50 protein-coding genes and 1 riboswitch (1 of these 51 running past the window's edge) are annotated in these 57671 nt (G+C 67.4%); of the genes, 25 read left to right on the forward strand and 25 right to left on the reverse strand.

From position 1 onward, the window contains the following. Positions 1–375: 375 nt before the first annotated feature. From AB0L58_RS40030 to AB0L58_RS40040, 3 genes are all read right to left on the reverse strand, one after another. A complete protein-coding gene (locus AB0L58_RS40030) occupies positions 376–1371 on the reverse strand; it encodes a hypothetical protein (RefSeq protein WP_364395992.1) in 996 nt (331 codons plus the stop codon). A gap of 6 nt (positions 1372–1377) precedes the next feature. Further along, on the reverse strand, positions 1378–2403 hold the full coding sequence (locus AB0L58_RS40035) for an NlpC/P60 family protein (protein ID WP_364395994.1): 1026 nt from the start codon (positions 2401–2403) through the stop codon (positions 1378–1380). 248 nt (positions 2404–2651) lie between these two features. Further along, positions 2652–3224, reverse strand: coding sequence for a C40 family peptidase (locus tag AB0L58_RS40040; protein WP_364395996.1), 573 nt, complete (start codon positions 3222–3224; stop codon positions 2652–2654). Positions 3225–3830: 606 nt separating this feature from the next. Between AB0L58_RS40040 and AB0L58_RS40045 the strand changes: the two genes are divergently transcribed. Beyond that, positions 3831–5594 (forward strand): DEDD exonuclease domain-containing protein, encoded by a 1764-nt coding sequence (locus AB0L58_RS40045; protein WP_364395998.1) that lies wholly within the window; start codon positions 3831–3833, stop codon positions 5592–5594. 5 nt (positions 5595–5599) lie between these two features. After that, the gene (locus tag AB0L58_RS40050) at positions 5600–5875 is read left to right on the forward strand and encodes an Lrp/AsnC ligand binding domain-containing protein (RefSeq protein WP_364396000.1); all 276 of its coding nucleotides are present in this window, start codon (positions 5600–5602) and stop codon (positions 5873–5875) included. Positions 5876–5882: 7 nt separating this feature from the next. Here AB0L58_RS40050 and AB0L58_RS40055 read toward each other — a convergent pair whose 3' ends face one another. From AB0L58_RS40055 to AB0L58_RS40065, 3 genes are all read right to left on the reverse strand, one after another. Next, positions 5883–6176, reverse strand: a complete 294-nt coding sequence (locus tag AB0L58_RS40055; protein WP_364396002.1) for a hypothetical protein — start codon at positions 6174–6176, stop codon at positions 5883–5885. 138 nt (positions 6177–6314) lie between these two features. After that, positions 6315–7370, reverse strand: a complete 1056-nt coding sequence (trpD, locus tag AB0L58_RS40060) for an anthranilate phosphoribosyltransferase (protein ID WP_364396004.1) — start codon at positions 7368–7370, stop codon at positions 6315–6317. Between the two features lie 69 nt (positions 7371–7439). Then, positions 7440–7859 (reverse strand): hypothetical protein, encoded by a 420-nt coding sequence (locus tag AB0L58_RS40065; RefSeq protein ID WP_364396006.1) that lies wholly within the window; start codon positions 7857–7859, stop codon positions 7440–7442. Positions 7860–8078: 219 nt separating this feature from the next. Between AB0L58_RS40065 and AB0L58_RS40070 the strand changes: the two genes are divergently transcribed. From AB0L58_RS40070 to AB0L58_RS40085, 4 genes are all read left to right on the forward strand, one after another. Further along, entirely contained in the window at positions 8079–8690 is a 612-nt protein-coding gene (locus AB0L58_RS40070) for a heme-copper oxidase subunit III (RefSeq protein ID WP_355187217.1), read from the forward strand. 169 nt (positions 8691–8859) lie between these two features. Beyond that, positions 8860–9642 carry a cytochrome c gene (locus tag AB0L58_RS40075; protein WP_364396009.1) on the forward strand — a complete coding sequence of 261 codons (783 nt, stop codon included), beginning with the start codon at positions 8860–8862 and terminating at the stop codon, positions 9640–9642. Between the two features lie 23 nt (positions 9643–9665). Continuing rightward, complete coding sequence (locus tag AB0L58_RS40080; protein WP_364396083.1) at positions 9666–10841, forward strand: ubiquinol-cytochrome c reductase iron-sulfur subunit; 1176 nt, start codon at positions 9666–9668, stop codon at positions 10839–10841. Positions 10842–10914: 73 nt separating this feature from the next. After that, positions 10915–12534 (forward strand): ubiquinol-cytochrome c reductase cytochrome b subunit, encoded by a 1620-nt coding sequence (locus AB0L58_RS40085; RefSeq protein WP_364396011.1) that lies wholly within the window; start codon positions 10915–10917, stop codon positions 12532–12534. A 51-nt stretch (positions 12535–12585) separates the two neighbouring features. On the opposite strand, the gene AB0L58_RS40090 is transcribed toward AB0L58_RS40085, so the two are convergent. Then, positions 12586–13083 carry a polyadenylate-specific 3'-exoribonuclease AS gene (locus AB0L58_RS40090; RefSeq protein ID WP_364396013.1) on the reverse strand — a complete coding sequence of 166 codons (498 nt, stop codon included), beginning with the start codon at positions 13081–13083 and terminating at the stop codon, positions 12586–12588. Between the two features lie 338 nt (positions 13084–13421). Here AB0L58_RS40090 and AB0L58_RS40095 point away from each other — a divergent pair, with 338 nt between their 5' ends. Together AB0L58_RS40095 and AB0L58_RS40100 are read left to right on the forward strand one after the other, a co-directional pair. Further along, complete coding sequence (locus AB0L58_RS40095) at positions 13422–13655, forward strand: HNH endonuclease (protein ID WP_364396015.1); 234 nt, start codon at positions 13422–13424, stop codon at positions 13653–13655. 195 nt (positions 13656–13850) lie between these two features. Then, positions 13851–15236 (forward strand): class II 3-deoxy-7-phosphoheptulonate synthase, encoded by a 1386-nt coding sequence (locus AB0L58_RS40100; protein WP_364396017.1) that lies wholly within the window; start codon positions 13851–13853, stop codon positions 15234–15236. Between the two features lie 47 nt (positions 15237–15283). On the opposite strand, the gene pknB is transcribed toward AB0L58_RS40100, so the two are convergent. Continuing rightward, positions 15284–17251: a Stk1 family PASTA domain-containing Ser/Thr kinase gene (gene pknB, locus AB0L58_RS40105; protein WP_364396019.1), complete on the reverse strand. Its 1968-nt coding sequence runs from the start codon at positions 17249–17251 to the stop codon at positions 15284–15286. A 237-nt stretch (positions 17252–17488) separates the two neighbouring features. Between pknB and AB0L58_RS40110 the strand changes: the two genes are divergently transcribed. Continuing rightward, entirely contained in the window at positions 17489–17857 is a 369-nt protein-coding gene (locus AB0L58_RS40110) for an Rv2175c family DNA-binding protein (RefSeq protein ID WP_364396021.1), read from the forward strand. Positions 17858–18048: 191 nt separating this feature from the next. Here AB0L58_RS40110 and AB0L58_RS40115 read toward each other — a convergent pair whose 3' ends face one another. The 4 genes from AB0L58_RS40115 to AB0L58_RS40130 all read right to left on the reverse strand — a co-directional run bounded on the left by AB0L58_RS40115 (position 18049) and on the right by AB0L58_RS40130 (position 23374). Next, the gene (locus tag AB0L58_RS40115; RefSeq protein ID WP_364396023.1) at positions 18049–18987 is read right to left on the reverse strand and encodes a phytoene/squalene synthase family protein; all 939 of its coding nucleotides are present in this window, start codon (positions 18985–18987) and stop codon (positions 18049–18051) included. Continuing rightward, positions 18984–20702, reverse strand: a complete 1719-nt coding sequence (locus AB0L58_RS40120; protein WP_364396025.1) for an alpha-(1->6)-mannopyranosyltransferase A — start codon at positions 20700–20702, stop codon at positions 18984–18986. The genes AB0L58_RS40115 and AB0L58_RS40120 overlap by 4 nt, the downstream gene beginning before the upstream one ends. A gap of 64 nt (positions 20703–20766) precedes the next feature. Further along, a complete protein-coding gene (crtI, locus tag AB0L58_RS40125; protein ID WP_364396027.1) occupies positions 20767–22347 on the reverse strand; it encodes a phytoene desaturase family protein in 1581 nt (526 codons plus the stop codon). A gap of 22 nt (positions 22348–22369) precedes the next feature. After that, a complete protein-coding gene (locus tag AB0L58_RS40130; protein ID WP_364396085.1) occupies positions 22370–23374 on the reverse strand; it encodes a polyprenyl synthetase family protein in 1005 nt (334 codons plus the stop codon). A gap of 381 nt (positions 23375–23755) precedes the next feature. Between AB0L58_RS40130 and AB0L58_RS40135 the strand changes: the two genes are divergently transcribed. After that, positions 23756–24757, forward strand: a complete 1002-nt coding sequence (locus AB0L58_RS40135) for a methylenetetrahydrofolate reductase (RefSeq protein ID WP_364396087.1) — start codon at positions 23756–23758, stop codon at positions 24755–24757. A gap of 119 nt (positions 24758–24876) precedes the next feature. Here the strand turns inward: AB0L58_RS40135 and AB0L58_RS40140 are convergent, their stop codons facing one another. The 8 genes from AB0L58_RS40140 to AB0L58_RS40175 all read right to left on the reverse strand — a co-directional run bounded on the left by AB0L58_RS40140 (position 24877) and on the right by AB0L58_RS40175 (position 34321). Beyond that, complete coding sequence (locus AB0L58_RS40140) at positions 24877–26028, reverse strand: LLM class flavin-dependent oxidoreductase (RefSeq protein ID WP_364396029.1); 1152 nt, start codon at positions 26026–26028, stop codon at positions 24877–24879. After that, positions 26025–26831, reverse strand: a complete 807-nt coding sequence (locus tag AB0L58_RS40145; protein ID WP_364396030.1) for a DUF1684 domain-containing protein — start codon at positions 26829–26831, stop codon at positions 26025–26027. Before AB0L58_RS40145 ends, AB0L58_RS40140 begins: the two co-directional genes overlap by 4 nt. Before the next feature lie 56 nt (positions 26832–26887). After that, positions 26888–28600 (reverse strand): ABC transporter ATP-binding protein, encoded by a 1713-nt coding sequence (locus tag AB0L58_RS40150; RefSeq protein ID WP_364396032.1) that lies wholly within the window; start codon positions 28598–28600, stop codon positions 26888–26890. Beyond that, positions 28597–29469, reverse strand: coding sequence for an ABC transporter permease (locus tag AB0L58_RS40155; RefSeq protein ID WP_364396034.1), 873 nt, complete (start codon positions 29467–29469; stop codon positions 28597–28599). Before AB0L58_RS40155 ends, AB0L58_RS40150 begins: the two co-directional genes overlap by 4 nt. Positions 29470–29564: 95 nt before the next feature. Further along, a complete protein-coding gene (locus AB0L58_RS40160) occupies positions 29565–30572 on the reverse strand; it encodes an ABC transporter permease (RefSeq protein ID WP_364396036.1) in 1008 nt (335 codons plus the stop codon). 2 nt (positions 30573–30574) lie between these two features. After that, positions 30575–32194 carry an ABC transporter substrate-binding protein gene (locus tag AB0L58_RS40165; protein ID WP_364396038.1) on the reverse strand — a complete coding sequence of 540 codons (1620 nt, stop codon included), beginning with the start codon at positions 32192–32194 and terminating at the stop codon, positions 30575–30577. Next, positions 32191–33327, reverse strand: a complete 1137-nt coding sequence (locus AB0L58_RS40170; protein WP_364396040.1) for an LLM class flavin-dependent oxidoreductase — start codon at positions 33325–33327, stop codon at positions 32191–32193. The genes AB0L58_RS40165 and AB0L58_RS40170 overlap by 4 nt, the downstream gene beginning before the upstream one ends. A gap of 4 nt (positions 33328–33331) precedes the next feature. Next, complete coding sequence (locus AB0L58_RS40175) at positions 33332–34321, reverse strand: transporter substrate-binding domain-containing protein (protein WP_364396042.1); 990 nt, start codon at positions 34319–34321, stop codon at positions 33332–33334. A gap of 10 nt (positions 34322–34331) precedes the next feature. Next, positions 34332–34425, reverse strand: a riboswitch (SAM riboswitch). 332 nt (positions 34426–34757) lie between these two features. Here AB0L58_RS40175 and AB0L58_RS40180 point away from each other — a divergent pair. Then, positions 34758–35465 carry a hypothetical protein gene (locus AB0L58_RS40180; RefSeq protein WP_364396044.1) on the forward strand — a complete coding sequence of 236 codons (708 nt, stop codon included), beginning with the start codon at positions 34758–34760 and terminating at the stop codon, positions 35463–35465. Positions 35466–35624: 159 nt separating this feature from the next. Here the strand turns inward: AB0L58_RS40180 and AB0L58_RS40185 are convergent, their stop codons facing one another. From AB0L58_RS40185 to AB0L58_RS40205, 5 genes are all read right to left on the reverse strand, one after another. Next, positions 35625–36686, reverse strand: a complete 1062-nt coding sequence (locus AB0L58_RS40185) for a glycosyltransferase family 2 protein (protein WP_364396089.1) — start codon at positions 36684–36686, stop codon at positions 35625–35627. A 95-nt stretch (positions 36687–36781) separates the two neighbouring features. After that, on the reverse strand, positions 36782–37447 hold the full coding sequence (locus tag AB0L58_RS40190; protein ID WP_364396091.1) for a DUF3153 domain-containing protein: 666 nt from the start codon (positions 37445–37447) through the stop codon (positions 36782–36784). A gap of 194 nt (positions 37448–37641) precedes the next feature. Then, positions 37642–38688, reverse strand: a complete 1047-nt coding sequence (locus AB0L58_RS40195; protein ID WP_364396046.1) for a carotenoid biosynthesis protein — start codon at positions 38686–38688, stop codon at positions 37642–37644. A 281-nt stretch (positions 38689–38969) separates the two neighbouring features. Further along, on the reverse strand, positions 38970–40538 hold the full coding sequence (locus tag AB0L58_RS40200; RefSeq protein WP_364396049.1) for an NAD(P)/FAD-dependent oxidoreductase: 1569 nt from the start codon (positions 40536–40538) through the stop codon (positions 38970–38972). 75 nt (positions 40539–40613) lie between these two features. Continuing rightward, on the reverse strand, positions 40614–41231 hold the full coding sequence (locus tag AB0L58_RS40205) for an N-acetyltransferase (protein WP_364396051.1): 618 nt from the start codon (positions 41229–41231) through the stop codon (positions 40614–40616). A gap of 150 nt (positions 41232–41381) precedes the next feature. Between AB0L58_RS40205 and AB0L58_RS40210 the strand changes: the two genes are divergently transcribed. The 14 genes from AB0L58_RS40210 to AB0L58_RS40275 all read left to right on the forward strand — a co-directional run. After that, positions 41382–41822: an SAV_6107 family HEPN domain-containing protein gene (locus AB0L58_RS40210; protein ID WP_364396093.1), complete on the forward strand. Its 441-nt coding sequence runs from the start codon at positions 41382–41384 to the stop codon at positions 41820–41822. 122 nt (positions 41823–41944) lie between these two features. Continuing rightward, positions 41945–42367 (forward strand): DUF3040 domain-containing protein, encoded by a 423-nt coding sequence (locus AB0L58_RS40215; protein ID WP_364396053.1) that lies wholly within the window; start codon positions 41945–41947, stop codon positions 42365–42367. A gap of 449 nt (positions 42368–42816) precedes the next feature. Continuing rightward, on the forward strand, positions 42817–43248 hold the full coding sequence (gene mraZ / locus AB0L58_RS40220; protein ID WP_036535307.1) for a division/cell wall cluster transcriptional repressor MraZ: 432 nt from the start codon (positions 42817–42819) through the stop codon (positions 43246–43248). A gap of 207 nt (positions 43249–43455) precedes the next feature. Continuing rightward, entirely contained in the window at positions 43456–44433 is a 978-nt protein-coding gene (rsmH, locus tag AB0L58_RS40225; protein WP_364396095.1) for a 16S rRNA (cytosine(1402)-N(4))-methyltransferase RsmH, read from the forward strand. Then, complete coding sequence (locus AB0L58_RS40230) at positions 44430–45248, forward strand: hypothetical protein (protein WP_364396055.1); 819 nt, start codon at positions 44430–44432, stop codon at positions 45246–45248. The genes rsmH and AB0L58_RS40230 overlap by 4 nt, the downstream gene beginning before the upstream one ends. Before the next feature lie 167 nt (positions 45249–45415). Next, a complete protein-coding gene (locus AB0L58_RS40235; protein ID WP_364396097.1) occupies positions 45416–47176 on the forward strand; it encodes a penicillin-binding protein 2 in 1761 nt (586 codons plus the stop codon). Between the two features lie 88 nt (positions 47177–47264). Then, positions 47265–48974 (forward strand): UDP-N-acetylmuramoyl-L-alanyl-D-glutamate--2,6-diaminopimelate ligase, encoded by a 1710-nt coding sequence (locus tag AB0L58_RS40240; protein WP_364396058.1) that lies wholly within the window; start codon positions 47265–47267, stop codon positions 48972–48974. Continuing rightward, entirely contained in the window at positions 48971–50554 is a 1584-nt protein-coding gene (gene murF, locus AB0L58_RS40245) for a UDP-N-acetylmuramoyl-tripeptide--D-alanyl-D-alanine ligase (protein ID WP_364396060.1), read from the forward strand. The genes AB0L58_RS40240 and murF overlap by 4 nt, the downstream gene beginning before the upstream one ends. 76 nt (positions 50555–50630) lie before the next feature. Then, on the forward strand, positions 50631–51707 hold the full coding sequence (mraY, locus tag AB0L58_RS40250) for a phospho-N-acetylmuramoyl-pentapeptide-transferase (protein WP_364396063.1): 1077 nt from the start codon (positions 50631–50633) through the stop codon (positions 51705–51707). 49 nt (positions 51708–51756) lie between these two features. After that, the gene (gene murD, locus AB0L58_RS40255) at positions 51757–53199 is read left to right on the forward strand and encodes a UDP-N-acetylmuramoyl-L-alanine--D-glutamate ligase (protein ID WP_364396099.1); all 1443 of its coding nucleotides are present in this window, start codon (positions 51757–51759) and stop codon (positions 53197–53199) included. Next, positions 53196–54674 (forward strand): putative lipid II flippase FtsW, encoded by a 1479-nt coding sequence (gene ftsW / locus AB0L58_RS40260; RefSeq protein ID WP_364396064.1) that lies wholly within the window; start codon positions 53196–53198, stop codon positions 54672–54674. The genes murD and ftsW overlap by 4 nt, the downstream gene beginning before the upstream one ends. Then, on the forward strand, positions 54671–55798 hold the full coding sequence (gene murG / locus AB0L58_RS40265) for an undecaprenyldiphospho-muramoylpentapeptide beta-N-acetylglucosaminyltransferase (protein WP_364396065.1): 1128 nt from the start codon (positions 54671–54673) through the stop codon (positions 55796–55798). The genes ftsW and murG overlap by 4 nt, the downstream gene beginning before the upstream one ends. Before the next feature lie 92 nt (positions 55799–55890). Continuing rightward, the gene (gene murC, locus AB0L58_RS40270) at positions 55891–57330 is read left to right on the forward strand and encodes a UDP-N-acetylmuramate--L-alanine ligase (RefSeq protein ID WP_364396101.1); all 1440 of its coding nucleotides are present in this window, start codon (positions 55891–55893) and stop codon (positions 57328–57330) included. Between the two features lie 6 nt (positions 57331–57336). Next, positions 57337–57671 carry the beginning of an FtsQ-type POTRA domain-containing protein gene (locus AB0L58_RS40275; protein ID WP_364396067.1) on the forward strand. 358 nt of this gene lie beyond the right edge of the window, so the window shows 335 of its 693 coding nt (coding positions 1–335); the start codon lies at positions 57337–57339; its stop codon lies beyond the right edge, outside the window.

Here is a 57671-nt window from a genome sequence, read left to right on the forward strand (position 1 = left end):
GCTCGTGCTTGTGGCGCATGTGGTTCGACGGTTCGGACGCGAGGCGGGCCGCGAACGGTCGCTCGTAGGACTCGCTTCGTGGTGGTCGCTGGTGGTGGGTCGTTCGGGACCTGATGTGTACGTGCCGGATGGGTGGGGCTCGTGCTTGTGGCGCATGTGGTTCGACGGTTCGGACGCGAGGCGGGCCGCGAACGGTCGCTCGTAGGACTCGCTTCGTGGTGGTCGCTGGTGGGGGTCGTTTGGCGCCAATTATGTGCGGGGTGGGACATATCGGCGTGGTGGATGCGCTTCGGTGGCGCGGATGCGAGGCGGGTTGCGAACGGGTCGTTCGTAGGACTTGCTCCGCGGTGGTCGGGAGTGTTGTAACGGTCCGACTCAAGCGGCGCGCGCGGACAACCAACTGCGCCAACTCGTTACCAGCTCGTCGCGGCTGGTGCCGAGGACATCGCGCATGATGCGGTCCTCGCTCGCGGGGTCCTGTTTGCCCGCGGCGATGCGGCGGTAGAGCTCGACCAGGCGCGGCTGGTCGAACTGGTCGGCGACGAACGCGCAGACCGACCATGCCTGCTCATAGGCGGCGACAGCACCGCTGCCCGCGAAATCGGCGGCGGTGGGGAGGTCGCGCGGGACATCTCCGGCGTGAATGCGGGTGGCGACCGTCGGTGCGATATCGGCGAAACGGTGTCCGGTGCCCAGGTGGGCGACGAATTCGGCGAAACCCTCGAGCATCCATTGCGGGGCTCCGTCGACGGTCTGGGCTCGGGTGGCGATATGGGTGAGTTCATGGCGCAGCAGCGTGCGCAGACCGTCGGCGTCGAGGCGCCGTCCGGCATCGGAACTGAAGACGACGCGCTGGCCGGTCGGCTGGGTGCCCGGTACGAACGGATCGGCCACCGAGGCCGCGGCGACATCGGCGGGCATGCCACCCGAGCGCACCAGCGCGGCGAACTCCGACGGATTCGACGCGACGACCACCATCGCGGCCTGGGCCCAGCCCGGACCCCACACGCCGGTGACGGCCGTAGTCGCGGCGGCGAGTTCGCCGGCGAGCGTATCGATTTCGGCCCGCTGGGCGGGATGACCGACAACCAGGGACTCCTGGCCGTTGCCGGTCGGCACCTGCTCCGTGACGAGCTGTCCGAAGGGTTCGAGCGTCCGCCGCACCGCCGCGAGACGCGGATCGTCATCGGCGGCGCGCAGGTTGCCGATCGAAGTCGGCTGGGTCGCACGCAGTTTCGGCAGGACCGAATTCGGCACCATCAGCAGTGCACCGCAGGTGCCGGTCAGTACGGTCACCATCGCGACGGTGGCGCAGAACTGGAAGCGGCGCCGCACGAACAACCAGGCGCGGGCCTGCCGAATGCTACTCATAGCCGGTCAGTATCGCCGAGCCGAGTGATAGGGCGTCGACCCCATCGGCGCAACGGCTACCGGAACCCCGAATGTGGAGGCGTGCAGCATCAATCCATTGCCCGCATAGATGCCGACATGGGAGATATCGGAGTAGAAGAACACGACATCGCCGGGTTGCAGATCCGCCTTGTCCACCGGGGTGCCATAGCTGGCCTGCTGCGAACTGGTGCGTGGCACATCCTTGCCGACCTGTTTGAAGGCCCACTGCACCAGGCCGGAGCAGTCGAACTGGTGCGGTCCGGTCGCGCCCCAGACATAAGGGTCGCCGATGCGGGTGAGCCCGGCGGCCAATGCGCTGGTGCCGCTGCCGGGAACCAGCCCGCGCAGCAGGGTGTCGGTATCGAAACCGGGTGGGAAGGGCGATCCGGCCAATGCCGATTTGTCCTTGGTGGACAACTGACCCCACGCCTCGACCACCTGCGCTATGGATCCGGACAGACCGGCCCGCTTGCGCTCGAGATCGGCGCGCACCTGGTCGGCCTTGTCGGAGGCGGCGCGGGCGGTGTCCGCGGCGGTACGTGCGGCCTTTTCCGTCTCGGTCGCGGTGGCGGTGGCCTGCTTGTAGAGATTGAGCTGCGCGGAGTTCTTGGCCGAGATCACGTCGATGGTGGACATCTGATCGAGCAGATGCTGCGGTGAATCACTGAGCAGGACGGCCGAGAGCCGGTTGTTCCGCGCGCCCTGATAGGCGGCGATCACGGTGCGATCGATGATCGGCTGGAACTTGCGGACTTCCTCGCGGGCCGCATCGGCGGTCTGGGTGGCCGCGGCCAGTACGGCGTCGGCATCGTGCAACGCGGCGAGTTTGGTATCGAGGTCGGCCTGTGCTTCGAGTGCCTGTTGATTGAGCTGCTCGGATTCCCGAGACAGGTCGATCATTCGCTGTACGGCCTCACCGGCCGTGGTCGGCATGGCGGCTGGATCGGCTCCGGCTGGACTGCCACTGCAGAGTGCGGCGGCCAGGACCGCGGCCGCGAATGCCCCTCCCACCAGACGTTTCGTGCCATGTCTCCGGTGATGTGCTGTCACAGCGCGCCAGGCCCCGTTTCTCTCGTGAAGCGATCTTCTCGCCTCCGTAAGTTGCGACACCGCTGCGGCGAAACACCGCAACCCGGGAAGGTCTCGATTAGGTTACGGAACGGCGGAGGTCTGTGTCCAGTGGGCCACAAAATGATCACTCATGCTATCCCGTCGCCCGACCGCTTCGTATGGCCGGGCGTGGTGATCGGGAGAGTTGCTCAGAAGCGGCGCGCGCCGGCGACCGGCATGGAGGAGATCGACGCGAGCTTCACCGGGGTGCCTGAGGTGGAGGCGTGGACGACGTTGCCGTCGCCGGCGTACAGGCCGGAGTGGCTGCCGCCGTAGAACGACACCAGATCGCCCGGCTGCAGGTCGTCGAGCGAGACCGGCATGCCCGCGTTCAGCTGCTCACCACTGGTGCGCGGCAGCTCCAGGCCCGCCTGCTGGTAGGACCACTTGACCAGGCCCGAGCAGTCGAAGGCGTTCGGGCCCGCGGCGCCGTAGACGTACGGTGCGCCCAGCTTGCTCATCGCGGCGTCGAGCGCGATATCGCCGACGGACTTCTTGGGGGCCAGGAACGGCAGCGGCGCGGGGCCGGGCACCTCGATGCCGGGGATGCCCTGCGGGATCGGGATCTCGTTCGGCACGTCGAAGGTGCCGATGCCGGGGATGGTGACCGGCTGCGCCGAGGCGGGTGCGGCGGGCAACAGGAAGACGCCGAGCGTGGCAGCTCCGACGGCTCCGGCCGCGACGGCACGCTGGGCATGTCGCTTGACGGTGTTGGTCGCCATGATGCGGTACTTCCAATCTGCCCCACGACGCCGGACCCGGTGGTGCGGCGGACTTCGTGTCGAAGCACCGTCGGGTGGTGCGTCGGACTCCGTGAGGTCTCGAAAAGGTTACGAACACATCACGGTGATTTGTAAAGCCGGAGGCATCCGAAATGGCGACGCTCAACAAATTCTCGGACGAATATGTGCGATTTATGTCACAGCAATCACGAAACGATAACAACCCGCATTTATCCGCGAATATCCGCGCCGCGGTCATGCTGGATCGTTGCTGGGCTGAGCCCGTTTCGGGCGCGAGGGCTTTTGGAATTTCCCCAGGTCGTGAAGGTATATCGATCCTCGGTTGGTCGCGGGCGACAATCCGATCGGTCTGCTTGTTCGGGTCGCGGACAGCGCGCCGACCGCCTCGGCTCCGAACTCCCGGGCGTGTCCGCCGGATTGATACATTTCGCTAAATAGTGTGATGTGTGTCACGTTTTGGTGTTCTAGATCATTTTGTGGGAATCGGAGCGAAATCCTCGCGGTGTAATTCGGACATTTCTCTGCTGAAATCCCAGGTGGCCTTTCCAGCGGTTCCTGTCGGACCCAGGCCCTACGCTGCACGCCGTGCCCGATCCGACGCCGCGCCAGGCCGCCGTGCAGTTGGCCTTCGACGAGCTCGAGACGCCGCTCTACGACACCACCTTCGTGGTCGTCGACCTGGAGACCACGGGCACCAGCCCCGAAGGCGATGCGATTACCGAGATCGGCGCGGTGAAGGTGCGCGGCGGTGAGGTGTTGGGAGAGTTCGCGACCCTGGTGAACCCGGGACGGGCCATCCCGCCCACGGTCGTGCAGATCACCGGGATCACCACCGCGATGGTCTACGCGGCACCCCGGATCGAGGCGGTGCTGCCGGGTTTTCTCGAGTTCGCGAAGGGCGCTGTGCTGGTCGCGCACAACGCCCGCTTCGATATGGCCTTCCTGCGCGCCGCCGCGGCCCGCATGGAAACGCCGTGGCCGAACGGACCTGTGGTGTGCACGGTGAAGCTGGCGCGGCGCGTACTCGCCCGCGACGAAGCCCCGTCGGTCCGGCTCGGTGTGCTCGCGCCGCTGCTCGGTGCGAGCACCCAGCCGAACCACCGCGCGCTCGACGACGCCAGAGCCACCGTGGATGTGCTGCACGCACTCATCGGGCGGGTCGGCAATCTGGGCGTGCACAGCCTGACCGAACTGCTCGACTATCTGCCGAATGTCACACCGCGCCAACGTGCCAAGCGGGTGCTCGCCAACGATCTGCCGTCGAGTCCGGGCGTCTATCTCTTCCGGGGGCCCTCCGATGAAGTCCTCTATATAGGGACGGCCGTGAATCTGCGTCGCCGCGTGCGCAATTACTTCACCGGATCCGAGACTCGCGGCCGGATGAAAGAGATGGTCTCCCTTGCCATTCGGGTCGACCACGTGGTGTGCGCGCACGGTCTGGAGGCCGGGGTGCGCGAGTTGCGACTGATCGTCGCGCATACTCCGCCCTATAACCGGCGCTCGAAATTCCCGAAGCGCGGTTGGTGGATAACGCTGACCGACGAACCGTTTCCACGATTCGCGATCGCGCGCACACCGACCGCTGATGCTTTGGGGCCCTTCCCCTCTCGAATGGACGCGAACGATATCGCGCTGACCGTCGCGGAGCACAGCGGTCTGCGCACCTGCACCACGCGACTGCCGCGCGACGGTCGCCACGACTGTCCGCCCGCGGTGGTCGGCGGCTGCCCGGCGGCCGTCGGTGGCACTCCTCTATATAGAGAGGAATACGCACCCGCCGCCGCGGCCGTTCGGGCACTGTTCGCGGGGCACTCCGACGTGCCGCTGCGGGCCATGCTCGACGGCATCGAAAACCATTCGCATGCGGAACATTTCGAGGCCGCCGCTCGGTTGCGCGATCGGACTGTCGCGGTGTTGCGGGCACTGCACCGCACGCAACGACTCGCCGCGGTGGCGCGGATCGCCGAACTGATCGCGGCGCATCCGGACGGTGCGGGCGGTTGGGAGTACGCGGTGATCCGCTATGGGCGGCTGGCGGGGGCAGGCACCTCGGCGCGCGGTGTACCGCCCATGCCGGTGATCGAGCCCATCGTCGCGGCATCGGAGACCGTACTGCCGGATCCGGTGCCGCCGTTGCGTGGTGCGTCGCCGGAGGAGGTGGGTCTGGTGACGCGCTGGCTGGGACGACCGGGGGTGCGGATCGTGCGCACGAGTGACGGATACGGCGAACCGATTCGCGGTGCCGGACGCTGGGCCGGGTGGGCGGATCTCGCCGATGCGGCGGCACGGGCCCGACTACACCAGGACACCGAACTCTCAGGGTACAAACACGGCGACCCCCTAGGCTGACAGCCATGATTACCGCGATCGTGATGATCCAGGCCGAGAACGCTGTCATTCCGGAGACCGCGCAGGCGGTCGCCGATACCAAGGGCGTCACCGAGGTCTACTCCTGCGCGGGCGATGTCGACCTGATCGCGATCGTGCGGGTGCGCGACCACGAGGAGATCGCCGAGGTGGTGACCGGCCGGATCGACAAGACCCCCGGTGTCGCCCGCACCACCACCCACATCGCCTTCAAGTCCTACTCCCGTGCCGACATCGAGGCGGGGTTCTCCCTCGGCGAGTGAGCGGTACTCAGGAAATAAGGATGGAGGCGCCGGAGAACGTGCGGGAGGCGCCGGAGGGGAGTACGGCGCTGGCTTCGCCCCGGCAGCCGACCATGGCGAAGACGGTGACGGTGGCATCGGTGTGGTTCTCGATGGCCAAGGGCGCGGCGCCACCAGCGATGTGCAGGCAGCCGGACGGTTGGCGATAGACGGTGCCGTTGACGACCAGACTGCCCTGTGCCGCATTGGCCTGGGCCGCGTGTGCGGCGAGTCCGCCCACCATCGCCAGCACACCTAGTGCCGCGTAAACGCCCCGCTTCATCAATATGCTCCTCAGCAGTCGAGCCGGGCGGCGTACGCCCGACGCGAAACTGGGCAACGCCGGATTGCCGCCGTCACTGTAACCTGTACCGCCACAAGAGGTCTGCCGACATGCGGCGCATGATTCGCGCCGCGGGAGTCAGCTGTCGCCGAGGGTGTTGGTGAGTTTGGCCCAGCGCTCGAGCAGGGCGGCGGACTTGCCGGTGTCGATGGCTTCGGCGGCGCGTTCGATGCCCGCGGCGATGGCCTCGTGGATATCGGCACTCGGATCGCCGACACCTCGGGACAAGTCGTAGGCGACGATGGCGGCGGCCGAGTTGAGCAGTACCGCATCGCGCACCGGGCCCGCGGTACCCGCGAACACGCTGCGCGCGACACCCGCGTTGACCTCGGCGTCGCCGCCCCGCAATGCGTTCAGATCGACGCGCGCGATGCCGATGCGGGTCGGATCGATGGTGGTTTCGCGCAGCTCTCCGCCCGACACCACCCACGCGGCGGTGGTGTCGGAGGTGGTGATCTCGTCCAAGCCGTCATTGCCGCGCACCACGATCGCGCTGGCGCCGCGCTCGGCGAAGACCCCGGCGATCACCGGCAGCAGTTCGGGGAACGCACAGCCGACCAGCCCGGCGCGCGGTTGCGCGGGGTTGGTGAGGGGGCCGAGGACGTTGAAGACGGTGGGGATGCCGATTTCCTTGCGGGCCGGACCGGCGAAGCGCAGCGCGGGGTGGAACAGCGGCGCGAAGCAGAAGCCGATGCCGGTCTCGCGCACGCAGCGAGCGACGGACTCGGGACCGAGGGCCAGTTTCACGCCCAATGCCTCCAGCACATCGGCGCCGCCACTCTTCGAGGAGGCCGCGCGATTGCCGTGCTTGACCACGGGGACCCCGGCCGAGGCCACCACGATCGAGGACATCGTCGAGATATTCACCGAACCGGACCGGTCACCGCCGGTCCCGACAATATCGACCGCATCGCCGTCGACGTGGACCAGACGAGCGTGGCCGAGCATGCCCGCGGCCATGCCGGACAGCTCCGTAGGAGTCGGGCCCTTGATCTTCATCGCGACACCGAAAGCGGCGATCTGTGCCTGGGTCGCATTGTCGGTGAAGATCTCGTTGATCACCCAGGTCGTGTCGTCCGCTGCCAGATCGCCACCATCGGCAAGGGTCCCGAGTACTTGGGGCCAGCTGCGCATGTCCACTTCTCCTGTCACCACTGGTCGCGCACCAGTCTGTCGCGATAGAGCGTAGTGGTCGAGACGTTATTACGGCGGTGCGGTCGCCGAACCCGGTTGGAGTGCGTCCCAGCCGTCCGCGACGCCGTCGTGGCGTTGCGCGAGACCGACCATCCTGGACCGTTCCTGCGAACAGTGCAGTGCGTCGAGCAGTTGAACCCGTTGCAGGATCAGCGCTTCCAGTTCGTGTGGACCCGCGTTCCGCGCGGCCGCGGCGTAGCCGTCCTGGGCCGCTATCGCACACACCTCATCGATTCGGTCCGGCGGAATACGCAAGTGGTGGCGCAACAGTGCGGGCTCGCCGGCTTTGAGAGCCGAGGCGCGCGCGAGTGTTGTCGAACACGCTTCGGAGTCATCGAAGCACTCCGCGACGACTACTAGATCGGAACGGGTCGGATCGAGCGGTTCGGGTTCGTGCCGGGTGAACAGTCGTTGCCACCACCGCGTCACATCCGCCTCCTGATCTCAGCTTTTCCTTATCCACGCCTGTCATGCTCGGAGGGGAATCACACAGGTCGTCCCACCTGCCACGACGCAGCTACGCGCACTCTTGATCAACACGCCGACACCTTGGTCGAGACCCTATCTGTCCGTGGGTTTTCCGACATCGGAGGACAAGTTTCGCACCCGGGTACTTGTGTCGTACTACGACGAGTCATACTTACCCCCGTGACGACCGCAGTAGGGACCCCAGGATCGGCCATTACTCAGCGTGTGCATTCGCTGAACCGGCCCAACATGGTGAGCGTCGGTACCATCATCTGGCTGTCTAGCGAGCTGATGTTCTTTGCCGGGCTCTTCGCGATGTACTTCGTCGCGCGCGCCCAGGCCCACGGCAACTGGCCGCCGGAACCGACCGAGCTGAACCTGAAGCTTGCCGTGCCGGTCACCACCGTGCTGGTCGCCTCCTCGTTCACCTGCCAGATGGGTGTGTTCGCGGCGGAGAAGGGCGATGTGTTCGGCCTGCGCCGCTGGTACGTCGTCACCCTGATCATGGGTGCGATGTTCGTGGCCGGTCAGGGCTACGAGTACACCAACCTGGTCAAAGAGGGCACCTCGATCTCGAGCAGCGCCTATGGCTCGGTGTTCTACATCACCACCGGTTTCCACGGTCTGCACGTCATCGGTGGTCTGATCGCCTTCGTATTCCTGCTGGTCCGCACCAAGGTCAGTAAGTTCACCCCGGCACAGGCCACCGCCGCGATCGTCGTCTCGTATTACTGGCACTTCGTCGACATCGTCTGGATCGGGCTGTTCGCCACGATCTACTTCGTCCGCTGAGTCGGGCCAGTACCCCAAATCTTTTGCACAAGTCGGTTCCGTCTACTCCAAAGGGACACAGATGAGTTCATCTCCCCCGTCAGCGCCAGAGCCCGCCAGCCCCCGCGCGGCGATCAGCCGCCGAGACGTCGCGGCCGGCCAGGCCAGCAGGACGCGTAAGCAGCGCCGCATGCGGCGTCGCATCGCAGGTGGGCTCGCGCTGCTGGTGGGCCTCGTCGGAGCCGGATTCCTCGCCACCGCGATCACGCCGGACCCGCAGGTCGCGACCGCGAACGAGGACCAGTCCGCGCTGATCCGCGACGGCAAGCAGCTCTATGAGACCTCCTGCATCACCTGCCACGGCGCCAACCTGCAGGGTGTGCCCGACCGCGGTCCGAGCCTGATCGGCGTCGGTGAGGCGGCCGTCTACTTCCAGGTCTCCTCCGGTCGCATGCCGATGGCCCGTAACGAGGCCCAGGCCCAGCGCAAGCCACCGAAGTTCGACGCGCACCAGATCGACGCGCTCAGCGCGTACGTCGCGGCCAACGGCGGCGGCCCGAGCGTGGTCCGCGACGCCAATGGCGAGATCGCCCAGGAATCGCTGCGCGGTCCGGATGTCGCCCGCGGTTCGGAGCTGTTCCGGATGAACTGCGCGTCCTGCCACAACTTCACCGGCCGCGGCGGCGCGCTGTCCTCCGGTAAGTTCGCACCGCCGCTGGAGCCCGCGAGCGAGCAGCAGATCTACGATGCGATGCTCACCGGACCGCAGAACATGCCGAAGTTCTCCGACCGGCAGCTGAGTCCGGAAGAGAAGCGCGACATCGTCGCCTACGTCAAGAACGCCACCGAGGAGAAGAGCCCCGGCGGCTGGGATCTCGGCGGGTTCGGTCCCGCGACCGAGGGTCTGGCCATGTGGGTGGTCGGCATCACGCTCGTCGTGGGTGCCGCGATATGGATCGGATCCCGTTCATGAGCGAAAGCAAGGAGCCAACTGACATGGGTCGGCCGGATGAGGGCCACGACGGTGCCGAGCCGTCGAACGAGCAGGTGAATGCCACACCGGCTGAGCCCACCGAGGAAGAACTCGACGCGATGACTCGCGACGAGCTGGTCAAGCTCGGCACCGAGCGCGACGGGGTCGACGTGGCCTATCGGCGTGAGCGGTTCCCGGTGCCGGGCACCCGCGCCGAGAAGCGTGCCGAGCGGCAGGTCTCGTTCTGGTTCGCGGTCTCGGGTATCGCGGCCGCGGTCCTGGTCGGGGTCTTCCTGTTCTGGCCTTGGGAGTTCAAGGGCAAGGACGAGGACGGCCACGCCGCCTACTCGCTGTTCACGCCGCTGGTCGGCCTCAGCTTCGGTATCGCGGTGCTGGTCATCGGTGTCGCGGTGGTGCTGATCCGCAAGAAGTTCATCCCGGCCGAGCTGTCCATTCAGGACCGCCACGACGGGCCCTCGCCTGAGGTCGAGCGCCGCACCCTGGTCGCCGAGCTGCAGGACGCGCTCGACACCTCCACGCTGGGTCGCCGCAAGATGATCACCCGGACCGCGGGCGCCGGTGTCGGCGTACTCGGCATCGGTGCGCTGCTGGTCTTCGTCGGCGGCATGATCAAGAACCCGTGGGCCAAGGGCGACAAGTCGCCGCTCTGGGTTTCGGGTTGGACCCCGGACTTCCCCGGTGAGACGATCTACATCCGTCGCGACACCGGTCGCCCCGAGGACGTCATGCTGGTGCGTCCCGAGGATCTGGACGCGGGCGCGATGGAGACGGTGTTCCCGTGGAAGGAGAAGTGGCGCGGTGACGAGCACGCGACGCTGCAGTCGCTGCGCGGTATCCGCAACGCCGTCATGCTGATCCGGCTGCGTACCGAAGACGCGCAGAAGGCCGTCAAGCGCAAGGGGCAGGAGAGCTTCAACTACGGCGACTACTTCGCCTACTCGAAGATCTGCACCCACCTCGGTTGCCCGACGTCGCTGTTCGAGTCGCAGACCAACAAGATCCTGTGCCCCTGCCATCAGTCGCAGTTCCTGGCGACCGAATGGGCCAAGCCGGTCTTCGGTCCCGCCGCTCGCGCACTGCCGCAGCTGCCGATCACCGTCAACTCCGAGGGCTACCTGGTCGCCGCCGGCGACTTCATCGAGCCCCTCGGACCGGCCTACTGGGAGCGCCGTTCATGAGCGAACGAAGTGAGCGAATCATGTGCCAGCGCGCAGGGCGCATGCCGGCACCGAGCGCTAGCGAGGTGGCGGCATGAGCCCTTCAGTCGCAGCCCAAGCCAACGAGGCAGACGAGCGGTACCGCGCCGCCGCGTTCATGAAGCGGTCGATCAACAAGGTCTTCCCGACCCACTGGTCGTTCCTGCTCGGCGAGATCGCGCTCTACAGCTTCATCATCCTGCTGCTGTCGGGTGTGTACCTGACCCTGTTCTTCGATCCGTCGATGAGCGAGGTCGTCTACAACGGCGCCTACCAGCCGCTGCGTGGTGTGACCATGTCGCGGGCCTACGAGACGGCGCTGAACATCACCTTCGAGGTGCGCGGCGGTCTGTTCGTGCGCCAGGTGCACCACTGGGCCGCACTGCTGTTCGCGGCCTCGATCATCGTGCACCTGTTCCGCATCTTCTTCACCGGCGCGTTCCGCAAGCCGCGTGAGGCGAACTGGGTCATCGGCTGCCTGCTGCTGATCCTGGCCATGTTCGAGGGCTTCTTCGGTTACTCGCTGCCCGACGACCTGCTCTCGGGTACCGGACTGCGGGCCGCGTTCGGCGGTATCACGATGAGCATCCCGATCATCGGCACCTGGATGCACTGGCTGATCTTCGGCGGTGACTTCCCCGGCGACATCATCATTCCGCGCCTCTACATCGCGCACGTGCTGCTGTTCCCCGGCATCATCCTCGCGCTGATCGCCGCCCACGTCGCGCTGGTCTGGTACCAGAAGCACACGCAGTTCCCCGGTCCGGGCCGCACCGAGAACAATGTCGTCGGTGCGCGCATCGTGCCGGTGTTCGCCTCGGATCAGGGTGCGTTCTTCGCGTTCACCCTCGGCATCGTGGCGATCCTGGCCGGTGTGCTGCAGATCAACCCGATCTGGAACCTGGGTCCGTACAACCCCTCGCAGGTGTCGGCCGGTTCGCAGCCCGACTTCTACATGATGTGGACCGACGGTCTGGCGCGTCTGATGCCGCCGTGGGAGCTCTACCTGGGTCGCTACACGGTGCCCGCCGTGTTCTGGGTGGCGTTGATCATGGGTCTGGTGTTCACGGTGCTGATCCTGTACCCGTGGATCGAGAAGCGCCTCACCGGCGACGATGTGCACCACAACCTGTTGCAGCGCCCGCGCGACGTGCCCGTGCGCACGGCGATCGGTGCGATGTCGATCGGTTTCTACGTGGTGCTGACCCTCTCGTGCGTCAACGACATCCTGGCGCTGAAGTTCGACATCTCGTTGAACGCCACCACCTGGATGGGCCGCATCGGTCTGCTGGTCGTGCCGCCGGTCGCGTACTTCATCGCCTACCGGTTCTGCATCGGTCTGCAGCGCAGCGACCGCGCGGTGCTCGAGCACGGCATCGAGACCGGTGTGATCAAGCGCCTGCCGCACGGTGAGTACATCGAGGTACACCAGCCGCTGGGCCCGGTCGACGATCACGGCCACCCGATCCCGCTGGAGTACCAGGGCGCGACGGTGCCCAAGAAGATGAACCAGCTGGGTTCGGCCGGTCAGCCGGGCACCGGTAGCTTCCTGCGCCCCGACCCGCCACATGAGATCGAGCAGGCCTTCGAGCTCGACCACGCGGAAGAGCACAAGCAGCTCGCCGTATTGGAGAAGGTCCAGGAGAAGGCGAACGGTCAGCACGGCAAGCGCTGACCGGTAGTCGATAAGCAAAGGCCCCGAGCGTTGAGCTCGGGGCCTTTGCTGTCAAAGGGAAACGCGGCGGCGCGCCGCCTCGATGGCTTCGAATTTGGCCAGGTTGTGGCGGGCGTCGGCGAGGGCGTCGTGGGCATCCGGGGGGACGGGGGGCAGTTCGGGACGGCCGTGCGCCTCCCAGTGCTGACGCAGCTCGTTGGTGTAGCGGGGCAGGGCATTGGGGAGGTCGACCATGGAGCCCCAGAGCTGGCACAGCGCGACGTGGTCGTAGGCGGCGACCCAGGCCCACAGTTCAGGGGTCACCGACGGCCGAGGTACGAGGAATTTGTAGAGGTCGTCGCGGATCTGCTCGCGACTGCGCCACAACGGTGAGGTGGGCGGGGGAAGCTGCGGTAATACGTATTTGCGTACCCAGGGGCCTGCGCGGTCGGGGACGAATTCTTTAGAGATGGCATAGTATTCGCGTCCGTCTTCACAAACAACGCCGATTGAAATCAAGTCTATTACCTTGCCATCTTCAATGAATTCTGTGTCATAAAAATACCTCAATCACTCCCGCCTTCCTGATAGCATGAACGCACGTATTTCGGTGACGTGGGGGTTTCATGAAAGAGTCTGCTTCGTGCAGTGTGTCCGATTGTTCTCGACATGTGCGGCTTCGGGGGTTGTGTAACAAGCACTACAACGCTGATCTTGAACGAAGATATCCACGATACTCGGTCGAAAGTTGTTCTCGACCAGCCATTCTCAAGCATGGTATCTGTAGGGCGCACATGCATAAGTTGCGGCGATGGGGTTCGGTCGAAGCTGCCCCGGGACGTGGTGTACCGGGGCGTCGGCGAAAGAGTTCGCACGACGGTCGCCGTATTTCGTCCTGCGGTTACTGGATGCTGCGACTCTCGGAGGGCGGCTGGGAATTGGAGCATCGATTGATAATGGAAGCCGAGCTCGGCCGAAAGTTGCGGCCGGGTGAGAATGTTCATCACATCAATGGGGACAAGCTTGATAATAGGCCGGAGAATTTGGGGCTCTGGCTCATCCGGCAGCCAACCGGTGCGCGTGTGGAAGACCTGGTGAAGTGGGCTCGGAAGATTATCGAACAATATGGCGACGACTGCTGATTTCCGTCGGTATCGGGTGCGAGTCGGGGTGTCGGTGCGATCATTAGGTCGCCATAGAAGTACCCCACGGGAGTCAACCATACGTTGCGTACTTCGCGGGTTGTGCAAGGGGTTCTCCGGGGGTAGGGATTTGTGGCGCCTGGGTGTGCCTACTCCGGGTATCGCCGCGCACTCGGGTATCCGTATTCTGAACGGGTGAACTGGACCGTCGACGTACCTATCGATCGCCTGCCGGAGCTGCCACCGCTGCCCGCAGAGCTGCGTAGACGGCTGGACGACGCATTGGCGCGTCCGGCGTTGCAGCAGCCGGCGTGGGATCCGGAGCAGGCGGCAATGATGCGCACCGTATTGGAGAGCGTGCCGCCGATCTGCGTACCCGCCGAGGTGGAGGAGCTGCGCACGCAGCTCGCGGAGGTCGCGCGTGGCGAGGCCTTCCTGATGCAGGGCGGTGATTGCGCGGAGACCTTCGCCGATAACACCGAACCGCATATCCGAGGCAATATCCGCACCCTGCTACAGATGGCCGTCGTGCTGACCTACGGTGCCAGTCTGCCGGTGGTCAAGGTCGCGCGCATCGCGGGCCAATACGCCAAGCCGCGTTCCTCGGACACCGACGCGCTCGGCCTCAAGTCCTACCGCGGTGACATGGTGAACTCGCTGGTCGCCGATGCGAAGATGCGTGAGCACGATCCCTCGCGCCTGGTCCGTGCCTACGCCAACGCCAGCGCGGCCATGAACCTGGTGCGCGCCCTGACCAGCGCGGGCATGGCGGATCTGCACCAGGTCCACGATTGGAACCGCGACTTCGTCGCGAAGTCGCCCGCGGGCGCGCGCTACGAGGCACTCGCCGAGGAGATCGACCGCGGTCTGGCCTTCATGACCGCCTGTCGGGTGAACGATCCGAGCCTGCAGTCGGCCCGCATCTACGCCAGCCACGAGGCGCTGGTGCTGGACTACGAGCGGGCCATGCTGCGCCTGGGCGAGAACCCGGCGGGCGAGCCGGTGCTCTACGACCTATCCGCGCACTTCCTGTGGATCGGCGAGCGCACCCGCCAGCTCGACGGCGCGCACATCGCCTTCGCGGAACTGCTGGCCAACCCGATCGGCTTGAAGATCGGCCCGACCACGACGCCGGATCAGGCCGTGGAGTACGTCGAGCGGCTCGATCCGAATAATGAGCCGGGCCGGTTGACCATCGTCTCGCGGATGGGCAACACCAAGGTTCGCGACGTGCTGCCGCCCATTATCGAGAAGGTGCAGGCGACCGGACATCAGGTCATCTGGCAGTGCGATCCCATGCACGGCAATACCCACGAGGCCTCCACCGGCTACAAGACGCGGCACTTCGACCGGATCATCGACGAGGTGCAGGGCTTCTTCGAGGTGCACCATGCGTTGGGTACGCATCCGGGTGGTCTGCACATCGAACTCACCGGTGAGGATGTCACCGAATGCCTCGGTGGTGCCCAGGACATTTCCGATCTGGATCTGTCCGGTCGCTACGAGACCGCATGTGACCCGCGATTGAACACCCAGCAGTCGCTGGAACTGGCCTTCCTGGTCGCCGAAATGCTGCGCTGATCAACGCTTTCCGACGGGAGCGCCGCGACTGCGGCGCTCCTTTGTCGTCAGGGTAGTGCCGTCAGCGAGACGGTACTGCCCGCCTCGATATTGGAACCCACGCCGGGAACCTGACCGATCACCACGGAGCTGTCGGACGGGGTGAGCTGACGCACCGCCACCACCAGGCCGAGCGCCTGCAGCTTGGATCGGGCGTCGCCGACGCTCAAACCGACCAGCAGGGGTACCTTCACGGCATTCGAGACGATCAGGGTGATGCCTTCGCCGGACTGGATCGTGGCGCCCGCGGCGGGTTCGGTGGCGATGACCTTATCCGCCTCGACCGTGCGGTCGTACTGGGTTCTGGTCTCGCGCACCGTGATTCCGGCCGCGGTGAGCACCTGATTCGCTTCCTCGGTGGTCTTGCCGCGCAGATCGGGCATCTTCACGGGCTGAGATCCCTTGCTGCGGTATACCTTTACCTGCGCGGCCAGCGGCAGGACGGTACCGGGAGCCGGATCCACCTTCGCGAAGGTGCCCTTGGGTGCGGTGCTGCCGGTTTCGCCCGCGTCCACCGGCTGCAGTCCGGCATCGCGGATGAGCTGGTTGACCTTCGAAATATCGTCGCCCGCTTTGACATCCGGCACGCGGGGTTTGCCGCTGGAGATCAGTACAGCCACCGTCGAGCCCTTGGTGACCTTGGATCCGGCCGAGGGATCGGTACCGACCACCCCGCCGACCGGGATGGTGTCGGAGGTTTTCTGTCGGATCTCGGTGTCGAAACCGGCATCCGCCAGCGCCGAAATCGCGCTGGCCTGGTCCTTCCCGGCGACCGACGGGACGGCCGAGTAGCGTCCGACACCCAACCACCAGCCACCGATTCCGACGAGCAGGGTCAGGATCGCGACGATGGCGACCCAGAGCAGGACCGTGCGACGCGATTTGGTCCGGTCCTCCGCGAACGGTGACGGCTGCGGCGAATGTGATGGCGCGTAGTGATGATCGTGCGGCCCGTAGGCGTCCGGCGGCCCGTAGTCGTCCGGCGGACCGCCGGGCACCCGTGGTCGCGCCGCGGTGACGACCCTGGTGTGCTGTGCCGACGGTGGTGGCGGTGCCGCGGCCCTGGCCTGCTGCGGATTCGGCGCTGCGGTCTGAAAGCTGGCGCTGAGATGTTCGGCCGATTCCTGCGGTGCGGGCACCCGATACGGCGGCAGGTTCAGCGCGACGGCGATCGAATGCAATTCGGCCGCCATCTCGTTGGCGTCGGCGAAGCGGTGCGCCGGTTCGCGGTTGGTGGCCCGCGCGATCAGCTCGTCGAACTCCGGCGGGATCCCGGCGATGAATTCGCTCGGGCTGGGCACATCGTTTTCGATGCGCTGGTATGCCACCGAGAGCGAAGTGTCGCCGGTGAACGGGACCTGGCCGGTGAGCAGTTCGAAGATCAGGATGCCGAAGGAGTAGACGTCGCTGCGGGAATCGGCGGTGCCCGCGGTCACCTGTTCGGGCGACAGGTAGGCGGCGGTGCCGAGAATTACGCTCGCCGAGGTGGTGTTCGCGGCCGCGACGGCCCGTACCAGACCGAAATCGGCGATTTTTACCTCACCGGAGTCGGAGATCAGCACATTCTCCGGTTTGATATCGCGGTGGATCAGGCCCGCCGAATGCGCCACCCCGATCGCGGCCAGTACCGGTTCGGCGACCGCGCGCACCGCATGTGGCGGCATCGGACCGCGTTCGCGCAGAAGCTCGCGCAGCGTGCCGCCCTCGACCAACTCCATGATCAAGAACGGATATTCGCCGTCCACGCCCTGGTCGTAGACCGCGACCAGGGACGGATGTTTCAGCTTGGCGACCGCGCGCGCCTCGAATTCGAACCGGGACAGGAACTGGGGATCGGCGGCGAACTTGGGGTCCATCACCTTGATGGCGACCGGACGGTCCAGGCGGGTGTCGACACCTCGGAAGACCATCGACATCCCGCCCCGCGCGATCGGCGCGTCTATGCGGTAGCGCCCCTCCAGGATTTGCCCGATCAAGTGATGTCCTCCGGCTTTCACAAAGTTCTCACCCCTCGCTCCGAATGCGACAAGCGAAGGACCGCCCTTGCGGCCCGCCCACGATCGTAGCCGGGCCGCAAGGCTGTGCTTTTGGCCGCGCGGGCGCGGCGTGTTCGCGGCCCGTGGCCACCGGCTTGCTATTGCCCGGTCGAATCGGGTGGGAGCGGTCCAGGGTGTCTCGAGCCGCGCGGCGCCGGACCGTCTACCGTTATCCGGGTGAGTGCATTTCCTTGCAGTAATGATGTTCTTCCCCAGTCGGAGGCGGTGATCCCGCTACCCGAGGTGGCCGACATGCTCGGGCTCGTGGTGACCCGGGTGCATCAGATGCTGCGCGACCATCAGTTGCTCGCAGTGCGCCGCGATGGCGTCGCCGGCGTGCCCGAGCGATTCTTCGACGACACCGGCGCGATCGTGAAGCCGCTGCCCGGCCTGATCACCGTCATGAAAGACGCCAAGTACACCGATGAGGAGATCCTGGAGTGGATCTTCACCGACGACGACAGTCTTCCTGGTAAGCCTGTCGACGCATTGCACGGCCCGCTTGCGCGCGAGGTTCTGCGCCGCGCGGCGGCCGAGCCCTTCTGAGTTTTTGGCCGCGCCTTCGGCGCATGCGCTTCGACGGCTCGGACGCGAGACGGGCCGCGAACGTCGCTCGTAAGACTCGCTCCGTGGTGGTCACTGGCGGTCGGCACATGTCGCGCGTGCCGGACGGTCGAGTTCGTGCCTGCGGTGCGTTTCGATGGCTTGGACGCGGACGGGCCGCGACAGGGGAATTTTCAGTGCCGCAGGGCCGCAGAGGTGAACTCGATCGCCGCGACACGCAGGCGTCGGTGGCGGGGGACCACGGCGCGGTGCACGAATACCGCATAGTCGGAGAGTTCGATTTCCGCCAGGATGCCGGAGTAGAGCGTGCTCGCGGTGCGAATGGCGGGGCGCACACGGGGGGCGAGTAGTTCGATGCCCTGGTTCGCGACGCGGTAGAGGTCGCGGTTGATCGCGATCAGGTGGGCCAGGGCACGACGTACCCGCGGGTCGGTGCCTCCGATCCGGTGGCAGTGGGCCAGCAGGTCCGCGTCGACGCCGAAGGCCGCGAGTTCGTCGGTGGGCAGGTAGATCCGGCCCCGGTCCAGATCCTCGGCGATATCGCGCAGGAAGTTGGTGAGCTGAAAGGCCTCGCCGAGTGCGGCGGCGGCGGGTTCGGCCTCGGCCACCGGGACGACCGTGCCGAGCACGGGCAGCAGTTGCAGACCGATCGCGGCCGCGGATCCGCGCATATAGCCGCGCAGTTCGGTCATGGTGGCGTAGTGGGCGCGGAAGTGCGCGGTTCCCGGCACATCCATGCGCATGGAGTCCAGGAAGGTCCAGAAGTGCCGGGGCGCGATGTCATAGCGCTGGATGGTGTCGGCGAGTGCGGCGAGTACCTGGGTGCGCCGATCGACGGGAGACTTTGCCTGTTCCAAGGCGACACGCAGTTGCTTCTCGATCAGATCCAGTTCGCCCGCGGGGCCGTGTTCGGCGTCGTATTTCGGGTAATCGACGATGTCGTCGACCGTTCGCGCGAAGGCGTAGAGCGCGTGCACCGCGGGTCTTCGTGGTGCGGACAGCAGTCGGGTGGCCAGAAAGTAGGTGCGGCCGTGCTCGGCGGCGATCGCACGGCAGACGCGGTATGCCGCGGCCAGTTCCGAGCCGCGGACGGTTGGCGCGACCTCGGTCATGACTCGGTGACGGCGACCGGATTGCTCTCCGGTGGGGTGGCGCGCAATCGCAACGGGTCGACCTTCCGCAGCGACAGGGCCGCGACCACGGCGGCGAAGGTCGCGGCGGCGACGTGGGTGAAACTGTAGAGCCCGATCGAGCCGTCCGGCTGGAATACCAGCATCAACCAGGTACACAGCCCGACCAGCACCATCAGCGTGGTGGTGGACAGCGCGAACCCGGCGGCCAGCGCCAGCGGCCACGAGTAGTACCAGGGCAGTGCGGCGGGGGAGAGGATGACGATAGCGACGAAGGCGATGAGGATGCCGAAGACCGCCTCGCGCTCGCTGTGCCGGAACCGCCACCAGGTCCACGCCAGCACGGCGATCAGCGCCAGCGCGCAGAGCGAGCGGGTCACCGCGAGCACCGGATCCATCGGGAAGGGGGTCACCCAGCGGACCATATGCGCCATGATCGTCGGCAGCGAGAGCCAGTTGATGATCTTCTTCGAGCCCGACAGCGCGGTCAGCCAGCCGATGCCGACCCCGGCGACGGCCGAGGCGGCCACGAAGACCACCGCGAAGACACTGAGGCCGAGTCCGGCGATCTTGGCGAACATCAGGGCCGGATGCGGCACTTCCGCGCTCGGTCGCGCCGGTTCGGCCGCACTCTCCACACTCTGGGGCGCACCCGGTGATTGCGCGGCGCGATGCAGCGCCCGGCGTTCCCGCTCGTGCAGCATCCAGATCCACACCAGGAACGGCAGGGCGACACCGGCGGTGGCCTTGATCGCGACGCCGATCGCGACGACCACGATGCCCGCCACATGATGGCGCTCGAGCACCAGTGCGATACCGGCGCACATGAGCCCGACCATGAGCATTTCGTTGTGCACGCCGCCGATGAGATGGATAAGCACCAGCGGGTTGAGCACCGCAAGCCACAGTGCGACCGTCGGCTTGCCGCCGAGGTGTTTGGTCAGATACGGCACCGCCCACATCATCAGCGCCAGGCCGGGGAGCATGACCAGCCGCAGCGCGATGGTGCCCGCGACCACGTTATCGCCGGTGATCGCCGTGATGGCGTTGCCGAGCAGCAGGAAGATCGGACCGTAGGGTGCGGTGGTGGTGGTCCAGACCGGGCTCACATTGTCCAGCAGCACACCGGGATTGGCGACCGGCGGGGAGACATAGGGATCGAAGCCGTCGCGTAGCAGCGCGCCCTGGGCCAGATACGAATACGCGTCGCGGCTGAACATCGGCACCGCGAACAGCAGCGGGAAAATCCAGATGCCGACGATCGCGCGCAGTTCGTTCAGCGTGACCCCGGCATCGGGCCGATCGCCGAAACCGATCGTGGTGCGGCCCAAGCGCACCCACGCCGTGATCATCAACAGCACACCGACCCAGATGACCATGGTGGACAGCACATAGCCGTGCCCGAATCGCAGCCAGGACAGATGCATCGCCTCGAGCAGCGGATCGCGTTTGCGGACGCTGCCCGCGCCGAATCCGCCGAAGGTGATCATGAGCGCGCCGAAGAAACCGAGCAGCGCCGAATGCCCCTCAGGGCTGCGGGCGAAGTCGGCGGTGGTTCGCAGCCAGGCCCGGAATCCGGGTTCGGCGACCGCCGGGGTCGCCACGCGCGCGGGAGCGCTCGATGGGCGCGCCTCGGCTTCGGTCGCGGTGATCGAGTTGTCGGTGGGCGCGGGGGTCGTCGTCTCAGGGGGATGCATGTGGTGTCGGTCCCCCCGGAGTGGTCGGCGGTCGCAACCGCAGGCGAATAGGTCGGGCGATAGTTTATCGGCTTGCCGGGAACACTATCCCGCTGGTGCGTGGGGATACATCCCGAGTGGGTCGCGTGGCGCCGACAATTCGGTTTGCCGCCAGTTTTCCGGAGAGCAAGGTGGTCGGCACGCCGACACCTGGAGTGGTGCCACAACCGGCGATAACCACGTTGTCGCTGCCGCCGGAAAAATTGCGCGGACGAAATGGTCCGGTTTGCCGGAACAGATGGGCAGCGGAGAAGGGGGTGCCGGCGAGCATGCCTCGAGCGCGCCAGGTGCCGGGTGTGTCGAGGTGATCGACGGTGAAGTGTTCGGCGATGCCGTGATATCCGCGTTCCGCCAACACATTCAGCAGTTCACGCAGGTAACTCGGACCGAGTCGGTCCCAGTCCAGTGGTGCGGCGTCGAGGTTGGGGCAGGGGGCCAGCAGCGAGAACGGCTCGTGCCTGCCGTCGGCGCGGTCGATATAGAGCGTCGGGTCGGTCAGCGCCGGCCGGGTGAGTAGGAGGGATGGGTCGCTCATCAGGCGACCGCGGCCGGGACGGGCGGCGATCTCGTCGAAGGTGCGATCCCACGCCGCGCCGAAATCGATCGTGTGGTGCGCCTGGATCGGCCAGCTCTCGGCGATCGCGGCGGGGACGGTGCCGTGTGCGACGACGGCGGAGGGCGCGGCGCGCAGCCGGCGGCGGCGCACGCCGAAGCGTTCGAGTGCACCGAGGTCGGCGGTGAGAACCACGGCGTCGCAGTCGAAGGTGCGGCCGTCCGCGGTGCGGACCCGTCTGGCCCGGCCGCCGCTGTATTCGATCCCGGTGGCCTCGGTGTTCAGCTCGAGTGTGCCGCCCGCCGCGGTGAAGGCGGCCGCCAGTGCGGCGGTGACGGCGCGCATACCGCCCTCGGGAAAGTAGACGCCGAGTGAGGTGTCCATATGCGGGATCGCGCCGTAAACGGCCAGTGCCCGCGCCGGGGCCATGCCGGCGTAGAGCGCCTGGAAGGTGAACAGCCGGGCCAGGCGGGGATCGCGCAGGAAGCGGGACACGCGCGGGCCGAGCCTGCCGAATCCGCCCAGTCGCACGAGCGTGGTCAGTGCGCGGCGTTTGGTCGGGTAGCGGACCATATCCAGCGGCGAGTCGAAGTTCGTATCCATGAACTCGGTGAATTCGGCCTGGTAGATCTCCGCGAGCCAGGCGCGCAGCCGTCGGTAGCGCAGTGCCTCGTCATCGCCGCAGACGCGGGCCACCTCGATGGCCATGGCCTCGGGATCGGCGTAGACGCGCAGGCTGGAGTCGTCGGCGAAGCGGGCGTGATAGCTGGGGGCGAGCTGGTGGATGCGCAGTGGCGGCGTGCAGGTTTCGGGGGTGCCGCCGACGGCGGCGAGGGCCTCGGTGATCAGCTCCGGCAAGGTGAGTACGGTTGCGCCGGAGTCGATTTCGTAGTCGGGGCCGCGGTATCGGCCGACCCGGCCGCCGGGATGATCGGCACGTTCGAGCAGGGTGACCGTGCGTCCGGCCCCGGTCAGATACAGGGCCGCGGCTAGGCCGGACAGGCCTGCGCCCACCACTACGACGCGATCGGTCGGTCCCGCAACGGTTTTCATATGGATCTCCTCGCGCGGTCGGCTAGTGCGTGCGGCTCGTCGCGGCCAGGGCCATGGCGCGCAACCGTTCCTTGGCATCGGGTGCGGCGGTACTCGATGCCAGCGCGGCCAGGCCCTGTTCGGTCAGCTCGGCGATGCGGCGTTCGACCTCGTCGACCGCGCCGAGTTCGGTGATCACCGCGCGCAACCGCTCGACCTGGTCCGCAGTCAGGTCGGTGCCGATGCTGGTGCGCAGCAGGGTCGCCGCAGCGGGGTCGGTGGCATCGGCGCGCTGCAGCGCCTCGGCGACCAGGACGGTGCGTTTGCCCTCGCGTAGGTCGTCGCCGGAGGGCTTGCCGGTCACCGCGGGATCGCCGAAGACGCCGAGTAGATCGTCGCGCAGCTGGAATGCGATGCCGATATCGGTGCCGAAGGTCCGGTAGGCCTCGATCAGTCGCGGATCGGCGTCGGCGAGTGCCGCACCCAGGTGCAGCGGCCGCTCGACGGTATAGGCCGCCGTCTTGTAGTGGTTGATGCGCAGCGCCGCCGCGACGGATTCGTCACCCGCCGATTCGCCGTGGATATCGAGCAGCTGCCCGCCGAGCACCTCGGTGCGCATCAGCGCCCAGACCGGCGCGAAGCGGCCGAGGGCGGCGGGGTCGAGTCCGGCGGCGTGCACCAGGTCATCGGCCCAGGCCAGCGCCAGATCGCCGATCAGGATGGCGACCGAGGTGCCGAAGTGTGCGGCATCGCCGACCCAGCCGTGGTCGAGGAAGCGCTGTTCGAAGTCGACGTGCACGGTCGGGAAGCGGCGGCGGGTGCGCGAGGAGTCGATGATGTCGTCGTGGACCAATGCGCAGGCCTGCACCAATTCCAGTGCGGCACAGGCATTGAGGACCGCGGCCGCGTGCGGGGCGGTGGGATCGCCGCCCGCGCCGAGCCAGCCGGTCCAGGCGAAGGCGGGGCGGGTGCGCTTACCGCCGCGCAGTACGAACAGTTCGAGCGCGTCCGCGGCCCGGACAAAAACCGGACCCAGCGGTTCGACGATGGGGCGTCGGGTCAGGAAGAAGGCTTTGAGCGCGTCCTCGACCGCCGTGACGAATCCGGGAGTGCCCGGCGCCGGCGTGCGGGTTGCGGGCGAGGTGGCCTGAGGCGTCTGGATACCGGTTCCGGCGGACAGGGGGAGCCTCCAAGGTCGTGCGGGTGCTGGTGCGCTCGGTGGATCGTGGGCGTTATAGGTACTTCGGTGCCGGACGGTGACGGTCGCGCGTGTCGCCCGGCGATAGCGAACATGTCGCCTGGTCGCAGAATACGCGTACGCTGGTGGCGACCTGACGGGCCGGTGGCCGGTCACCACTACACTGGACCGGTGACTTTCGATAACGTGCGGGGAAGTTCGACCCCTGGCCGGCCGTCCCCGACGCCACCGATCGTCTCTGGAACACCCTCGGTTGTTCAGAGTCTGCGGACCCATTCCGGGGGTTCGGTGCCCTTCTCGGTGGAGTTCAATCCGCCCCGTGACGCCGCGGGCGAGGCGCGGCTGTGGCGTGCGGCGCGCACCTTCGAGCGCATGCATCCGGCCTTCGTCTCCATGACCTACGGTGCGGGCGGCACCACTCGTGACCGCACCGTGCGGATCACCGGTGCGCTGGCCGAGGAGACAACTCTGCTGCCGGTCGCGCATCTGACCGCCGTCGAGCACAGCGTCGCCGAACTGCGCTCGCTGGTCGGCGCGTACGCCGATTCGGGCATCCGCAATATCCTGGTGCTGCGCGGCGACCCGCCCGGTGATCCGCTCGGCGAATGGCGCAAACATCCCGAGGGGGTGGCCTACGCCGAGGAACTGGTGCGCATCGTGCGTGATCTCGGCGACTTCCATGTCGGCGTCGCCTCGTTCCCCCAGGGCCATCACCGCTCCCCGGATCTGGAGCACGACACCGTGTACCTGGCCGCGAAATTGCGTGCGGGTGCCGAGTATTCGATCACGCAGATGTTCTTCGACGTCGAGCACTATCTGCGCCTGCGCGACCGCATCGCGGCCTTCGATCCGATCGAGGGCGCGAAGCCGATCATTCCGGAGCTGATGCCCATCACCTCGCTGCGCACGGTGGCACGCGCCGAGGAACTGTGCGGGCGTCCGCTGCCGCCCGCCGTCATGGAGCGCTTGCGCAAGGCCGCCGGTGACGGGCCCGAGGAGAACAATGTGGCGGTCCGCGAGGTCGGCATCGAAATCGCCACCGAAATGGGGCAGCGCCTCATCGATGAGGGTGCACCCTGCCTGCACTTCATCACGCTGAACTTCGCCAAGGCCACTGGTGAGGTCCTCACCAACCTCGGCTACGGCGTCACCGCCGCACCCAACTCCTCCGCCGCTCCGCGCCTGGTGCCGGCCGTGAGTGCCGCGCCGGTCGCGTCGCGGGCCGACAGCTAGGTAGAGGTCTGGTGCTGGGCGTACCCGACGAGTTACCCGTGTTCCGGCGGAATCGGTTGTTGCGCGGGTATCCACGCCGAAGCCCCGGTATTCGAGGGACCCGGGGCGGCGGTTCGAGGTCAGGCGGCGCGCGCCGTCCGCAGACCCCAGGCATCGGCGAGGAGTCGATGGGATTCGAGACGGTCCTCATGGCGGTGGGTGATGCTGGTGACGAGGAGTTCGTTGGCGCCGGTGACCCGTTGCAGGGCCTGTAGCCGTTCGACGACGGTGCGCGGGCTGCCGACGAACTGGGTGGCGAGACGGTCGTCGACCAGTCGGCGCTGTTCCGGTGTCAACGGGGTGGCGGTATCCGGATCGAGGTAGTCGGCGGCGCCGGCACCGCTGCGGATGCTGTGCACCCAGTGCCCGTAGGTGGCGGCCAGATGTCGGGCGTGCGCGTCATCGGGGGCGACGACCACGTCCGCGGAGATCACCACATACGGTTCGGCGAGATCGGCCGAGGGGCGGAAGGCCGCCCGATAGGCCGCGACCGCGTCCAGGGCGGTGCCGGGGGAGACGTGATAGGCCGCGGCGAAGGGCAGACCGAGTTTGCCCGCCAATTCGGCACTTTCACCGGCCGAACTGCCGAACAACCACAGCTCGACCTGTGCGCCCTCACCCGGAACCGCGTGCAGCGCAATGCCTTCGGCGCTCTTATAGGTGCCGTTGAGCAGCGCGCGCACCTCGTCGACCTGGTCCGGGAAGTCCGGCGCCTGCGCGTCCTGCTGTTGCAGTGCGCCGAGCGAGGCGATGAACCGGGACCTGTCGGTGATCCGTCCCGGATCGAACGGCGGCGGAACCACCACGCCGTCGCGGACCTCGGTGCGCCCGGTCACGGTATCGACGACCGGGTGACCGCCCTTGGGATGGGCGGGTTGTGCGCCGAACTGGGTGCGGCGATGGCCTGATCGGCCCAGGCCCAGGTCGATTCGTCCCGGGTAGAGGGCGTCGATGGTGCCGAATGCCTCCACGATCGATGCCGAGGTGTGGTGGCCGACCTGAACCGCGCCCGAGCCCACCCGAATCCGGGTGGTGGCCGCGGCGACCAGGCCGATCAGGGTGATGGAAGAAGAGCTCGCCACCGAGACGAAATGATGTTCGGCCAGCCAGTACCGGCGGTAACCCCATTGCTCGGCGTGCTGGGCCAGATCGATGGTGTTGCGCAGGGCCTGCTGTGCGGTGGATCCGGCGCTGATCGGGGCCAGATCGAGGATGGAGAGTGGGATCGTCATGCGGACTGTCCTGGACGCGGATGCTGTTCGCCCGCTTCGATGGCCACCCGGAGCCGGTTCTCGGCGGGTGCCAGCGGGCAGGTGGCGAAATCGGTGAAGGCGCAGGGCAGATTGGCCGCCCGGTTGAAATCGAGGCGCACGGTGCCATCGGCGGCGGGTGCCGCGACGGCCAGCGAGCGGGCGGCCGGGTAGGTGGTGACGCCGCTGGTGGCATCGGTGAACAGCACCCGCAGGTCGGTCGGTCCGCCGAAGGCTATGACGCGCTCGGTGACCTCGCCGAGGGTGAATTCGATGGTGCCGGATGCGGTGTGGTGGTGTTCGAGACCGTCGACGACGGCCCCCGTGGTGATCGTGCGTGGCTCGTCGAACGGTTCGAAGCGGCCCGCGACCACCCAACGCGGGTCCGGGGCGTAGGCCGGGATGCCCGCGAAGCTCAGCAAGGTGGTTGCGGCCGGATCGTGGACGCGCACGGCGTAGCGACCGGTGCGGCGAATCACCTCGAGTACCCGATTCTCGTGCAGCACCTCGAGTCCCGGCGCGCCTTCGGCCGGTGCGATGATCTGCACGCCCGCGATGCCGGTGCCCTCGAACCGCAGTCGGTCGGCGGGTTGGGCGGTGATGAACACCTTGTCGTCGGTGACCCACCAGGTGCCGGGAAGGTCGGGGATGCGCTCGGGTTGGTCGGTGAGCCAATGCAATCCGGTCAGGCTCAGGAAGCCGAGCGGATCGCGCAGCTGGTCCTCCCTTGCGTGATGCCAATGCGCCCATTCGGTTTCGAAAAGACTGGTGATGCTGGTCGTCATGGCGCTTCTACTCCTTCGACTGTGGGAATGGTGGTGGCGCGGTTGGGTGCCGGTCATCAGGCCGCCCCCGGTGCCGTGAGGTGCGGGGTGGGAATGGCCGACAGCAGTTCGCGGGTGTACTCGTGCTGTGGGTTGTCGAAAATATCGGCGGTGGAGCCGGATTCGACAATGCGGCCGTCGCGCATGACCGCGACGCGGTCGCTGATGCGGCGTACCACGGCGAGATCGTGCGAGATGAACAGGTAGCTCAGTCCGAGTTCGGTTTGCAGGCGGTCCAGCAGTTCCAGGATCTGGGCCTGGACGGAGGCATCGAGAGCCGAGACCGGTTCGTCGAGTACGAGCAGGTCGGGATGCAGGGCCAGGGCGCGGGCAATGGCGACGCGTTGGCGCTGTCCGCCGGACAGTTCCGCGGGGCGGCGCTGTGCGAAGTTCTCCGGCAGCGCGACCTGGCCGAGCAGTTCACGTACCCGCTCCTGCCTGGCCTTGCGATCGCCCACGGCATAGGCCCGCAGCGGTTCCTCGATGATCGAGCCGACCCGCCAGCGCGGATCCAATGAGCCGTAGGGATTCTGGTAGACCACCTGGAAGCGCTGGCGCAGCGCGCGCAGCCGTCCACCCGTCACGGTGGTCAGGTCCTGCCCGTCGAAGGTGACGGCACCGCTGTCGGGTTCGGTGAGGCGCAATGCGATGCGCGCCGTTGTCGACTTGCCGGAGCCGGATTCGCCGACCAGCGACAGGGTTTCGCCGCGACCGAGTTCGAATCCGACGCCCGCCACCGCGGTGACCGAACCACCGGCCGGTGCGCGGAAGCGCTTGTGCACATCCCGCACCGTGAGCAGCGGCGGACCGGCACTCACCCGCGGCGCGCGGAATCCGTCGAACGGGGCCAGACTCGGCGAGGCGGCGAGCAGTCGCTTCGTGTACGGATGCCGTGGTTCGGCGAGCACCGTTGCGGTCGGCCCGGTTTCGACGATCTCCCCGCCGCTCAGCACCACGATCCGATCGGCCCGCTCGGCCGCGATCGCCAGATCATGGGTGATCAGCAGCACCGCCGTGCCGCGGGCCGTTGTTTGCGCGGCGAGTTTGTCGAGCACCCGTCGTGCCACCGTCGCATCCAGTGCACTGGTCGGCTCGTCGGCGATCACCAATTCCGGTCCGGCGATGAGCGCCGCCGCGATCAGTACCCGCTGCCGCTGGCCACCGGACAGTTCGTGCGGATATTGCGCCGCCCGCAACTCCGGCAGGTCCAGCCCGGCATCGGCGAGCAATTCGATGGCCCGCGCGGACGCATCGCGGCGATCGGCGAGTCCGTGCACGAGTAACGCCTCGGCGACCTGATCACCCACGCGTCGCACCGGATTCAGCGAGAGCCCCGGATCCTGCGGGACGAATCCGATCCTGGCGCCGCGAATCCGTCGCAGCGCCCGCTCGGATCCGGTATCCACTGTCTGCTCATCGAAGGTGACGGTCCCGCCGGTGATCTCGGCAGTGGGGCCGAGTAGTCCGATCACCGATTGCGCGAGCGTCGACTTGCCGGAACCGGATTCGCCGACCAGTGCGACGACCTCGCCGCGTGCGACGGTGAGGGATACGCCTCGCAGTGCGGCGAGGCCGCCACTGTCGGAGGCGTAGCGCACCCGCAGGCCGTCGATGCGCAGCAATGCCGCCGCGTCGTCATTGTCATGCGGTCCGTCGGTGACGCCGCCGATCTGCGGCGTTGCGTCCGTGCGCGCGTCCGTCGGATCGACGGACGTGCTGCGTTCACTCATGCGCTGTGACTCCTTCCTACGGCGCGGCCGAGGCGTTGGGCCGAGAGGACGACGACGATGATCACCAGGCCGGGCAGGGTGGTCATCCACCATGCCGTGGCCAGGAAGTTGCGTCCTTCCGATATCAGTGAGCCCCATTCGGGGGTGGGGGGTTTCGCGCCGTAGCCGAGGAAGCTCAGTGCGGAGACCGATAGCACCGCCATCCCGAATTCGACCGCGGCCAGGGCGAGGACCGGCTGATAGGAGTTCGGTAGGACATGCCGGGCCAGCACTGTGTACCAGCGGACCCCAGCGGCATGCGCCGCCTCCACGAAAGGCGCCTGCCGCACCCGGAGCACCTCCGAGCGCATCACCCGCGCGAAGTTGGCGATCAGCGAAACACCGACCGCTACCGCCACGTTGCGGGTGCCGAAGCCGAGCGCGGTGACCAGCGCGAGGGATAGCAGCAGGGATGGAATCGACAGCAGCACATCGACGAACCGCATGATGACGGTGTCGACGAAGCCGCCGATCGATCCCGACAACAGCCCGAGTATCGATCCGGCGATCAGCGCGATGGCGACCGCGGACAGCGTCGCGGTGAGTGAGAGTCCCGCGCCGTGCACCATCCGGGTGTACAGATCGCGCCCGAGATTGTCGGTGCCGAACCAGTGCCGCGCACTCGGTGCCTGGAACTTCTGCGCGGGCACACCGGTCAGCGGATCGCCGCTGGCGAAAACCGACGGGAACAGCGCCCAGCCGAGCGCCAGCAGCGCGACGGCAAGGGACAGTATCACTACGACATTGCCGCGCACCGACTTCCACCGCAGTGCCGGTCGGCGCAGTCCGGGGAGCGCGACCGGCCGCGACTCTTCGACGACATCAACCATGATCGGTCACCTGCCGCTCGAGGTCGGCCACGGCGTGCGGATTGCGGGTGTCGGGTGCCAGCACGGCGTTATCGTGTGCGGCGCCGGAGTGGGGATCAGGCATGGACGACCGCCTCCTCTGTGGCATCGGAAGTGTCCGTGGTCTCCGAATCGGTTGCCGCGCCGCGAGATCGACCGGCGATGCGCGGATCGAGCAGCGGATACAGCAGATCCACCGCCAGATTGACGGTGACGAAGACGGTCGAGGTGAGCAGCACGATGCCCTGCACCACCGGAATATCCTGGGCCAGTACGGAGGTCTGGGTGAGGCGACCCACGCCCTGACGGGCGAAAACGGTTTCCACCACCACGGATCCGGCGAGCATATTGCCGACCAGCACCCCGGCGATGGTGAAGGTCGGCACACTGGCCGGACGCAGCACATGTCTGCGCAGCACCCACCCACGCGAGCCACCCTTGGCCAGTGCCACATCCACGAACGGCTGCCGCCAGGTCGAGGCCAGCCCGGTCGCGAGCACCTGGGCGAGCACCGCGCCGATCGGAATGGCGAGGGTGAGCGCGGGCAGCACCGTGCCCTCGAGTCCGTGTCCGCCGAAGGCCGGAGCGAGCCGCCAGTGGAACGAGAACAGTTGCAGCAGGAGCAGTCCGGTCCAGAAAGTCGGCACCGAAACCCCGAGCGAGGGCAGCGAGCCGAGGACGTCGCGCAACCACGGGCGGCGGACATAGGTGGCCGCGAAGGCCAGACCCACTCCGCCGAGCACCGCGAAAAGCAGTGTCAGACCGGTCAATTCGAGTGTGTTGGGCAGTGCGTCACCGAGTGCGCTGGTGACCCGCTGACCGGTCGCGATGGAATGGCCGAGATCGCCGGTCAGCGCGTGGGTCAGTGCGGTCCAATACTGCTCCCACAGCGGACGATCCAGTCCATAGCGCGCCTGCAACTCGGCGATCGCGGCCTTGTCGATCGGGGTGCCCGCGCCCGCGCCGTCGGCCGCGATGGAAACCGGGTCGGCGGGCAGTAGGTAGAGCACCACGAACGAAATGGTGAAGGCCGCCCACAGCACCCATATCGCCTGCAGGACCCGCACAACCACATACCGGGCCATGACTACCGCCCACTCGCCCAGGTGTCGAAGAACTGCAGTCGGGCGGAGGCCTCGAACTTCAGATCGTGCGCGCGCTGTGCCACACCGATGGCCTGCGACAGTTCGACCGTCGGAATCCACAGTCCCGCATCGAGTACGGCCTGTTGCGCGGTGCGGATCAATGCGGTGCGGGCCGCGGTATCCGAGGCGCTGAGCTGACCGTCGAGGACATCGTCCAGCGCCGGGATGCGTTCACGGGCATTGAGATTGCGACCGTCGACGCCGAACGAGGTGCGCAGAATGTCACCGTCGGCGCGGGTGGTGTTGTAGTAGGTGGTATCGAAGTCCTTGACGTTCTGGCGAGCCGTGCTCTCCGGGCCGGACACCAGATCCAGCTTCAGCTCGACACCCACTTGGCGCAGTTGCTGCTGCACCAGCTCCAGGATGGCCTGATTACCCGCGAACGCCTGACTGAACAGCACCGAGAAGGACAGGCGCTCATTATTTTTCGCGCGGATACCGTCGCCGCCCGGCGTCCACCCCGCCTGGTCCAGGATGTTGCGCGCCTTGGCCGGGTCATAGCTCAGCCGGGCCGAAAGATCCTGGTAGCCCGGCGTAGTGCTGGCCAAGATACTGGTCGCGGGTTTGAACTGTGGGCCGAGTACGGTGTCCACCAGCTGTTTCCGATCGATCGCGGGCAGCAGCGCCTGACGCACCGCGGCATCGCGCAGCGGCCCGCGGGTGAGGTTGGTCTGGAAACCGAACGGCACACCGGGATTCGCGGTGCTCAGCACCCGCCCGCTCGCGGCCTCGATCTGCGGTGCGTCCTGCGGTAGCGCATCGCTGACGGCGTCGAGCTGACCGGAGATGAGACTGCCGGTGCGGACGCCGGATTCGGGCACGACCGTGAACTCGATTTTGTCCAGGTACGCCTCGCCCTGATGGGCGAAGACCGCCGAACCCCAGTTGTATCCTGCGCGTTTGGCCAGGGTCGCCGAGGCGTCCTGGCGCCAGGACGCGTAGGTGAACGGACCGCTGCCGATATTGTCGCCCAGGCAGCGCTGATCGGCGGGCTCGACCGTGGTGGCATCGCCCTGAATGCCGAGCGCCGCGGTCGAGGACGCCTGCAGGAACTGAGCATTGGGCTTGCTGAATTCCACCCGCGCGGTGAGCTTGTCGACCGCGGTGGTGCCGACGTAGTTGGTGAGGTAACTGGAGCCGAGCGGTGTCTTGACCGCGCCCAGTTCGATGACCGAATCGAAGGTGTTGCGCACCGAATCCGCGGTGAGCGGGGTGCCGTCGCTGAAGGTGACACCGTCGGCGAGATGGAAGGTGAACACCTTCGCGTCGGGGGAGATCTCCCAGCTCTTGGCCAGCCACGGCTTGATCTCACCGGTCTTCGGATCCTGATCGGTCAGCGAATCCACGATCTGGCGGGTCACATACAGCGTCTGATTGGTGCCCGACTGCGCCGGATCCGAGCACGTCGGCGCCTGCGAAAGGCCATAGCGCAGCGTGCCGCCCGGCTGCGGCGGACCCGCGTCGGCGCCGCCGGTGGCCGAATCACTACCGCAGGCGGCGAGACTCGCGGCCGCGGTGACGGCGGCGGCCACGGCCGCGATTCGGTGGCGGGGACGGATCACAGTGGTACTCCAGATGTTTCGGTGCGGACGAGTTCGCCGCGGGAATCGATGTCGTAGTCGGTGGGACGTGCGGTGGTGTGGTCGTTCGGTGCGGTGGCCAGTGGTCGGCTCGGAATGCGTTGCCGCAGTTCGGGCGCGACCTCGGCTTGGAAGAGTTCGAGGCTGCCGCGATAATGCGATTCCGTGCGGCCGTCGCGTTCGGCGGACAGGTGGATCACCTCGTGCCCGAAGGCCTCGTGCTGACGCCCCACCTTGTCGATCACCTGCTCCGGGCTGCCGATCAGCGCCGAACCGCGCGCGACGAAATCATCGAGCGTTTCGAAGACGACCGGCAGACCGAGTTTGCGCGCCAATGCCAGTCGGGCCTCGAAGATCGGCCGGTATCCGTGCAGGGCCTCCTGCGATGTGCGTGCCACATGGAATCCCGCGGTGCCCGCGCCGACCAGGGCATCGGCCGGATCGTGTCCGTAGTGCGCCCAGCGCTCCCGATAGTGGCGCACCAGTTCGGCATAGGGTTCGATCGGATTGGTGACATTCGCCGAGAACAGCGGATCACCGTGGCGCGCGGCGAGTTCCACCGAATCGCGGCTGGTCGCGCTGCCGTGCCAGATGCGGATGCGCGGCTGCCATGGCCGCGGCAGTGCCTTGGCCTCGACCAGCTCCGGCCGGAATCGGCCCGACCAGGTCACGGTGTCGCTGTCCCACAGCGCCCGGAACAGTTCGTAGCCTTCGCGATTGCGATCCCACTGGTCCTCGGCGGTGACGTGGTACAGCTTCGCCTGTGCCGCACCGTTGCCCTTGCCGATGATCAGTTCGAGACGGCCGCCGCAGAGATTGTCCAGCGTCGAATAGTCCTCGAACGCGCGCACCGGATCCAGCAGACTCAGTGTGGTGACTGCGGTGAACAGACTGATCCGCGAGGTGACCGCGGCGATATGGGACAGCAGCACCGGTGGTGCAGCCGAGAGGAACGGATCCTCGTGCCGCTCACCGACGGCGAATCCGTCGTAGCCGAGTTGTTCGGCGATGCGGGCCTGACCGATGACATCGAGCAGTCGCTCCCTGGTATCGGGTAGCCGACCGGTATTCGGATCCGGCACGCGGGTGACGAGGGTGAACAGCAGGAACTTCATGCGATCACGACTTCTTCGGTAGGCCGGGCGGATTGATCCGCGAACTCGGCACGGTTTCGGTCCGCAACCCCCAGCGATCGATGACCTGCTGGTAGGTGCCGGTCTGGATGGTGTTGTTGATGGCCTTGTTGATGGGGCCGATCAGCCCGTTGTCCTTCTTGGTGAGCACTCCGATCTCGCCCTGCAATGTCGCACCGGCGCCGGAGAACGTCGCGGCGATCTTGGTCTGATTCGCGGTGGTGCTGTGGTAAATCGCCGACGGATTCGGGCCGATGTAGCCGTCCAGGCGCTGCGAGGCCAGCGCCAGGTAGTAGTCGGTGACCTGCTGGAAGTAGGCGATATCGATCGCGGGCAAGCCGTCGGCGATATTCTGCTCGTTCCACTTCACCAGCAGCTGCTCCTGGTTGGTGCCGCTGCCGACACCGATCCGCTTGCCCGCCAGGCTCGTACGATCCTGGTGCTCGGGCGTGCTCTGCTTGGGGATCTCCAATGCGACGGTGTCATTGCGATAGGTGGCGAAGTCGTACTTCTGCTCGCGCTCCTCGGTCACCGTGACGTTGGAGATGAACACATCGGCCTCGCCGGAGTCGACCCGCACGAAGTTCTGCGACCAATCGGCCACCTGTGCAACGAGTTTCAGCCTTAGGATATCGGCGATGAGCGAGGCGAAATCGACCTCGGATCCGACGATGGTCTTATCGTCGGTGGCGTAGAACCGCAATGGCGGTGCGGCACCGCCCGCTCCGGTGACCACCAGCGTGCCGCGGTCCCGAATGGCCTGCGGCAGTTCGGCGGCAATGGCATCGACCTCGGGCGCGTGGATCCGGCCGGACTGGCCGGGGGAGAGGTCGAAGGTGATCGAACCGGCGGGCTGCGCGGAGTTTCCCGTGCATACGGCCGCGGTGGGTGCACCCGATGCCGTGGCGTCGGGTGTGTGGGCACCCGGTATCGGGACATCCGATACCGGAGTATCGGATGCGACGGACGCGCTCATGATTTCGGTTCCTCCATCGTTCCCGGCGGAAGCACCCGCACCCGGTGGCCGGGGGGTTGCTGCGACGTCGACGAGCCAGGTCTCTCGGTCGCTCTGGATGGTGTGTCCGACGCCGAGCACGGGTCGGTCAATGGGTCTAGCCGAAATATCATGCGAAGCAGGCGAAGTCCGGCACAAGGGTACGAATCAGCGTGAGCGCAGGCCTTGTCCACATGCCTATGAGCAGGCACTATTGGCCCGGTTGCGCGGTGGTTCGTGGCATTTCGGATCTAGTTCTTCGCGGGCCTTTCGTCCGGATTGCCCGCCGGTGCGGGGCTGCGGCGGTCCGCCGGGACGCGCGGCGCGTACGTGTCGCCCGCCGATATTTGCGCTGTTGCGAAGGTTTGCCGGAGTAATCTCGGACCTCGATTCGTGCCCGACGATGAGGAGGTCCCTCGTGACCCTGCTGCGCCGTCTGACCACGCTAGCCGCCATCGCGACCGGTACGGCCGCGCTGACTTTCGCCACCCCGGGCGTCGCCGCCGCGGCTCCGATGCCCGCGCCTGCGGCACCCGCTACGACCGCACCGTCCGCCCAGGCCGGGCCCGGTGATCTGTTCGCCACCTACCGCGCCGTTGTCGAGGCGCTGCGCACCTACGGCGTCGACCCGTTCCTGTATCCGGCGGTCGCGCCGTTCTGCTCCGACTCCGGCGCCCTCGGTCTGGTCCCCGCGGTTGCGGGCGCGGTTCCCGGTCCGTGGCCGAAAACCACCGTGGCCATTCCCGGACTCGACCCGACCGCCGTCAGAGCAGGCCAAGTCATGTTCACCTTCGTGCCCTACGGCCTCGGACCGGACGGCACGAATGCCACGGGCATGAACGTCGCCTGGGTCAATCTCGCCAATGGCCGCAACGGCATCACCGCCATGGGTTCGATCTCCGATGTGGTCCGCACGATGGTGCCAGCCGAAATCCCGGCCGAGATAAGACCGCTCGCCGAACGGACTATCCAAGATTTCTTCGCCGCATTCCCGGTCGGCGGCGTACGCGCGGTTCCGGTCGACACCGGATCGGGCACCGTACTGGCCGCAGTCTTCGGAACCATGGACAACGGCGGCAAATCCTGTTTCTTCCTCCCAACGGTAGGCCTCACCTCGGTGCGCTGAGGGGCGGAGCGCTCCCCTGCATGCGCTCGGGAACCGAGGCAGGTGCCAGAGGGCATTCCGTGCCGCACCCGGGTTGCGGCTCGCGCTGCTCGGTTCAAGATCAGGTGGAGCTGGTGGCGGCGTCTTCCCGATGCCGTCGCCGGCTCCACCTGATCTTGATCAGTGGGTGGAGGTGAGGGGGCGGGCTTTCCAGGTCAAGGTATTGGTGTGGTGGGCGCGGCGAGAGCGGGTCCAGAGGCGGAGGTAGGTGGCGATGGAGATGGGATGGGCCAGGGCCGCAAGGGCATCGGCGCGGGTTACGGTGCCGTGTTCCAGGGAGCGGGCGAGCAGGCGGCTGGCAACCGCGGCACAGTAGCCGATGAGACCGGCGGTGCGCATGGAACCTCGACCACCGATCGCGGCGAGTGGGGGCACCCAGTAGGCCAGTGCCGCTATAGCTCCGACTGCCGCGCCGCCGATAGTCGTGCCGCCGTAGGCAGACCACAGCCAGCGGGTGTAACCGGCCTCCAATTCGGCCGCGTCGAAGTACATTCGGGTACTCGCCGCGCGGCGTGCCGCGACGAGCGCGGTCCGACGACCCGAACGGCGTAATGCGCGAGCGATATCCAGATCCTCGGTGGGGCTCGCCGCCACCGCGGCGTGACCGCCGATGACGTGGTAGGCGTCCGCATCGAAGACCAGGAACTGGCCGCAGGCAACAGCTGTCGAGGGGCGGAGGCTGCGATTGGCGGCCGCGATCGGCAGGCTCGCCGCCCACGACCAGCACAGCAGCGGCTGCACCAGCGCCTCGGCCGGTGATTCGGCCACCTGGTACGGCCACGGTGACAACAATGCGGCCCGGCCGCGGCGTAATTCGGCGGTCGCCGCGGCAATCGCATTCGGCGCCAGGCGCACATCGGCGTCGAGAAAGATCAGCACCGTGGCATCCGCCAACTCGGCGAGTCGCGCGCACGCCGCGGCCTTCCCGGTCCATCCGGGTGCGGGTTCGGCCTCGGAGCGGAATACCGCGAATCGCGAATCACCCGCAATCGCTTCGAGCGCGACCGCTTCGGTCCCGTCCGACGACGCGTCGTCGAGGATCAGTACCCGCAGTCGCGGCACACCCACCTGGCCGCGGAGATCATCGATCAGATCGGGCAGGCGGTGCGCCTCATCGCGCGCCGGGATGCACACCGCCACCGGCTCGATCACCGTATTCGGTCCAGTCGCCAGCCCGCGCACCGTGGTGCGATTGAATAATGCGGTCCCGCAACCGACCAGCGCGATACCCGCGCCCGTCCACGCGGCGATCGCCGCGCCCGCGCGCAGGGTTCGCGTCAGCGGCGGATCAGCGAACGCCACAGATTGCTCAGGGAGAAGGTGCTTTCGGGTGCCCCGGGCGGTGCCGGATTGCGGTCCATATAGGCGATGGCGGCGATAATCGCGGCGACGGCGAGGGTGATACCGCCGACGATCCCGGCCCAGCCCGCGAAGGAGCGGGTATTCGGATCCGCATAGCTGACCTCGGCGCGCACCGTGGAGACATCGCCGGGCGGCAGTTTCCAGGAGACGGTGGAGTCGTCTTCGCGATTGCCGTTGGTCTTGGCGACCCGGGCCGGGAAGGCCACCGTGAACTGCACGTCCGAACCATGCGGCGGAACGGATTTCAGATCGACCCGGCCATTGAGGCTGACCAGATCGCCGGTGCGCTGGAACGACAGGTTGAACATGCCCTGGGTCTGATCGGAGAGTGCGCCGAGTTGGCCGACCTCACCGAAGGACAGATCCTCGAAGAACACCTTGCTGCCCACATAGCCGTCCTGGCTGTATGGCTCGACCCGCACCTTCGCGGCCAGCGAATCGGGCGCCTTCAGCTGCGGGCCCTTGTCATTGGCGTCCGCGGGCACCACCGCGGCCACGATCCGACCGGAGACCCGGTCATTGGACGACACACCCATCGACACCTGCACGCGCAGGCAGCCCGCGAGCATGGGCACCAGCATCGCGGCCAGCAGTACTGCCGCGGCCACCCGCACTCCGGGCCGGGGCGAACGTGGCGGTAGAACCGGTGTGTCGGGTATCGCGGTGAGAGGACTCGGCTGCACGGCACACATCGTGCCAGGCGGTCGCCCCGAATTGCCACGCGACGGGCGGAACGTGCGCCGACCGAAGTGTCGGACAGGTGGTATCCGCTGATTCAGCCTCGCCGGATCGCGGCCACCCGCACCAGCAGCGGTACGCCGAGCACTCCCAGCCCGACACACCCATACCAGGCCGAATGCGGCAGATCGAGAAATACCGCGTGCGCGAGCGTCGACCCGAGCCAGGTCCACATGAATACCGCCACCGGCACGACGGTGTCCGCCGAGATCAGAGATATCGGGCGTCGGGACCTGTGCTCAGGACTGTTCGAGTCAGGCGTCCCCGACTCCAGCGCCGGGATTCCAGCATCCATACCTGAGGCTGCCGCACCGCGAGCCGCCGCTATCGGCACCTGTGTCCGCGCTGTTGGCAACGTGCGCTCTACCTGCGGTCCCTGGGTCTGTGCTGGTGGGATCGGGTGCCTTGTTGTGGGTGCCTGCGCTGTTGGCAACGGGCGCTCTGCCGTCGGCACTTGTGTCTGCGCTGTCGACAGCCGGTGCGCTGCCTTCGACACCGCAAACGTATTCGCACCGTTCGTGCCCACAGCACGATCCAGTACGGTCAGCAGCAACGCCATCACCAGCGCCACCGCAAACCAGCCCAGATAGTTGGTGTATGGAATCTCGGCTGATCCGGGCAACCCCCGACCGGCGGCGCACCAAGTCCACTGTCCGTCGGCGACCATCTGCGGATCGAGGAACAGATCCCAACCCACGGCTCCGACCGCGGTCGCCACGACACGCCCCGCCCATCGTCGAGCCAACAACCCGGCGACCACCCACACCGGATACAGCCCTCCGGTCCAGGCCAGTGCGACCACCAACGGCACCCCTGCCACCGCAGGCCCCAGCCTGCCGTCGGCGTAGTCATAGCAACCGAACGGAAAACCCGTTGCGGTACCGATAATTTCGGCAAGCAACCCGAGTCCGGAGACGATCACGACGAACCCAAGGCCGTACCGAAAGCCACGCGTCGTCACCGCGTGCACCAGTGCGGTCCCCGCCGACAGCAGCACGACCGCGATGGTCACCCGATCCCGGGCGACGCCGGAGGCCAACGGATAACCGATCTGCACCAGCACGAGCAGCACCGCCGCGACCACGGGCGCCAGGAAGCGCGGTGTCCAGCGCAGCGCGCCCGCCGACCGTTGATGCCGCCTCGTGACGAGTCGACACCCCGGTTCCCCCGCCGCACGGTCGGCGTCGCGATCTATTGCATCGCAGATCTGCTCCGCCTGATCGGCTGGTTCCTGACTCGTTGGTTTCTGGTGGGTGTCGGGTTCCTTTGTGCCGTGGGTCTGGTCCGCCCGAGCGGCGCTCTCCCGACTCGCTGGACCAGGGATTTCCGTCCGTGGCGCGAGCCTCTCGTGCGGCTGCGGCCCGGTCATCGCCTGCGTAGCAGCGGGAACCGGTTGCGGCGTCGATCGCGCAGCACCAACTGCGCCGCGCTGCGCCCGCTCGCACCGGACACCCCGCCACCGGGATGCGTCGACGCCCCGGTGAGGTACAACCCGGGCGCGCCGGGCACCCGCTGCCCGGATAGCTCCGGCAGCGGTCGCCACAGCATCATCTGATCCAGCGACATCTCCACATGCATCACATTCCCGCCGCGCAACCCGAGCTCGCGCTCGAGCTCGACCGGCGTCTGCACATGCCGCCGCAGCACACTCGCCGCGAAACCCGGCGCGTAGGACTCGACTTCGGCGATGATCCGGTCGGCCTCCGACTCCGCGTGCGCGGCCCAAGCACTGCCGTCGGCCAGCTCGTACGGATGCCACTGCGCCCAGAGCGAGAGCTGATGCTGACCGGCCGGGGCGATACTCGGATCCAGCGCACTGAAACTCATGGCCAGCACCACCGGACGCGGCGGCAGATCACCGGCCAGCGCCGCACCGTGGGCCCGGCGCAGTTGCCGCCGGTCCGAGACGAGAAACTGCAGGCCATTGGCGGATTCGGCGGTTGAGCCGCCGGGATATCGCGGCAGCTCGGAGGTCGCGAGCCGCACCACCATGCCGATGCCGGGTCCGACCCGGATCCGCCGCTGCCACTCGTCGAGCACCGCACCGTCGAATCCGCCGTCTCGCAACAGATCCAGTGTGGTCAGCACATGGGTGCCCGCGATCACGGTGTCCGCGTGCAGATTTCGGCCCGACGCCGTGCGCACCTGCCAGCCGGCACCGCCCTGCCGCAGTTCGGTGACCGCATCGCTCGCCGACACCACACCGCCATCGGCGCGCAGCCGCGCGACCAGCGCCGTCGTCAGCGCCCCACTGCCACCCACCGCTCGTCCCGGCGGCAGCGTATGCATCAGTGCGGCGAATCCGACCATCGGCGCGGTCCCCGGTTCCGACATCGGCGGTCCGGACTGGGCGCCGAACCAGGCCAGTGAAGCCTTGAGCCGCTCGTCGTCGAAGTAGCTGTCCAGCAGCGCGTCGCCGGTCTGCAGGAACTCCCGCGACAGCGCGCTCCCGCCATCGCGCGCGTCCAGCCCCCAGAACGAACGCAGCAAGCGCCCCGGCGTCGGTGTACCGCCGAATGCGCGCATCACCCGAGCCGACCGCGGCCCCCAGCTCGCCACGAAGCGCTGATACGCCGCGGCGTCCTGCGCACCGCAGACCTCCGCGATTCCGGCACAGGTCCGATCGAGATCGCGATGGAACACGATCGGCGCACCGCCGTGCGGCCCAGCGGGCGTGAAACCCCAAGGATCGCAATCGATATAGCGCAGCCCGAAGCGCGCCAGCTCCAGTTCCTCGATGATCCCGGTATGGCGCACCATGATGTGCGCCGACGATCCGCGATCGACCAGATGGCCGGGAAAACGTTCGACCGTCGACACCGCGCCGCCCAGCACCTCGTCGCGTTCGAGTACCTCGACCCGCTCCCCGGCCCGCGCGAGATAGCAGGCGGCGACGAGCGCATTGTGGCCCGACCCGACCACCACAACTGTCACGACTGCACCTCGCTGGCGCTCGGCTCCGTCGTACCAGTTGGCTGGCTGTGTTGATGGTTCACTCGCTGCGCTCGCTCACAGCGGCAGCCGCCGCCCCAGGATCGCGAACGGCCTGGTATCCCCGGCGAAGACGAAATCACGGATCACATCGGTGAAGCCGAGTCGCCGGTACAGCTTCCAAGCCCGGTTGGCCTCGGCGCGCACCTCCGGCGTGGACAGCAGCACCGCACTCTCGGTGCGATTCGCCAACAGCCGCGTCAGCAGTTGGGCGCCGATGCCGCGGCCCTGCGCCGACGGATGAACGTGCAGCTCGGTCAGTTCGAAATAGTCCGAAAGCAGTTCGCTCGCGGAATGTTCCGGCCAGCCCGAGCGTCGCATCCCGCTGTACACCTGCTGCTGCCACCACTGGTGGGCGGCACCACGATAGCCGTAGGCGATGGCCACGATCGGCGCGGTCCGCAGGTCGATCTGCCCGGAATCATCCGGGATGACGGCGGCGACGCCCTGCCAGCCGACGCGGGTGGTGTGTTCGGTCCACATCGGCGCGCGATGGTGTTCGGTGCCGTGTGGATATTCCATCGCCGCGACGTACACCGCCAGCGCATCGTGCAGCCGGGAGCGCAGCGCCGCGACGGAGAGGTCGATGACGACAGGTGCGTTGGCGGGGGTGTGTTTGGGCTTGACGGCTGTCATGGCTCTCGTCGGTCCGCGGAAAGTTGTCGGTGGGTGTCCCTATATTCAATCTCAATTCAAACGTTCGAATACCTGTTCGATCCGCGCGGTGCTGGGAACTCGGTACTCGCGCACAGGATAGGCCAGGTGAGCGACTCGGAGGGACGGCTGATGTCTGGTCGGATCGGACACCCGGGGCAACCCGGCAAGGCGGGCAAGCTGCTGCAGCGGGCGGACGGCTTGCTGATGCAGGCGGCGGGGGAATGTGACCCGCGCGAGCGTTTTCGGACCGCATACCTCGCCGCGCTGCGCGGAGCCGGGGCTGTGCTCGCGTTTACCGGGGCGGACGCCGCACCGCGGGCGCGCTCGCGCAATGCCTGGGTGCTGATGCAGCGCGCCGCGCCCGAATTCATCATGTGGGCTGACTACTTCAGCGCACGTTCGGAGACCAGGGCGGCGCTGGAGGCGGGGCTGGATCGCGATGTGGATGATCGGCAGGCCGATGAGTTCTATTCGCGGGTGGGCGCATTCCTTCACGATGTGGAAGATCTGCTGAACGCCGGGGCTCGATTGCGCCCCGCGCCGGGCTGGTCCGGTGGCATGACCGCTTAGTTATCGGCGAGTAGGTGGTACGGCACTGATCGAACTCGTATCATTGGTGGCAGATAGCCGACCTTGGCTATCCGTCGCCTACCCGGAGGCGACAGCCACGTCCTAGTGCCGGGGGAGGTACCGTGCCACTCTCCGAGCACGAGCAGCGCATGCTCGAACAGATCGAGAGCGCGCTCTATGCTGAGGATCCGAAGTTCGCGTCGTCCGTCCGCGGCGGACGCCTTCGCTCGACCTCGAGTCGTCGCAGACTCCAGGCCGCTGCCCTGTTCGTCCTCGGCCTGTTTCTACTTGTCGCCGGCATAGCCGCTCCGGTGAAGCTCGGCGACTTTCCGATCATCAGCCTGATCGGATTCATCGTGATGTTCGCCGCGGGCGTGCTGTTGCTCCTCGGTGGGTCCAAGGGCATCGCCAAAGGCGACCGGTCGGGCAATGCCCAATCCGGTGGCGCGAGTGGCGGATCGGGCGGACGTGGGCGACAGCGCAAGTCCGGTGGTTTCTCCGAGCGCATGGAGGATCGGTTCCGGCGCCGCTTCGATCAGGAGTAGCGCGCCCGTAGCCGACAACGACATATCGAACGCGCCGCCGCACCGAACAGGTGCGGCGGCGCGTTCTCATGGGGGAACCGCCAGCCTGCTGAACGCTCGACGTGTGCGGTTCCCCACAACGCCCCACGACCTTCCCCCACCACCTCCCACCCCCCACCTCCGATAGCGCCCCGGCGCCGGCCGAAACCGTGGGAACCAGGGCGTTTGCTGATAGTTGTCGGGCGCTTATCTCGCCGTGCGGCGCGTGTCGCCAGAACACGGAAAAAGTTCTCCTCCACCGTGATAGCTGGGATGACCTGCGTAATCGACGACGCGGGGAGCCAGATCACCCCGAGTTTCGATTGAAAGTGGGGGAAAGTGGGGTAATGTGGAGCGCGCACAAGAGGAAGGGCATACATCCGAGGTGATCGTGCTCCCCGAACGGCGGGGTTGATCCGGGAGGTAGCGGGTTGTTTCTCGGTACCTACACACCTCGGTTGGATGACAAGGGGCGACTGACGTTGCCTGCGAAGTTTCGAGACGATCTGGCGGGAGGGTTGATGGTCACGAAGGGTCAGGACCATAGCCTTGCCGTATATCCCAAGGAAGAGTTCACCGCGCTCGCACGGCGAGCCGCGGCGGCATCTCGAAGCAATCCGCAGGCGCGCGCGTTCGTCCGGGCACTCGCGGCCGGTACGGATGAACAGCGTCCGGACGCCCAGGGCCGGATCGTGTTGTCGGCCGATCATCGTCGCTACGCGAACCTTTCGCGGGATTGCGTGGTGATCGGATCGGTCGACTTCCTCGAGATATGGGATAAGCAGGCGTGGGAGTCCTACCTCGCCGAGCACGAGGAGGACTACGCACAAGCGAGAGACGAGTCGCTGGGCGGAATCTTCTAGCCCTGAGCGAACGAGTGCCACGCGGCCTCTGCCCGGACGCGCGGACCCTGACGTACTTCCCCGACGCCAGGTGCCGAGGCTCCGGTCAGAGACCCCGCGGCATTCGTATTTTCAAAGTAGCTGTGCAACAAGGTGACCCCGCAGCGAGTGATCCCACTGGCACGGCTCGATGCGCGACGACGCGAGGCAGGATTCCGGGAGGTCGAGGTGAACCGTGAACAGGACGGTCCTCGCCATGTTCCGGTTCTGCTCCAGCGAGCCGATGCGCTACTCGGTCCGGCACTCGCCGAACCCGGCGCGGTATATGTCGACGCCACATTGGGTTTGGGTGGTCACGCCGAACATTTCTTGCGGACCTACCCGGATATCCATCTCGTCGGACTTGATCGCGATACCCATGCGTTGGCCTTGGCCGGTGCCCGATTGGCGCCGTTCGCCGACCGAATCACCTTGGTACACATCCGATATGACGGAATCGCGGCCGCACTGAAACAGGCCGGACTGCCGACCGCCGGTTCGGTGAGCGCGATCCTGATGGATCTCGGTGTGTCCTCGATGCAACTCGACGAGGCGGAGCGCGGCTTCGCCTACTCTGTCGACGCACCGCTGGATATGCGGATGGATCCGACCACCGGCATCACCGCCGCGGATGTGCTCAACACCTACAGCCACGGTGATCTGGCGCGCGTGCTGAAAACCTATGGGGAGGAACGCTTCGCGGGCAAAATCGCGGCCGAGGTGGTGCGCCGTCGGCAGCAGCGGCCGTTTCGCACGAGTGCCGAATTGGTCGAATTGCTTTATGCCACAATCCCGGCCGCGACCAGGCGGACCGGCGGTCATCCGGCCAAGCGGACCTTCCAGGCGCTGCGGGTGGAGGTGAACGGCGAACTCGACTCGCTGCGCGCGGCCCTGCCCGCTGCCCTCGACTCGCTGCGGGTCGGCGGCCGGATCGTGATCATGTCGTATCAGTCGCTCGAGGATCGGGTGGTCAAACAGGAGTTGGCACCGCGCACCAAATCGCGGACACCGGTCGACCTGCCGGTCGAATTGCCCGGTATGGGACCGGAATTCAAGTTGCTGACCCGGGGTGCCGAGAAGGCGACCGAACAAGAGATCGAAGAGAACCCGAGGGCGGCACCCGTGCGGATGCGCGCGGCGGAGAGAATCCAGGAGGGGACAGCATGAGTGTGCGCACGCGTACCGTCGAGGCGCCGGGCCGGATCGCCCGCCGGGTTCAGGCCGCCGAGCGGGTGAAATCGGGTGCCGCACAACGGGCCTACGCCAAGCGCCGGATGCGTGCCGAGCAGTCGGGGGATCAGCACGAGCTGCCCAGGCAGCGCGCGTCGGCGATGGCCGCGCGAATTCCGTTCGTGGCGGCCATCATCGCGCTGCTCGGCTGTGGTCTCGCGCTCACGCTGCTGCTCACCACCCGTTCGGCCGAGGACAGCTATCAACTCGGCGATGCCAGGGCGACCAACCGCAAGCTGGCCGACGAACGCGCGGCGCTGCAGCGCGAGGTGGAGGCCGCCGACTCCGCGCCCGAACTCGCCGCGAGGGCCCGCGAACTCGGGATGATCCCGGCGAAGGATCCGGCCCGGTTGGTGATCGGAGCGGATGGCGGGGTGACGGTGATCGGCAAGCCGACGCCCGCGCAGGGCGCACCGGTGCCGCCGCTGAATCCCTCGCCGGCCGCCCCGGCCGCCCCGCCGACGGTCAATGCCCAGGCTCGCGGTGAACGACTGATTCCGGTGACGACAACGCCGCCGACGCCGTCCAGTCAGCCGAATACCGGTCAGCCCGCGAATACCGTTGCGGGACAGGCGAGTTCGACGCCGCCGAGTCCGGTGCCGTCGCCGAATCCGATCGCGCAGGTTCCGGTGGAGACGCCGCAGCCGGAAATTTTGCAGCCCGCGCCGGTTCAAGCCCAAGCGCCGCAACCGGAGGCGCCGCAGCCCGAGACGACCCAACCAGCGCCCACGCCGGACGAGGGCGCCCGATGAGCGTGCGGCAGACCAGGCCCGCGTCGCGTCAGCGCCGCGGGCCGTCGGCATCCAAGGCGGGCTCCGCCGGAGCCGCCGGAACGTCGAGGGCGGCAAGCGCGCCCAGACCGCGGACCGCTGCCCCGGATCGGCCGCTGCGTCTGCGTGTCGGCGTCGGCCGGGTGATCATGCTGGTCGCCCTGGCGGTCGTGGCGCTGCAGCTGCTGTGGGTACAGAGCATTTCCGCGCCCAGCCTGTCCGCGCAGGCGGCCAGCCAGCGCACCACCCGCAAGATCGATACGGCGACCCGCGGCCCGATTACCGACCGCTACGGCAAATCCCTCGCGTTCACGTTGAGCGCACAGGCGCTGACCTTCCAGCCGGTGGTCGTGCGCAAGCAACTCGCCGATGCGAAGGAGAAGTCGGCCAAGGCCCCGGATCCCGAGGAGCGGCTGAAGGCCATCGCCAAGACCATCCACGACAAGATCGGCAAGGATGCACCCGCCGAATCGGCACTGCTGGACAAGCTGAAGAGCGATACTCCCTTCGTCTACCTCGTCCGCAATGTCGATCCGCGCATCGCCTCCGATATCACCGTGCAATTTCCGGAGGTCGGCGCCGAACGCCAGGATGTGCGCGAATATCCGGGCGGCTCGCTGGCGGCCAATGTGCTCGGCACCACCGGCTGGGACGGACACGGCCAGATGGGGCTCGAATCGTCGCTGGACTCCCTGTTGGCGGGTACCGACGGTTCGCACACCTACGACCGCGGCTCCGACGGTGCGGTCATTCCGGGCAGCTGGCGCGACAAGCAGCCCGCGGTGAACGGCTACGGGGTCGAACTGACCCTCGATTCGGATCTGCAGTATTACGTGCAGCAGCAGGTGCAGCAGGCCAAGGAGATGTCCGGTGCGAACGCGGCCTCGGCCGTGGTGCTCGATGCGAAAACCGGCCAGGTGCTGGCGATGTCCAATGACAACACCTTCAACCCCGCGCTGGGACCGCAGCACTGGGGCAATGCCGAAATGCAGAACCCGTCCGTGCAGGATCCGTTCGAACCCGGTTCGGTCAACAAGATCGTGACCGCGGCCGCGGCCATCGAATACGGTTTGACCAATCCCGATGAGGTGCTGCAGGTGCCCGGCGAGATCCGGATGTCCGGTGTCACCGTGCACGACGCCTGGGAGCACAGCATGCTGCCGTACACCACCACGGGCATTTTCGGTAAGTCCTCCAATGTCGGCACGCTGATGTTGGCGCAGCGGGTCGGTGAGGACCGGTTCGCGGATATGGTCAACCGCTTCGGCCTCGGCCAGCGCACCGGTGTCGGACTGCCCGGCGAGAGTCCGGGCCAGGTGCCCGCCCGCGACCAGTGGTCCGGCGGTACCTTCGCGAACCTGCCGATCGGGCAGGGCCTTTCGATGACCACCCTGCAGATGACCGGGATGTACCAGGCCATAGCCAATGGCGGCGTGCGGATTCCGCCGCGCATCGTCAAGGCCGAGACCGCACCGGACGGCACCCGCACCCAGGAGCCGCAGCCCGAAGGCGTGCGGGTGGTGAGCGAACAGACCGCGGCCACGCTGCGCACCATGTTCCAGGCGGTCGTGCAGCGCGATCCGATGGGTGTGCAGACGGGCACCGGTTCGCCCGCGGCGATCGATGGCTATCAGGTGGCGGGCAAGACCGGCACCGCGCAGAAGGTCGACCCGAGTTGCCGCTGCTATTCGACCTCGTCGTTCTACATCACCTTCGCCGGTATGGCACCCGCGGACAACCCGCGCTACGTCATCGGTCTGATGCTCGACGCGCCGATTCGCAGCTCCGATGGCAGTGGTGGCGGGTCGGTGGCGCCGCTGTTCCACAACATCGCCTCCTGGGCGCTGCAGCGCGACCGGATACCACCGTCACCCGAGCCGTCGCGCCGATTCGTTCTGCAGGCTTCATAAGATTGGAACCGCGTTGCCCAGCCGTGAGCCGACGTCGGTAACCTGACTCGACGTTCCCGCCTTCCTATTGATCCACCCAGTCCCGTCCATGCCGATTCCCGAGAGGAGCCCTGTGCCCGCGCAGTCCAGCCAGCACGTGCTCCGGCCGACCCAGCCGCGGTCGACGTCGCTGTCCACCGTGCTGGCCATGACCGGTGCCGGCTCGTCGCGAGCCGACCTCGCGCAGATCCAGGTCACCGGCATCGAGCAGCGCTCGCATGCGGTGCAACCAGGTGATCTGTTCGCCGCACTGCCCGGCGCGCAGGCGCACGGCGCCCGTTTCGCGCGCGATGCCGTAGCACGAGGTGCGGTCGCGGTCTTCACCGATCCGGCCGGTGCCGAATCGGTGGGTGAGCTCGGTGTGCCGGTGCTGGTGCGCGAGCAGCCCAGGTCGGTGCTCGGCGAGCTTTCCGGCGCGCTCTACGGCAATCCGTCCGAGCAACTGCGCATCGTCGGCATTACCGGCACCTCGGGCAAGACGACCACCGCATATCTGGTGGAGGCCGGGCTGACCGCCAGCGGCCTGTCCACGGCGCTGATCGGCACCATCGAAACCAGGATCGGCGGTCGCCGGGTGCCGAGCGCATTGACCACGCCCGAGGCGCCACAGTTGCACGCCATGTTCGCGCTGATGGTCGAGCAGGGTGTGGACGCGGTCGTGATGGAGGTTTCCAGCCATGCGCTGGCGCTGGGCCGGGTGGACGGCGTGCGCTTCGCGGTGGGCGCGTTCACCAATCTTTCCCAGGACCACCTGGACTTCCACGCCGACTTCGAGGATTACTTCGCCGCCAAGCGCAGGCTTTTCGAATCGGAGTCGCCGGTCGCCGCGCACACGTCGGTCATCTGCGTCGATGACGAATGGGGACAGCGCCTCGCCGCCGATCTCGCGAACCCCATCACCGTATCCACCACCGGTTCCGGCACCTGGCAGCTGTCCGGCGAGGTAGCCGCGCACGGCGGTGAGCAGGAATTCACCGCCGCCGGACCGCAGGCGAATGTCGATGTGCGCCTGCGGCTTCCGGGGCGCTACAACATCGCCAACGGGCTGCTCGCGGTCGCGGTGTGCACCGCCGCCGGAGTGGATCCCGCCGTCGCCGCGCCCGCACTGGCCACCGTCGACGTGCCGGGCCGAATGCAACGGGTCGAGCGCGGCCAGGATTTCCTGGCCATCGTGGACTACGCGCACAAGCCGGCGGCGGTGGAGTCGGTGATCGCCACGCTGCGCGGGCATCTGGCGGCGGGAGCGACGGGCCCGGAGGAGGTAGCGGAACGTGGCCACGGAGGGCGCCGCGAATCCCGCACTGCCGCCGGTACCAGTGGTCGGCTGGCCGTGGTCGTCGGTGCGGGCGGCGACCGGGACGCGGGAAAGCGACCGCTCATGGGTGCGGCCGGTGCGCGCGGCGCCGATCTGCTGATCATCACCGATGACAATCCGCGCAGCGAGGATCCGGCTGCGATCCGTGCCGCGCTGCGGCAAGGCGCGTTGGCGGTTCCCGCGCCCGAACGCGGCGAGGTGCGCGAAATCGGGGACCGGGCCGCGGCTATCGCCGCCGCCGTCGACTGGGCCCGTCCCGGCGACGTGGTGCTGGTGGCGGGTAAGGGACATGAGGCAGGGCAGGAGATCCAGGGTGTGAAGCATCCATTCGACGACCGCGAGGTGCTCGCGGCGGCTCTGGAGCGACGGGAGCGGGGCCCGCAGGACGACAACACTGAGCAGAGTCCGCAGAGGTCGGACGCGGAGGACTTGACGGTTTCATGATCGAGATGACACTGCGGGAGATCGCGGAGGTCGTCGGCGGCACGCTGCACGACACCCCCGACCCGGAGGTGACGGTAACGGGTTCGGTCGAATTCGATTCGCGCCGAATCGGTTCCGGAGATCTTTTCCTGGCCCTGCCCGGCGAGCACGCCGACGGCCACGACTATGCGAAGGCCGCCGTCGGCGCCGGTGCGGTCGCGGTGCTCGCGGCCCGCCCGGTGGGCGTGCCCGCGATCGTGGTGACTCCCAGTCCGGGCACCGTGCCTGCGAAATCCGTTGCGCTGACGGGTGATTCGGATGGGTCAGGGGCGGCGGTACTGGCCGCGCTCGCTACGCTCGCCCAGGTGAGCGTCGAACGTCTATCCGCGGCAGGCGGACTCACCGTGGTCGGGGTGACCGGTTCCTCGGGCAAGACCTCGACCAAGGATCTGCTCGCGGCCGTGCTCACACCGCTCGGTCCGGTCGTCGCACCGCCCGGTTCGTTCAACAACGAACTCGGCCATCCGTGGACCGCGCTGCGCGCCGATGCCGACACCCGCTTCCTGGTGTTGGAACTGTCCGCGCGCGGTCCGGGTCATATCGCCGCGCTCGCACGGGTCGCGCCGCCGAAGATCGGTGTCGTGCTCAACGTCGGCACCGCCCATCTCGGTGAGTTCGGCAGCCGCGACGCGATCGCGCAGACCAAGGGCGAACTCGTCGAGGCACTGCCGTCATCGGGGCTCGCGGTACTCAATGCCGACGATCCACAGGTGGCCGCGATGGCTACCCGCACGCGGGCCCGCGTGGTGATGGTCGGCCAGGCGAGCAGTGCCGAAATCCGCGCCACCGATGTGCATCTCGATACCGAGGCACGCGCGGGCTTCACCCTGCACACGAGTAAGGGCAGCATCCCGGTGCGGCTCGCCGTGCACGGCGAACACCAGGTCGGCAATGCGCTCTCCGCCGCGGCCGTCGCGCTCGAATGCGGTGCGGACCTCGACACCATCGCGCAGGCACTCGGCGGCGCACAGGCCGCATCGGCCCGCCGCATGGATGTGCGGACCACGGCCGACGGCATCACCGTTGTCAACGACTCCTACAACGCCAATCCGGATTCGGTGCGCGCCGCACTCAAGGCGCTGGTGACCATGTCACGTGCGGGCGACACCCCGCGCCGCAGCTGGGCCGTACTCGGCGAAATGGGTGAGCTGGGCGAGGAATCCGTCATCGAACACGACCGAATCGGCCGCCTCGCGGTGCGCCTCGATGTTTCCCGGCTGATCGTGGTCGGTACCGGAAGGCCATCCCACGCGATGCACCAGGGCGCGGTAATGGAAGGCTCGTGGGGCGAGGAGTCGATCCTCGTGCCCGATATCGGCGCGGCCATCGCGCTGCTCGACAACGAGGTCGAGCCGGGCGATGTGGTGCTGGTCAAAGCGTCCAAGGCGGTCGGACTGTGGGCGGTCGCAGAACATCTGACCTGCGCGGAACGTGCGGGAACCAGTGGTAGCACGGAGGCGCGAGGCGTGAGCGAGCGAACCAAAGGCACAGCGGCCATCGGCCGAACGACGGAGCCGAGCGTCAGCGAGGCGGAGTCGTGAGCGAGCGGAGCGAGCGAACCATGGGCACAGCGGCATTCTGCCGAACGACTGAGCCGAGCGTCAGCGAGGCTCAGTCGTGAGGCAGATTCTGTTCGCGGCGGGGATCGCGTTGGCGGTCTCCATCCTGCTGACGCCGCTGTTGATACGGATCTTCGCCAGGCAGGGCTTCGGCCAGGAGATCCGGGTCGACGGTCCGGCCAGTCATCAGGCCAAGCGCGGCACCCCGACCATGGGTGGTGTGGCCATCCTGGTCGGCATGTGGGCCGGCTACCTCGGCTCACATCTGATCGGCATCGGCTACGACGCCGACGGGCCGTCCGCCTCGGGCATTCTGGTGCTCGGGCTGACCACCGCACTCGGTGTGGTCGGCTTCCTCGACGACTTCATCAAGCTGCGCAAGCAGCGCAATCTGGGGCTGTCGGCGGCGGGCAAGTACGTCGGTCAGATCAGCGCGGCGGTCATCTTCGGTGTGCTTGCCCTGCAGTTCCGCGGTGGCAACGGGTTGACTCCGGCCAGTAGGCATCTGTCCTATGTCCGCGATATCACCACGGTGTCGATGGGCGTGATCATCTTCCTGTGCTGGGTCTGTCTGCTGGTCGTGGCCTGGTCGAATGCGGTGAATCTGACCGACGGCCTGGACGGTCTGGCCGCGGGTTCGATGAGCTTGGTACTCGGCGCCTACGTGATCATCACGTTCTGGCAGTACCGCAATGCCTGCGCGACGATTCCGGAGGCGGGCTGCTACAACGTGCGCGATCCGCTGGATCTGGCGCTGGTCTGTGCCTCGGCCGCCGCCGCGTGTGTGGGCTTCCTGTGGTGGAATGCCGCGCCCGCCAAGATATTCATGGGCGATACCGGTTCACTTGCCCTGGGCGGCATGCTCGCGGGTCTGTCCATCACGACCCGCACCGAACTGCTGATGGTAGTGATCGGCGCGCTGTTCGTCGCCGAAACCGCCTCGGTGGTGCTGCAGGTCGCGGTGTACCGCACAACCCGCAACCGGCTATTCAAGATGGCGCCGTTCCACCATCACTTCGAACTCAGCAAGTGGGCCGAGACTACGGTGATTATTCGGTTCTGGCTGTTGGCGGCCATGGCGTCGGCGGTCGGACTCGGCCTGTTCTACAGCGAATATCTCTCAGCGGTCGGGTGAAGTAGCGATGGTCGAACATTCTCCGCGGGCCCTGCGAACACCGGGGCCCATGCTCGAATTCCTGCGTGGCCGTGAGGTTCTGGTGGCCGGATGGGGTGTCTCCGGTCGGTCGTTGATCGAACCGCTGCGCGATATCGGCGCGCGTCCGGTGGTCACCGACGGCGGTGCCGCGGCATTGGCCGAGGCGGCCGAGCTCGGCCTGGACATCGCGACCTGTACCGAATTGGAGGCCGCGGACTGGAGCCGCTTCGCGCTGGTCATCACCAGTCCGGGCTGGCGGCCGGATTCACCGGTGCTCGCCGCCGCGGTGACCGAGGGCACCCCGGTCTGGGGCGATGTCGAATTCGCCTGGTGGGTCGACCAGGCCAGGATCTACGGTCCGGTCCGCAAATGGCTGGTGGTGACCGGCACCAACGGCAAGACCACCACCACATCGATGGTGCACTCCATCCTGCGCGCGGCCGGCATCGCCAGTGTCGCCTGCGGCAATATCGGGCTGCCGATCCTGGATGCGCTGCGCCGCAATCCCGGTCCGCAGGTGCTGGCCGTCGAACTGTCCTCGTTCCAATTGCATTGGGCGCCTTCGGTGCGGCCGGAGGCCGGTGTAGTGCTGAACGTCGCCGAGGACCACCTGGATTGGCACGGTGGCCTCGATGCCTACGCCGCTGCGAAGTCCAGGGCACTGTATGGCCGTGTCGGTGTCGTCGGACTCGACGATCCGGTGGCCGCCTCGCTGGCCCGGCGCAGTAAGGCGCGCCGGACGGTCGGCTTCCGGATCGGAGTACCCGCCGACGGTGAACTCGGTGTCGTGGACGGCAAACTGCTCGACCGCGCCTTCACCAAGGCCGCCATCCTGGCCGAGGTCGGCGATATCAGCCCCAAGGGACCCGCCGGTGTCGCCAACGCACTCGCCGCCGCCGCGCTGACCAGGGCCATCGATGTGGCACCGCAGTTCGTGCGGGAAGGTCTCATCGAGCACAAGGTCGGTCCGCATCGGGCCGCATTCGTGCGCGAGGTGGCCGGGGTCGAATTCATCGATGACTCCAAGGCCACCAATCCGCATGCCGCCCGCTCCTCGATTCTCGGTCACCCGCAGGTGATCTGGATCGCCGGTGGGCAGTTGAAGGGGGCGTCGGTCGAGGATCTGGTCGAGGAGGTCGCCGATCGTCTCGTCGCCGCCGTGCTGATCGGGGCCGACGCGCCGGTGATCGCGGCCGCATTGGCGCGACACGCGCCCGAGGTCCCGGTTGTCGAGGTCCGAGCGGGAGACCATGCAGGCATGGGTGACGCCGGTATCGATGAGACCGCGGCCGATGCCGTCATGGCGCGGGCCGTGCAGGCCGCGGCCGGGTTCGCCCGTGCCGGGGACGCCGTACTGCTGGCTCCGGCCGCGGCCTCTTTGGATATGTTCGCCGACTACACCCACCGCGGGCGCAGTTTCGCCGCGGCGGTGGCCGCGCTGGAAGACGGTGACATCGGGCGGCCTCTATGACCGAGACGACACGGCGGAATCGGCTGGCGGCCACCAAATTCGGCGCCTGGCTGGCACGCCCGCTCGCGTCGTTCCATCTCGTCGTCACGATAGCGACACTGCTGACGGTGCTCGGTCTGGTCATGGTGTTGTCGGCATCGAGCGTCGAGGCGTACGTCGACGGCGGGTCGGCGTATTCGCTGTTCATCCAGCAGGCCATGTTCGCCGCGATCGGCGCGGTGCTGTTCTATCTGGCGCTGCGGATTTCGCTGCGCCGACTGCGGCAGTGGTCGTTTCCGCTGTTCGCGATCTCGGTGCTGGCGCTGTTGCTGGTGCTGATTCCCGGCATCGGCTCCGAGGTGCAGGGCGCGCGGCGCTGGTTCTTCATCGGGCCGATCTCGGTGCAGCCGTCGGAGATCGTGAAGGTGACGCTGGTGGTGTGGGGTGCGCATCTGCTCGCCTCGCGTCGCTCGGAACAGGCCGCACTCAAGGACATTCTGGTGCCGCTGGTGCCTGCCGGTCTGCTGGTATGTCTGCTCGTCGTGTTGGAGCCGAACCTGTCGACCACCATCGCGCTTGGCATCGTGCTCGCCGCACTGCTGTGGTTCGGTGGGCTGCCGGTGCGGCTGTTCGTCACCATCGCGATTTCGGGCGTGATCGCCGCGGGCGTCCTCGCGCTGTCCGCGGGTTATCGGTCGGACCGGATGCGCGCCTTCTTCAATCCGGGCGACGATCCGCAGGGCATCAATTATCAAGCGCGCCAGGCGCTGTACTCGCTGGCCGACGGCGGGATCTGGGGTCGCGGCCTCGGCCAGAGCCGCGCCAAATGGCAGTACCTGCCGAATGCGCACAATGACTTCATCTTCGCCATCATCGGCGAGGAACTCGGATTCCTCGGCTGCGCACTGGTTCTGGGCCTGTTCGCGCTGTTCGTCTACACCGGCCTGCGCATCGCAAGCCGTTCGGTTGATCCGTTCCTGCGGTTGCTCACCGCGACCGCGACGACCTGGATCACCGGCCAGGCGCTGATCAATATCGGCTATGTGGTCAACCTGCTCCCGGTAACCGGTCTGCAGCTGCCGCTGGTTTCGGCGGGCGGTTCGTCGCTGGCGATCACCCTGTTCATGTTCGGCATCATCGCCAATGCGGCCCGACACGAGCCCGAGGCAATCGCGGCACTGCAGGCCGGACAGGACGGCAGGGTCAGCCGACTGCTGCGACTGCCCAAGCCGGAGGTGTATTCACCGGCCAAAGCGGATGCGGCACGTGCCCGCTCGGCCGCGGCCAAGGCCAGGGCTGCCGAACAGCGGGCGCGGTCCGATCGGGCCAAGGCCGACCGGGCGCGGTCCGCGCTGCCGCAGGGGCGGCGGACCCAGTCCGAACCCGGTCGACGGCGGGCGCCCGAGAGCCGGGGGACCAGTTCATTGCGGGCGACCAGGGCGTGGGAGCCGAGCTATCCGATAAACCATGCGAGAGATCGGGGAAGATCCAGGTGAGTGCGGAGCGACCCGGCAAAACACTGTCGGTAATCGTCGCGGGCGGTGGTACCGCGGGACATATCGAGCCCGCGCTGGCCGTCGCCGACGCGTTACGGCGACTCGACGATTCGATCCGGGTCACCGCGCTCGGCACCGAACGCGGACTCGAGACCAAACTGGTGCCCGAGCGCGGATATCCGCTGGAGTTGATCCCGCCGGTTCCGCTGCCGCGCAAGCCGACCGCGGATCTGCTGCGGCTGCCCGGCCGTGTCCGGGCTTCGGTGGCCAGGACCAGGGCGGTCATCGATGCGGTCGAGGCCGATGTGATCGTCGGTTTCGGCGGCTATGTCGCGCTGCCCGCCTACCTCGCGGCCGGACGCGGTGCGCTCGGTCGCAGGCGCGCGGTGCCGGTGGTGGTACACGAGGCGAATGCGAAAGCCGGAATCGCCAATAAGGTCGGTGCCAGGCGCGCGGTCAGAGTACTCGCCGCGGTACCCGATTCGGGTCTGGCCAAGGCCGAGGTCATCGGCATTCCGGTGCGCGGGTCCATTACCTCGCTGGATCGGGCCGCGTTGCAGGCCGAGGCCCGTGCCCATTTCGGTCTGCCTGCCGAGGAGCCGGTGCTGCTGGTCTTCGGTGGCTCGCAGGGCGCGGTCTCCTTGAACAAGGCGATCTCCGGCGCGGCGCCGCAGCTGGCCGCGGCGGGCGTCTCGGTGCTGCACGCGCACGGCCCGAAGAACACCCTCGAGATCCCGGATGCGGAGGAGGGTGGGGCGCGGTACATCGCCGTACCGTATCTTTCCCGGATGGACCTGGCCTATGCCGCCGCCGACGCGGTCGTCTGCCGCTCCGGTGCGATGACCGTCGCCGAGGTGTCGGCGGTCGGCCTGCCCGCGTTCTACGTACCGCTGCCGCACGGCAATGGTGAGCAGGAACTCAATGCCAGGCCGATTGTGCGCCAGGGTGGTGGCAGAATCGTTCCCGATGCCGAGCTGACCCCGAAATACGTGATCGACGAGGTGATACCGCTGCTGACCGACCGCGCAAGGCTGATCGAAATGAGTCTGTCCGCCGCAGGCGCCGGGCACCGCGACGCCGCCGACGAGCTGGCGCGCATTGTCGTCGAGGTGAGCGGCCGATGACCGCGGGAGCCGATGCCACCGAATCCGGGGCGGTCGAATCCGGCGCCGACGAGGCGCGCTCGGCCCTGCCGCCCGAATTGGCGCGGGTGCACATGGTCGGGATCGGCGGGGCGGGCATGTCCGGGATCGCCCGGATCCTGCTCTCGCGCGGTGGCTCGGTCTCCGGTTCCGATGCCAAGGAGAGCCGCGGTGTGCTCGCGCTGCGGGCCCGCGGCGCGCAGGTGCGCATCGGGCACGATGCCAGCGCCCTCGATCTGCTGCCCGGTGGTCCGACCGCGGTGGTCACCACCTATGCCGCCATCCCGAAGACCAATCCCGAACTGGTCGAGGCGCATCGGCGCGATATTCCGGTGCTGTTGCGCCCCGCCGTACTCGCCTCGCTGATGCGGGGACATCGCACGCTGCTGGTGTCGGGCACGCACGGCAAGACTTCGACCACCTCCATGCTGATCGTCTCGCTGCAGCACTGCGGATTCGATCCGTCCTTCGCGGTCGGCGGCGAACTGAACGAGGCGGGCACCAATGCCCACCACGGCACCGGCGAGATCTTCGTCGCCGAGGCCGACGAGAGCGACGGATCCCTGCTGCAATACGACCCGGACGTCGCCGTGGTCACGAATATCGAATCCGATCACCTGGATTTCTTCGGTTCCGATGCGGCCTACGTCCAGGTGTTCGACGATTTCGCCGATCGCCTCGGCCCCGGCGGGCTGCTGGTGGTGTGTCTGGACGACCCAGGTTCGCGGGCGTTGGCCGAGCGGGTCGCTGGGCGGTTGGCGGAGCGCAACATTCGGGTGCTCGGCTACGGATCGGGTGACCTGTCCGACGCGCCGGTGCCGGTCGGTGTGCGGCTGCACAGTTGGGAGCCGCGCGATGTCGGCGGGCTGGCCCAGTTCCAGCTCGCCGATGAGCCCGCCCCGCGCACCCTGCGGCTCGCGGTGCCCGGTCGGCATATGGCGTTGAACGCGCTGGCGGCGCTGCTCGCCGCGCGCGCCGCCGGTGCGGATGTGGACGAAATCGTCCAGGGGCTGGAGGGTTTCGGCGGTGTGCACCGACGGTTCCAGTTCGTGGGCCGGGAAAACGGCGTGCGCGTCTTCGACGATTACGCCCATCACCCGACCGAGGTGCGCGCGGTACTCGGTGCGGCCGCGGAGCTGGTGCAGCAGGAGGCCCGCGACGGCGCGCGCTCCCGACAGGGCCGGGTCATCGTGGTGTTCCAGCCGCACCTCTACAGTCGCACCGCCACCTTCGCCCAGGATTTCGGGGCGGCGTTGAGCCTTGCCGACGAGGTCGTCGTGCTCGATGTCTACGGTGCGCGGGAGAAGCCGCTGCCCGGCGTCAATGGCGCACTTGTCGCACAAGCTGTCATCAAACCCGTGCACTACCAGCCGGATATGTCGCGGGTCGGTCGTCAGGCAGCGGGCCTGACGTTGCCCGGCGATGTGGTGATCACCATGGGCGCGGGCGATGTGACGATGCTCGGCAGCCAGATTCTCGATGGGCTGCGAGCGCGTCCGCAATACGGGCGGTGACCCGCGATGCGAACCGCGGGTGAGTGGTTCGACCGGGCACACCGGGGTCGCCTGCGCCGGTGGAGTTTGCTCGGCGTGTGCGTCCTTACCGTTGTCCTCGTACTGGCCTGGTTCACCCCGGTGCTTTCGGTGAGCACAGTCGAGATCGACGGTTTGGTCGCGGTGCCCGAGGAACAGGTGCGCGACAGACTCGAGATCCCGTCCGCCCGCTCGATGTTGCGCATCGACACCGATGCGATGGCTCAGCGGGTGGCGAGCATTCCGAAGGTCCGCACCGCACGGGTGCAGCGCGTATTTCCGTCCACCGTCAGGGTGACGGTGGTGGAGCGCGCGCCAGTACT

The sequence above is a fragment of the Nocardia sp. NPDC052112 genome, assembly GCF_040680135.1.
Taxonomy (GTDB): Bacteria; Actinomycetota; Actinomycetes; order Mycobacteriales; family Mycobacteriaceae; genus Nocardia.

Coding starts and splice junctions, on each gene's coding strand:
- AB0L58_RS40030 (WP_364395992.1), bottom strand. CDS start 1,371: ATGAGTAGCATTCGGCAGGCCCGCGCCTGGTTGTTCGTGCGGCGCCGC.
- AB0L58_RS40040 (WP_364395996.1), bottom strand. CDS start 3,224: ATGGCGACCAACACCGTCAAGCGACATGCCCAGCGTGCCGTCGCGGCC.
- AB0L58_RS40050 (WP_364396000.1), top strand. CDS start 5,600: ATGATTACCGCGATCGTGATGATCCAGGCCGAGAACGCTGTCATTCCG.
- AB0L58_RS40055 (WP_364396002.1), bottom strand. CDS start 6,176: ATGAAGCGGGGCGTTTACGCGGCACTAGGTGTGCTGGCGATGGTGGGC.
- trpD (WP_364396004.1), bottom strand. CDS start 7,370: ATGCGCAGCTGGCCCCAAGTACTCGGGACCCTTGCCGATGGTGGCGAT.
- AB0L58_RS40075 (WP_364396009.1), top strand. CDS start 8,860: ATGCGGCGTCGCATCGCAGGTGGGCTCGCGCTGCTGGTGGGCCTCGTC.
- AB0L58_RS40080 (WP_364396083.1), top strand. CDS start 9,666: ATGGGTCGGCCGGATGAGGGCCACGACGGTGCCGAGCCGTCGAACGAG.
- AB0L58_RS40085 (WP_364396011.1), top strand. CDS start 10,915: ATGAGCCCTTCAGTCGCAGCCCAAGCCAACGAGGCAGACGAGCGGTAC.
- AB0L58_RS40095 (WP_364396015.1), top strand. CDS start 13,422: ATGCTGCGACTCTCGGAGGGCGGCTGGGAATTGGAGCATCGATTGATA.
- AB0L58_RS40115 (WP_364396023.1), bottom strand. CDS start 18,987: ATGACCGAGGTCGCGCCAACCGTCCGCGGCTCGGAACTGGCCGCGGCA.
- AB0L58_RS40120 (WP_364396025.1), bottom strand. CDS start 20,702: ATGCATCCCCCTGAGACGACGACCCCCGCGCCCACCGACAACTCGATC.
- crtI (WP_364396027.1), bottom strand. CDS start 22,347: ATGAAAACCGTTGCGGGACCGACCGATCGCGTCGTAGTGGTGGGCGCA.
- AB0L58_RS40140 (WP_364396029.1), bottom strand. CDS start 26,028: ATGACGATCCCACTCTCCATCCTCGATCTGGCCCCGATCAGCGCCGGA.
- AB0L58_RS40145 (WP_364396030.1), bottom strand. CDS start 26,831: ATGACGACCAGCATCACCAGTCTTTTCGAAACCGAATGGGCGCATTGG.
- AB0L58_RS40150 (WP_364396032.1), bottom strand. CDS start 28,600: ATGAGTGAACGCAGCACGTCCGTCGATCCGACGGACGCGCGCACGGAC.
- AB0L58_RS40155 (WP_364396034.1), bottom strand. CDS start 29,469: ATGGTTGATGTCGTCGAAGAGTCGCGGCCGGTCGCGCTCCCCGGACTG.
- AB0L58_RS40160 (WP_364396036.1), bottom strand. CDS start 30,572: ATGGCCCGGTATGTGGTTGTGCGGGTCCTGCAGGCGATATGGGTGCTG.
- AB0L58_RS40170 (WP_364396040.1), bottom strand. CDS start 33,327: ATGAAGTTCCTGCTGTTCACCCTCGTCACCCGCGTGCCGGATCCGAAT.
- AB0L58_RS40175 (WP_364396042.1), bottom strand. CDS start 34,321: ATGAGCGCGTCCGTCGCATCCGATACTCCGGTATCGGATGTCCCGATA.
- AB0L58_RS40190 (WP_364396091.1), bottom strand. CDS start 37,447: ATGCTGGTGCCCATGCTCGCGGGCTGCCTGCGCGTGCAGGTGTCGATG.
- AB0L58_RS40205 (WP_364396051.1), bottom strand. CDS start 41,231: ATGACAGCCGTCAAGCCCAAACACACCCCCGCCAACGCACCTGTCGTC.
- AB0L58_RS40210 (WP_364396093.1), top strand. CDS start 41,382: ATGTCTGGTCGGATCGGACACCCGGGGCAACCCGGCAAGGCGGGCAAG.
- AB0L58_RS40230 (WP_364396055.1), top strand. CDS start 44,430: ATGAGTGTGCGCACGCGTACCGTCGAGGCGCCGGGCCGGATCGCCCGC.
- AB0L58_RS40235 (WP_364396097.1), top strand. CDS start 45,416: ATGCTGGTCGCCCTGGCGGTCGTGGCGCTGCAGCTGCTGTGGGTACAG.
- AB0L58_RS40240 (WP_364396058.1), top strand. CDS start 47,265: ATGCCGATTCCCGAGAGGAGCCCTGTGCCCGCGCAGTCCAGCCAGCAC.
- murF (WP_364396060.1), top strand. CDS start 48,971: ATGATCGAGATGACACTGCGGGAGATCGCGGAGGTCGTCGGCGGCACG.
- murD (WP_364396099.1), top strand. CDS start 51,757: ATGCTCGAATTCCTGCGTGGCCGTGAGGTTCTGGTGGCCGGATGGGGT.
- ftsW (WP_364396064.1), top strand. CDS start 53,196: ATGACCGAGACGACACGGCGGAATCGGCTGGCGGCCACCAAATTCGGC.
- murC (WP_364396101.1), top strand. CDS start 55,891: ATGGTCGGGATCGGCGGGGCGGGCATGTCCGGGATCGCCCGGATCCTG.